The sequence below is a fragment of the Streptosporangium sp. NPDC002544 genome (assembly GCF_040295965.1).
GTDB lineage: Bacteria > Actinomycetota > Actinomycetes > Streptosporangiales > Streptosporangiaceae > Streptosporangium.
In genome coordinates this window covers 1-57,671 of record NZ_JBEOWJ010000042.1, presented here as the reverse complement: position 1 = coordinate 57,671, position 57,671 = coordinate 1, and the positions used below count along the sequence as shown (strand labels likewise).

The following is a 57,671-nucleotide window of genomic DNA, read 5'->3' as shown; positions in this document are numbered from 1 at the left end:
GCGGCAGGGTCCACTTCGTGGCGGCCTCAGGGTGCACTGAGACATCTCCATCCATATGAATGCACAACCATCCCGAACGCCTTTACACTGTAGATCAAATACCTTGGCAGGTTTCACCGAACGCCCGGACCTGTCCTTGAAAGACAATGGCATGCGCCGCTCCGGTCAGCACTTGCCGTACGACCTGCCTGCCGGGGAACGACGTGGCCCCCATGTCAACGCGCGCTCGATGGGCGAGCCGTCCTCTCGGGGGTGGCACGGAGCTCCGCCTCAAGGTCTTCGACGATCCGCTGGACAAGTGTCCGGAGCCGGCTGCGGCGCCCGGCCAGTTCTGTGGCGAACGCCCGCGCCGTCGGCCCGACCCAGACCGCCCTACCGGTGAACGAGGTGTGGGGCGGATCAAGTGCCGCCTCCAACTGCGCGGCGTGCGTCCGTACCCGCGCCAGGGCACGTTGCAGTTCCGCACGCCGGGGATTGGGAACCATGTCCTCGGGCCCGGAAACCATCCGTGCCGCCTTCCGAATCAGTCTTCCTCCGGTATGGCCTGTGCGCTCACCCGGACGATATGAGATCGTGCGCTCAGTCGGCCAGTGCTTCAAAGGAGATTCGATGCCTCGTTCCGCCCGCAGTTTCCCCGTACGGCTTGGCGCCATGTTCCTGCTGGCCACCCTGTCCCTGACCGCCTGCGGCGAGAAGCAACCCACGGCCGCCGAAGCGGGGGAAACCCTCAAAGCGCATATTTTAAAGCTTCTCAAAGAAGTGAATGCCAAAAATATCCAGATCACCGATCCAGGTGGAAAGGATATCCCCTGCGGGGAGGGCAGAGCCAAACGCACCTTCGCGGCAATCGGAAAGGATACCGCACAACAGACGAAACCTGAAATACTAAATACCCAGTTATTGGGGGCATTGAACGAGTTTGCGGACTATCGGATGGCCAACTCTGAAAGCAATGCATTACGAGCAACCAGCGAGTCGGCAAAAACTTCCCTCGAGCTTGGCTCTAAAGAAATTGGGCAATATGCGATACAAGGAGAGACCAACTGCCTCAATCAGTCGTGAGACTGTTAACGTAGAGACTAGGTCGCTGAAAGGCGATCTCCTTGCTCCCTGTGAAGTTCCTCGCTTGACGACGGCTTAGTTGCCCAAAAGCAAGCTCGCTTGAGGCGCCCATGCCGTTGTCGATGAACCACTGCTCAAGCACCTTCATGCCGACATCGCCCTGTTTGGCGATCTCACTGAAAGGACGCAGGTTTCCGTTCGCATCGGTGATGGCCCTGCTGGATGGCGCGACCTGAGGGGTGAAGCCCTGTCGCATGAGAAGTCGGGCCACCGCGTACTGGCGGCCCAAGGTTTCAGCACCGTCCATTTCGTGGAGTTTGGCCACCTCCTCCTCCGGGTCGGAACTGTAGGTGTCGCCCGCGGCCACCCCCGTGGAGAGCGCGGTCCAGGTGCGGGCGAAAAGAGAGATGGGATGGATCAGGCCGAGCCCTCCCATGACGGTGCCGAGTATCAGGCTCTCCGCGTCGTCGGCGTCCTTCACGGCCTCGTCCACGGGTTTCAGCACCCGGGTCGCGGCGGCCAGTTCGAAGCCTCGAACGTTTCCAAGGACGGTGAACAGGTTGTCCAGGGCGGTGACATCCTTGGTGCTCCTGACCAGGCGCGAGGCCTCGGGGAGCAGTCGCTCGGTGAGCGCGCCCATGCCGGTTTCGAAGGGAGCCCGGCTCTGGGGGGTCGCGGTGAAGGTGGTGAGGAAGCGGAAGGTGTCCTCGGGGCTGAGCCGGAAGGCGCCGCGCAGGCCGGGGACGGTGGTCGGTTCGAAGGGCCCGGGGGTGAGTCGCAGGGCGCTGTCCTTGGTCATATCAGCGTCACCGATGTCGGCGCCCAGAGTGATCTCTGGAGCGTAGGAGCCGGCGATCTCCGACAGATGTGGCCGGGTGGCGTCGCCCAGCCGCCACCCGTCGGCGGTGGTCATCACCGTGTACGCGAAGAAGGCGGCCTCGCCGCTGTGCTTTCCCTGCGGCTCGTCGTAGGCACCGGAGGCAGCGGCCAGCATCCGCCCGAACCCGGCAGCAGATTCAGGCGTCCTGCCGGCCCGCTCGTTGAGCGCTTCGAGGAAGGCGGCCAGCGCGGGCCTGGCCTTCCATGACTGCGGAGAATTCGAAAGGACCCCGAAGGGCGATTTCACGGAGGCCGGAACCGGACTGAGATCGGTGGCCGAGCTGATCGCGAGGCGGGCGGCGGCGGGGTTGTTGCCCAGGGCGCCCATGAGCCTGCCCAGGGTGGTCACGCCGACCCCGCTGCCGGCGAGGAGCGCGGGGGAGACGATCCCGGCCAGCCACTCGGCCGGGTAGCGGCCGTGACTCAGCAGATCGGAGACGTCGTCCAGGGCATCGGCCTTCTCCACGGCCTCGACGACCCTGGCGAATCCCGGCACCTTGGCACCGCCCGCGACCGCGGTGGCGAAGGCCGTTCCCGCGACGCTGACCGCTTCCTCGTCGTCGGCCAGACGGCGGAGCCGTTCACCGAGCGCGCGGGTGCCCCTGGTGCCGAGGGCGGCGAAGAAGGAGGCGGTGAAGTCGGCGTCGTGCCGGTGCGCCTTCAGTTTCTCGACGAGCGCGGCCATCCGGTCCGAGGCGTACGGACCGAAGACGGAGAACTCGTCGAGATCGATGCCGGCGAAGCGCTCGCCCAGGTCCGTCCCCTGACGCCGGGCCTCCGCCGGGGCGAGGAGAGCACCCTCCTGATATCCGCTCAGCCCGCCTCCGAGGAGCATGGCGGGGGTGGCGGTGATGGTCTCCACCCGCCGCCGGAGCCGGGGCAGCTGTTCCTCTGCCCAGCCGCCGATCTCCCTGACCTGGGTGAGCGAGGCTGCGGGGAGGTCAACCGCGGCCAGTTCCCTGCGGATGGCCTCGGCGTGCTCGGCGATGGCCTGTCCGGCCCGTTCCAGGTCGGTGATGAAGCCTCGCATCAGCTCCGGATCGATCCCGTTGAAGCCGGGTGCGAGTGGCCCGGTTCCCGGCGCCATCGCGGGCGTCTCCCCCACGTCCCACCACCTCCACCCGACCATCATGGCCGCGCGGGTCTCCTTGCCGCCATCCCCGAGGCCGGAGGCGGTCAGGTGTTTCAGGAGGTCGGCAGGGCCTCGCGGACGCGGCGGGCGTAGGTCTCGGCCTCGGCGGGGTCGTCGTATCTCGTACGGGGCCAGAAGAAGCCGCGCAGGCCGTCCTTGTGGTTACGGGGGACCACGTGGACGTGCAGGTGCGGGACGCTCTGGCTGACGCGGTTGTTCGTCGCGACGAACGTGCCGGCCGCCGCCAGGCCCCGCTCGACGGCGACGGCGACGGCCCGGACGCGTTCGAAGAACGGGCCGACCATCGGCGCCGGCAGGTCCGCCAGCGTCTCGACGTGGGTCAGCGGGGCCACCAGGACGTGGCCTTTGAAGAGCGGACGCGTGTCCAGGAAGGCCACGGCCACGCCGTCGGAGACGACGACGTGGGCCGGGCGCTCCCCCGCCGCGATGGCGCAGAACAGACACCGTTCATCTGGCATCACGTCAGGATAGGAGGCGGCGGGCGGCCCTTACCACCGCCTCGTCGACCATCTGGCCCCTGGCGTCGGTGACGACACCTGATCCGGATGCCTCGAAGCGGGCGATCAGGTCACGAGCCCGGTCGAGCTCTTCCTCCGAGGGGGTGAACACCTCGTTGACGACGGCCAGCTGGGCCGGGTGGATGCAGGCTCTGCCACGGAAGCCGAGGCGTTTCAGGGCGAGGGTGGAGACGCGCAGGGCGTCGAGGTCGCGGAAGTCGGTGCTGACCGGAGCGAGGGGCGGGGCGAGTCGGGCCGCCGCCGAGGCCAGGACGACCTGGGAGCGAGCCCACAGCAGCTCACGCTCGTCGGGGCCGGTCTCGACCGCGAGGTCCGCCCGCAGATCGGCCTCGCCGATCTGCAGGCGCGCGACACGGGGCGCCCTGGCGATCTCGGGGGCCGCCAGGATCGCGGCGGCACTCTCCAGCAGGGGGCACACCACGATGGAGCCGCCCGGCACTCCCTGGGCCGCCTCGGCGGCGGTCAGCACGGCATCGACGGCCTCCAGTTCGGCGGCCGACTCGGTCTTGGCCACGCAGACCCCGCGCACCCCGGGCAGGGCGACCGCCCGCAGGTCGTCGTGTCCGGCCGCGCCGGGATTGATCCGTACGTAGATCTCGGGGTTGTCGGGGCCGAGCTCGCGCAGCCAGGCGGCGACAGTCGCGCGGGCCGCCGCCTTGTGCACGGGCAGGACCGCGTCCTCAAGATCCACGATCAGACTGTCGGCTCCCCTGCCGAGCGCCTTGGCGAGTTTTTCGGGCTGGTCACCTGGTACATAAAGGGCAGATCGCATCACCATCCGACTTTAGCGGTACCCGAGATGAGGGATCTCGCGATGACCATCCGCTGGATGTCGTTGGTGCCCTCGCCGATGGCCATCAGGGGCGCGTCGCGGTAGAGGCGTTCGAGGACGAACTCCTGGGAGTAGCCGTAGCCACCGTGGATCCGCATCGCCTCCATGGTGGTGCGCAGCGCCACCTCGGACGCGAAGTACTTGGCCATCGCGGCCTCGGAGTTCACCGCGCCGTTCTCGGAGCGGACCGCCGCCCAGTAGGTCAGCAGCCGGGCCGCCTGGATGTCGGTGGCCATGTCCGCGAGCTTGAGCTGGATGGCCTGGAAGTCGGAGATGGGCCGGCCGAAGGCGTGGCGCTCGCGCGAGTAGCTCAGCGCGGCGTCGTAGGCGCACTGGGAGACGCCGACGGCGCGGGCCGCTATGTTGACCCGGCCGAGTTCCAGGGCGGACAGCGCCTGCTGCATGCCCCGTCCCTCGACCCCGCCGAGCAGCGCCGAGGCCGGGACGCGCACGTCCTGCAGCACGATCTCGCAGGTCTCGGTGCCCTTGTAGCCGAGCTTGGGCAGGTCGCGGCTGACCGTGTAACCGGGAGTTCCCGCCTCGACCAGGATGAGGGACATGCCTCGGTGCGCGGGGTCGGTGAGCGAGGTCTTGACCAGCACGGGCATCGGGTCGGCGTGCCGGGCGTTGGTGATCCACGTCTTGGTGCCGTTGATCACGTAGTGGTCGCCGTCGCGGACGGCCCGCGTCTGGATGCCCTGCAGGTCGGTGCCGGCCGCCGGCTCGGTCAGCGCGATGCCGGTGCGGCGGACACCGGTGGCCAGGTCCGGGAGGTAGCCGCTTCTCTGCTCCTCCGTGCCGTAAGCGGCGATCATCCAGGCGGCCAGGGAGTGCGAGCCGAGCACCCCGGCCACGCCCATCCAGCCACGCGCGATCTCCTCGAAGACCAGGGCGAACGACACCCGGTCCAGGGCCAGCCCGCCGTACTCCTCGGGGATCGTGATCCCGAACAGCCCCATCCGTTTGAAGCCCTCGACGATCTCCGTGGGGTAGCGGCCGGTCCGCTCCCACTCCGGGGCGACCGGCACGATCTCCTTGTCGACGTACTCCCGCAGGGTCCGGCGGAACAGCTGCTGTTCCTCGTTGAGCTCGAAGTCCATCACGAGGTCCTTTCCGGAAAAGCGGTCCCGCGGAGGGGGAGCGGGCCGGTCCTGGCCCGCGGGAGATACTTCACCAGGTGGCGCAAGGACATGATCTCGCACCGTCCCGGCCGGGACCACGGGCCCCCGCCGGAACCTTCCGGCGATCACGGGAAGGATCCCGCTCGGCACGGCCGCGCCGGGCCTGCCGCCGCTCCGGCAGACGGGCCGCCTCGAAGCCGGTGTGGTGCTCCAGCCCCAGGACGCGTTCGTACCAGGAGCGGCTCCGCTCCAGGTCACTCACCCAGATCTTGAGGTGGTGCACACCGGTCAGTGCGGCGTTCAACTCGTCTGCTCAGGAGTCCGGCGTCGTGGTGACGGTCGTGGTGAAACGGTGGTTGCAGAATCTCTCGCGCGCCTCCCGCCGGCTGAAGCGCCGCTCGGACTCCTTGCGGTCGAGCGCTTCGAAACTGTCGAAACCGAGTCTGGTCACGCCCTTGCCCCCGGTGGGGGCGGTGAGGACGACCCTTCCCCGGTGCGGGATGTGGCTGCCCGCGGCGCACCAGACACCGTCGGAGTGCTCGCGGCAGCGTAGGACGGCGACCCGCTTGCCGGCGGCGTCGAGCAGCACCGCCCTGGTGGGACCCCGCCCCGCGGGAAAGCGGCCCCCCACCCAGAAGGTGCCCCAGTAGGGGGCGAAGGACGGGGTCAGGGTCATGGAGTAGTCAAGGGTGTAGGAGACCTGTCCGCTCGGGGCCGCGGGGGGCGTGGCCCTGGCCGCCACCTTGATATCGATCAGTGGTTCGGCCTGGCATTTCCTGGTCACGCTGACACAACTGGCCTGGGCGTGGGGCAGCGGGGAAAGGGCCACCGCGATGAGAGCGAGGCCTGCGGCGATCCCGAGAGCGTGGCGCATGAGACCTCCCGTGTTGTCCTGCCCCGAGAACGCTACATGCGCTCGGGCACGCATGTGCCCGAGTCCGGATACTTCGCCTTTCGCTATGAAAACGCGGCCTGGCCGGTGAAGGCCGATGTGAAGGTCCGGGCGGAGCGAAGGCGGTTTCGCGGCACATCGGCGGCGGGAAGGTCCGGGCAGGCGGAGAGGAGGGGGTCCGCCGCCCGCCCGGAAACGGTCAGATTACCCCGGCAGACATGAGTTTGGCTCGCCTGGGCGCACGGGTATTGGCCGGATCTCCGGAGATCCGGCGGTTCGCGTCGTTCCCGGCGGTGCCGAGGGCCGCTCGGAGCACCCCACCGGCCGGTCAGCCCGAGGGCCCCCAAGGCGGTTTCGAGGGCTTCGGGCCGCCTCCCGTGAATCGTCGGGGGCGGCCCTGCCGGTGTCGCCGGACGGCTACCTCTTTTTTCCTCTCCGCAGGACCCGGAAGACGACCAGGGCGAACGCGGCCACCGCCGCGATCGTCAGAACGGGGCGCTTGCCCGCCTCGGCCGTGACCTTCTCCGCCGCGTCCTTGATCTCGGCGGGGGTCACCTCCTTGACCCGGCCGACGACCTCGGGAGCCGCCTCCTTCACACGCTCGACCATCTCGGTGGCGGTGGTGGCGGTCGCCGCTCTCGCCTTGCGCAGGTCCTCCCCCACATGGGCGGCGGTCTCCTGAAAACGGCCCTTCACATCGGTCTTGTGCACCAGTGCCTCCACAGTGTCGCCAAGTTCGCGGCGGGCGTCCTCGATGTCCCGCCGCACGGTTTCCACGTCGCTCTCGTCTTTTGTGATGATCTTGCCGGTCTTCGTCTCGCCGACACCGGTGTCGACGTAGGGTGCGACGTCGGCGGCCGCGTTCTCCGCGAGCCGGGGCGTGCCGTCGCGCTCGGACTCCGGAACGCCGAGATCCTCGCCGGGCGTGCCGTACGGCTGCTTCGGCGGGATGTTCAGCGACTCTCTCTCGTCCGGCGTTATCGGGGCACCGACCCTTTTCCTCCGGGATCCGGTGATCCCCGCCTCGGCCCGGGACCGGTCGGGTCCGCCCGGGTCTGTCTCAGTCATCGGTGGGCCCTCTCCTTCACCGCGTAGATGTCGTCCCTGACGCTCTCGATGGTCCGCGCGGGAGTCGGCGGGGACGCCTCGGCGACCTGGTGCTTGCCGGAGAACCCGAGCACACCGGCCAGGGCCAGCAGCACCACGCCCACGACCGCCGCGGCCACCCAGGCGGGCATCACGTACGCGAGGAGCAGGATCACCGCGGCGACCAGGGAGCCCGTCCCGAACAGGGCCACGACTCCCGCCCCGCCGAACAGCCCCGCGCCGATTCCGGCGTGCTTGCCCTTTTCCGTCAGTTCCGCCCTGGCCAGACGGAGTTCGTCCCTGACCAGACGCGAGACCTGCTCCGACATCTGCCGGATCAGCTCGGACGTCGGCAGTGACTCCTTGGTGTTGACCATGGACTGCCTCCTCCCCTACAGGAAAGGACGCCTACCCTGTCCCACCGCGGCAAACATCCGTCCGGCGGCGGTGTTCACGGGAGCCCCAGGGGTAACACCGCCCCACGACCACGCCCCGCAGGAACGGCGGCACCGCCCGCACCCCTGACGTGCCGGACACGTCGATCACGTCTCCCGGCCAGGACTAGGCCATGATCATAGGGAGGCCCGCGTGTCCGAGTGGTGGAAAAGTAAAGGTACGGGCGAAGATGAGCCTCTTGAGATACTGCGTGGCACGATGAGCACGATCAGGAAGGCGGCACGCTAGAGATGGCACAGATCGTCGGCGGCGGAAGCCCGGTCAACGACGCCGAGCGACGGGTCATCGCACACCTGCGAGACAGCGCCCCGCCAGACTGGCTACTGCTGCACAACATCGAGGTGCCCCGCGGCGACGACACCTTCGAGGTGGACGTGATCGTCCTGACCGGCCACTCGCTCTGCGTCATCGACGTCAAGGGCACCCGGGGCAGGATCGAGGTCGCGGGGAACCGCTGGTTCCCGCTGCGGCGGGAGGCGTTCGGCTCCCCTGTCGCCAAGCTGCGCGGCAACGGGCGCGCGCTCAAGGGGCTGCTCACCCAGGAACGGCGCGAGCTGGACCGGGTCTACGTCGACAGCCTGGTGGTGCTCACCGGGGCCGACGCGGAGCTGGTCGACCCGGCCGGCCGCGACTCACGCCACGTCACCGACCTGGCCGGGCTTGTCGGCACGCTGAGTGACGCCTCCCGCGTCAGACGCGGCCACACCACGGACACCGCGCCGTACGGCACCGCGATCATCGAGGCGCTCAACGGGAGCGTGCGACGCTCCACGGCGCCGCCGCGGTTCGGCAGCTGGGAGGTGGAGGAGCAGCTGGGCGGCGACAACCGGGTCACCGAGTATCGCGCGATCAACGCGACGGTTCCCGGCAGCGAGACGGTTCTGCTGCGCGTCTACCGGGCCGACCCTCTGGCGGAGGAGGAGCCGAGGGCGGCCGAACGGCGGCTGATCACCAACGCCTACCAGGCTCTCACCAGGATCCCGGCGCACCCGTGCGTGGTGCGCGCCCGTGACTTCTTCGCCATCGACGACGAGAGCCGGTTCGTGCTGGTCCTCGACGACGTGCACGGTCAGGCGCTGCACCTGCACCTCACCGCCTCCCCCCGCACGCTCTCCACCGCCGCCCGGCTGGACGTGGTGGAGGACATGCTGCTGGGCCTGGCCCACGTGCACGCCAACAACGTGATCCACCGGGCGCTCAGTCCCGCGTGCGTGCTGGTGACGGAGAACGGCCGGGCGATGCTCACCGGGTTCGACTACGCCAAGCCCGGCCCCCGCGCGCACACCGTCGCCAACGAACTGCCCAACGTGCTCGACACCCACTACGCGGCCCCCGAGTGCCAGGCCATGCCCGAGCGGATGACCGCCGCCTCCGACGTGTACGCGGCCGGGGTGATCGCCTTCCAACTGCTGACAGGGGAGCTCCCACCGGCCAATCCCGACGCCGAACCCGCTTCCAGTGAGGCGTCCGCCGAGATCATGGACCTGCTCCGGCGCATGCGCGACCACGCGACGCACAAGCGCCCGGACGCCGCCGAGGCCCTGTCCGACCTGCGACGGGCGCGGCGCCCCCGCCCCGCGGCCCTCACCGCGCCGGATTCCGGCGCGTCGGCCCCCCTCCCCCAGGTCCCTGGTACGGCGAACACCGGCGTGGCGGCTCCCGGACACCCGGAGGGGCCCGAGCCGGAACGCCACCGGCGAGACGCCCACGCGCCCGCGCGGAACGGGGAAGAGCGCGAGGAGAGCCCGCGTGACAGGAGCGGGCCGGGGCAGGAGCCGCTGCTCGACAGGCTCAGGATGAGGTTCCGGCGTATCACCGGGAAACAGTCGTGAAGGCGAACCGGGCCCGCGACGGAGTAGGGGTGTAACCCATAGAAGGGACACCCGGCACATGGCCGCTCCCCCTGATGCGCCGACGAGAGTCGACGACGCCGCGCTGATAGAACGGTCGCGGCACCGTCCCGACCTGTTCGCGATGCTCTACGACCGCTACTTCGTCGAGATCCACCGCTACGCCGCCGGACGGCTCGGCTCGCAGATCGCCGACGACGTCGCCGCCGAGACCTTCCTGGTGGCGTTCCGTAGACGGGAGACGTTCGACCCCACCAGGGGGACGGTGCGGCCCTGGCTGTACGGCATCGCCACCAACCTGGTCGCCCAGCACCGCAGGAGCGAGACACGCAGGCTGGAGGCGTTCCAGCGGGCATCCGTCGACGGTGAGGTCGACGAGGGATACGAGGAGCGGGTGGCCACCCGCCTCGCCGCCGCGGGCGTGCGGGGGCCGCTCGCGTCGGCGTTGAGCGGCCTTTCCGACGGCGACCGCGATGTGCTGCTGCTGGTCGCGCTCGCCGATCTCAGCTACGAGGAGGTCTCACAGATCCTCCACATCCCTTTCGGCACCGTCGGCTCCCGGCTCAACCGGGTGCGCAGGAAGCTGCGCGCGGCGCTGGGCGGCGTCAATCCCATGATCGGAGGCTCCGATGGATGACCTGACCGCGGTCCGGGACCTGCTCTCGGAGCCGGAACCGTCCCACGAAGTGATCGCGGCGGGCCGGGACCGGCTCCTGGCCGCCATGCCGTCGTCTCAGGAGCCGCCCGGGGGCCGAGGGCTCCTGCAGGCACGGCGGGGCCGCAGGGCGGCCTGGTGGACGGCCCTGGGGATGGGGGTGGCCGGGACGGCCGCGGCCGCGGCCCTGGTGATCACCTCGTCGACCGCCGCCTCGCCGACGCCGCTCCCTCACCTGCCGGCCCCCGGCACGCAGGACACCGGGGCCGAGGCGAGACAGGTCCTGCTGGCCGCGGCCACCGCGGCGACCAGGGCACCGGCGGAGGGTGCCTACTGGGTCACCCGCACCGTCCGGGGGAACCAGCGCGTCGCGCCGAATGCCGGCTATCTCATCCTGCAGAGTCACGCCGAGGAGATGTGGCTGTCACGCGCACGCGACGGGCAGAGCTGGAGGATCAGCCAGTACCTCGGTGCGAAACCGGCGACTCCCAAGGACGAGGCGGCCTGGCGGAAGGACGGCTCCCCCGACCGCTGGCTGTTCGCGGACGGCGCGCTGACGGGCGGCTACGTCTCCGCCGAGGACAGGATCGAGTCCGAACCGGGAGAGCGGGAGGCGTTCCGCCTGCGCGGCAAGTGGAAGGGGTCGGCCGGCCACCTGACCAAGGGACTGCTCACCTGGGCCGAGGTGCGCGCGATACCGGACACCCCGGAGAAGTTGAGGATCTACCTGAACGGGCGCGGCAAGGAGTTCACCGCCAAGTGGCCGGGGGCCGAGAAGGCCGAGAAGCAGGTGGAGCCGTGGCTGCTGGAGGACTGCATGAGGATCATCACCTCGCTCCCGGTCTCCCCCGGGACCCGCGCGGCGGCCTATCGGCTGCTGGCCTCCCTGCCGGGGATGACGTCGGAGGGGAAGGTCGTCGACGGGCTCGGCCGAGTCGGTCAGGCGATCTCCTACCCGGTCAGCACCACCACGCCACAGGGCGAGAGCAAGGTCTACGGAACCAACCGGCTGGTGATCGACGTGTCGAGCGGGCTGCCGCTGTCGCGGGAGCAGGACGGCCTCGACCGGCTCAAAGACGGGCGGACCTACAAGGTCACCTCGTTCACCGCGTACGAACGGATCGGCTGGACCGACGACCTGCCCGACCTGCCCGCCCGGCAGGACTGAACGCGGCTCAGGAGTCGACGAAGTCGTCGGGGACCATCACCCGCAACCCGTTGGGGACGGTGCGGATCGTGATGGGGGTCATCAGCCGGACCTCGCCGTCGACGTCGGCGGCCAGCGGCGGGTCGGTCTCCAGGTGCATCTCGCGCCCCACCACGAAGGGACCTCCCGCGAGGCTGCGCCAGCGGCCGCTGCCGGCCCGGATCATGGTCTCCACCAGCAGGCGCAGCCGCTTGCCCGAGCCGAGCTGGTAGGCGACCAGGCGGCCGTTGTCGATGCTGATGTCCTTGGCGACCTGCCAGCCGCCGTGGAAGCGGCCGTTGGCGATGTTGAGCTGGTGGGTGAGCAGTTCGTGGCGGCGGCCGTCCACGGTGAGGAAGGCCCGGAACGGCCGGTGGCCCGGCAGGACCGTCAGTGCCGTGAGCGGGTAGGCCGCGCGGCCGAGGAGGCGTTTCACCCCGTGCCTGACCTTGCCCGCCACCTCCACCGACACCCCGAAGCTGGCCAGGTTGGCGAACTCGCGGTCTCCGGCGATGCCCAGGTCGATGTCCGCGACCTTGCCGGTGCGCAGCACCTCGATGGCTCCGGCGAGGTCGAGGGGGACGCCGAGGCTGCGGACGAAGTTGTTGGTGGTGCCCAGGGGCAGCACGCCGAGGGCGACGTCGCGGTGGGCGACGTGCTTGACGGCGGAGCTGAGCGTGCCGTCGCCACCGCCCACGACGAGCAGGTCGGGCCCCGCGGCCAGGGCCTCCTCGATGATGGCGCGCAGACGCTTGGGATCTTCCACGGGGAAGAAGCGGATCGATCCGAACCTCTCGGCCCGCAGCGCGCGGACCACCTCCGGGTAGTGGCGCCGGCCTCGGCGCGAGCGCGTGTTGACGACCACGCAGACCCTGCCCTCGGTCCTGATGGCCTCGGTGTGCTCGGCCTTGCTTCGAAGCTCTCCCACGCTGCCCCTATCCGATCGGGTGCCTGCCCGTTCAAATGGTATGGCCCCGCCGTCGGTGACAGCGGGGCCATACTCCTGCGGGGTTTACTTCTTGGGCGGGGTGACCTGAACGATCGCGCCGAGGTTACCCGGCAGCGGGGTGACGAGCTTGAGCTTCACGCCCAGCGCCTTGCCCTCGTCACCGGGGTTTCCGGAGCCGAGGACGTGGCCGCCGCCCATGTCGGTCCCGTACCAGTCGTTGGCGGGGGTGCCGTCGGCGTTGACGACCCGGGTGCTGTACGGCTGGTCGCCCGCCGACGGTACGACCGTCGAGGCATCGAAGTCGCGGTAGTACAGGCTGGTGCCGCGCGCCTCGAAGCCGGGGTACCAGGTCTTGGCGTCGGTGAACTCCGAGACCCCCTTCAGCCCGTCCACCTTGGTGCAGTACGTGCTGAAGGGCTCGTCCGGCCCCTCGATGCAATCGGTGAAGGGGTAGGTCTTGGCGAAGGAGAAGGCGGCGTTCGAGCTCTGCACGCGTCCCGACATGTTCTTGAGCGTGGTGGGATCCTTCGTGGCCGCCACGCCGGTCCGCCGCAGCGGGTCGAAGTGGGAGTCGACCAGGATCAGGCTGCCCTTGGAACCGATGCTCGGCGCCAGTTCGAGGTTGTTGGCCACCGAGTTGTTGGTGTAGTTCGAGTCGCGGTACCAGACGAGCATGCCGGGGGCGTTGTACTTGACCTTCTCCACCTTCCACGCGCCGTCACGCGAGTAGTTGGTGGTGTAGGTGTACTGCAGGCCCTTGTCGAACCCGTCGAGGTTGCGCCACTCGGCCAGGTAGAAGCGGGAGACCTCCCGCGTGCCGTCGTTGAGGGCCCAGCCCTGGCCGTTGGTGTTGTTGAAGCTGCCGCCGGTGGCCGTCCAGCCGTTGAGGCCGCCCTCCAGGTCGTCACTCCAGACGGTCTGGGTGCCGTTGGTGAGCGCGAAGTCGTCGGCGTGCCAGCCGCGCGGGGTGTAGGCCGCGTCGGTGTTGTAGGTCAGGCGGAGCTTGATGTTCTTGCCGGCGAACGGCGTGAGGTCGACGTAGTCGTGCCGCCAGCCGCCGGTGGCGCCGGTGAGGCCGTACTTCTTGCCGCCGAACGCGGCGAGGTTCCCGTTGGGGTCGGTGTAGTCGTCGTCGGTGGAGACCAGGGCTCCGCCGTCGGTGTAGACCTTCTGCTGGCTCCAGGTGGTGCCGCCGTCGACGGAGGTCTCGATGAAGCCGAAGTCCCAGTCGTCCTCGATCTCGTAGTTGTTCCAGAGCCAGAACTTCAGGTCGGTCCCCGCGGGCACCTGAACGTCGCGGGCGATCTTGACGTTGGCCCACTCCTGGTCGAAGTTGGACCAGAGCGTCTTGGTGCCGCTGTGCGGCTCGACCATCGTGACCGGCGGGCTGTCCAGGTTCACCCGGACGCCGTCCTCGGTGAGCTTGGGCGTACGCGAGGCCTGGCCGATCGTCACCGCGCGGGCGCGGTCACCGGGGTTGAAGACCTTGGGGTTGGCCCAGCCGAGGACCCACTTGCTCCAGATGCTCATGTGGGTGGGCATCGACTGGAAGATCGGGCCGCTGTGCGATCCGCTGGACATCAGGTCCCAGAAGTCCACCGCGGAGGACGCCTGGCCGCTGGTGTCGTAGAGGTCCGGAAGGCCCAGGTCGTGGCCGTACTCGTGGGCGAAGACACCGACGCCGGAGTCCTCGGGCTGCACGATGTAGTTGGAGATCTTCACGTTCTTGCCGGGCACCTGGTAGCCGCCGGCCACCGCGCTGGAGTGTGCCCAGATCGCGTAGGTGCCCTCGGCGCCGCCGTCGGAGGACTTGTCCTTGCCCGCGTGGACCAGGACCAGGTGGTCGATCACGCCGTCGGGCTCGGCGAAGTTCCCGTCGCCGTCGGCGTCACCGACGTCCTCGAGGTCGTAGTCGGCCCACGGGAAGTTCGGGTCGGCGGCGGCCAGGGCGTTCACCGCGTCGATGGCGAGCTGGCCGGCCCCGCGCGGGTTGTCCGGGTGGCCGCTCATGTCCTGCACCGGCTGGCCGCAGGCGCGCGCGCCGTAGTATGCCTCGGAGTGCGGGACCTTGATCCACGGGCTTGCCTGCCCGGTGACCGTGTAGGCGCCCTTGGACATCTCCTCGTACATGTTCTTCAGGGTGTGCTTGGAGATGTCTATGCCCTTGCGGCCGTCCCGCGGGTCGGTCAGGTCGGTGCGGACGCGCTGGGTGATACCCCCGGTGCTGTAAAGCATCTTGTTGAAGTGGTCGGGGCTGAAGTCGGGCACCCAGAAGCTGTTGTTGTCCTTGTGGGACAGCGTGGCCGGGTTGGGGATCTTGTTGTGCAGCGGGCCGTTGAGCCGCGTGCCCGGCGGCTCGGTGACGCACTCGGCCGGGTCCTCGCTGGTCACGCTCGCCGGACGGGAGAATCCGGAGAAGTCGTCGTTCGCCTGGTCGTTGAACTCCACCAGCAGGGTGAGGAGCTTGGCCGTCTTGGGGGTCTTCGCCTTCTTGAAGAGGAGGTCCGCGGGGTTGAGCCCCGTCCTGATCGCCTCGGCCTCGCGGGCGGCCAGCACCCGCGCGGCGACGGGGTTGCCCTCGGAGTACTTCCGGTCGATCTTCCTGGACGGACCGGTCTTGCGCGCCTTGGCCGACGGCACGGCCGGGTCGCCGACCTCCGGCTCGTCCCTGGGCGGCGCGTAGTTGATGTAGTAGTCGGCCGCGGTCGGCTGGTAACGCGCGACCGAGGAGTCGCTATCGGCCGACGCACCGCTCACAGCCAGTCCCGTGACGGCCAGGCCGAGCACGGGAACCATCGCGAGAAGGCGTCTGGGAGCGCCTCCTCTGCTGACTCTGCCGGACAACGTGTCCCCTCCCTGCACCCGGGTTTACCGGATGCGGACATTTCCGGCGCGCCGGATGAGCGCGCCGAACCGGGACGTTAGACGAGAAGGTAAAGCCAGAGTCAAGACGCCAAATGATGTTGTAAAAATGAAATAAAGTGTCTTTTACTGGGAATGGTGGTGATTTTCACTACGCTCCGGCTCGGCGCCGCCGGAAACTGCCTCCAAAAGCCCTTTGAGGTGCGGAATTGGCGTATGGAGGGTTCGGCGTACCGCCGAACACTCGCTCGGCGCCAGGCCGTACAGTCCACTTGTGACCGCTATCTCCGAACTTGTTGCCGCGCTCGCACCGGAGAAGGTGCTGACCGACTCCGACGTGACCGACTCCTACGCCCGGGATCGAACCTTTCTTGAGCCCGGCAAACCGCTGGCCGTGGTGCTCGCGCACACCAGGGACGACGTGGTCGCCGTGATGAGATGGGCCACCCGGTACCGGGTCCCCGTGGTGCCCCGGGGTGCCGGGACCGGCCTGGCCGGCGGGGCGACCGCCGTCGAGGGGTGCGTCGTGCTGGCGCTGCACAGGATGGCGGCCATCAGGGAGCTGTCCCCCGACGACGAGATAGCCGTGGTCGAGCCGGGGGTCATCACCGCCGACCTGGACCGGGCCGCCCGCGAGCACGGGCTGATGTACGCCCCCGACCCCTCCTCCTACGAGATCTCCACCATCGGCGGCAACCTGGCGACCAACGCGGGCGGCCTGCGGTGCGTGAAGTACGGCGTGACCCGCGACTCGGCGCTCGGCCTGGAGGTCGTGCTCGCGGACGGGCGGGTGATCAACACCGGTCGGCGCACCGTGAAGGGCGTGACGGGGTACGACCTGACCGGCCTGTTCGTCGGCTCCGAGGGGACGCTCGGGGTCATCACCGCGGCGACGGTGCGGCTGCGCAGAGCGCCGTCGGTCTACCCGGCGACGATCGCGGCCGAGTTCACCTCCCTCAGGGAGGCCGCCGCCGCCGTCTCCGCGATCATCGCGGCCGGGTGCCAGCCGTCCCTGCTGGAGCTGCTCGACCGGAACACGCTCAAGGCCATCGACGACTGGCGGAACATCGGGCTGGAGGAGTCGACCCGGGCGATGCTGATCGCGCAGTCGGACGCGGTGGACGGCCCGGCCGTCTCCGAGCGCATGGCGGAACTCTGCACCGCCAGCGGCGCGGCCTTCGTGGCGGTGTCGTCGTCGGCGCAGGAGGCCGAGCAGCTGATCGAGGTCCGCCGGATGGCGTACGAGGCCAAGGAGCGGCTGGGCAAGTGCCTGGTGGAGGACGTGTGCGTACCGCGCTCCCTGCTGCCTGACATGATCGAGAAGATCGAGGCGATCGCGGCCAAGCACGGCGTGCTGATCACCACGGTCGCCCACGCGGGCGACGGCAACCTGCACCCCGTCTTCGTCTTCGACAGGACCCTGAGCGAACCGCCGCCCGAGGTGTGGGCGGCGGCCGACGAGCTCTTCAGGGAGACCCTGAAGATGGGAGGCACGCTCACCGGCGAGCACGGCGTCGGGCTGCTGAAACAACGCTGGCTGTCCATGGAGACCGGGCCGGTCACCGAGGAGATCCACCGCGGGATCAAACAGGTCTTCGACCCGCTCGGCATCCTCAACCCCGGCAAGGCCATCTGAGCGGGTTCCCACCACACCGGGCGGGAACCCCGCGGATCCCGCCCCACCAGGGCAAGAGATGGGACCTCCGCGGATTCCCGTCAGACCGAGCACGGGATTCCGCGGCTCCCCGGATCTCCATGGCCGTTCGCTCCCCTCTCACGCTGGTAGCGTTCTGCCCCACATAAACCATTTTTTTGGGTTTTGTCGGGGGGCATGCTGGTGGAACCACTAACAACGGAGGATCCCCCACGCCTGGGATCGTTCGAGCTGACCGGACGGCTCGGAGAGGGCGGGCAGGGGATCGTCTACCTCGGGCGGGGGCCCGAGGGCGAGCAGGTCGCCGTCAAGCTTCTCCACCACGGACTGGTCGGCGACCCCGAGGCCAGGGCACGCTTCCTGCGCGAGGTGTCGGTCGCGCAACGGGTGGCCCGGTTCTGCACCGCCTCCGTGCTCCACGCCGACCTCGCCGGCAGCCGTCCGTACATCGTGAGCGAGTACGTCCCCGGCCCCTCCCTGCGCCAGCTGGTCGACAGCCAGGGGCCGCGGCGCGGCGCCTCCCTGGAACGTCTCGCCGTCAGTACCGCCACCGCGCTGTCGGCGATCCACCGCGCGGGCATCCTGCACCGTGATTTCAAGCCCGCCAACGTGCTGATGGGTCCCGAGGGCCCGGTGGTGATCGACTTCGGCATCGCCAGGGCACTGGACTCCCCGGGGATGACCGCGACCGGGGTCGCGATGGGCACCCCTTCCTATCTCGCGCCCGAGCAACTCGGAGCGGGCGAGGTGACACCCGCGGCCGACGTGTTCGCCTGGGGCGTCACGATGGTCTTCGCCGCGACCGGCAGGCCCGCGTTCGGCCAGGACTCCATCCCCGTCGTGATCAACCGGATCCTGAACACGGAGCCGGAACTGGGCGCGCTGGAGGGAGAGCTGCGCGAGCTGGTCACGGCCTGCCTGTCGAAGGACCCGGCACTGCGCCCCACCGCCGAGCAACTCGTCAACCGTCTGATGGGCACCGCCCCCACCACCCCGGTCCGGCGTCCGGCCCCTCTCCCCGGCCCTGTGCCCGGTCCCGGTCACGTGCCCGCGGCGGCCACGCGACAGAGCGGGCAGCGTCAGGACGGACCGCCGACGGGCGGACCGGGAGGCACCGCGCCGGGACGCGTAGGGCCGGGACACGGCGGACCGGGAGGCACCGCGCCGGGACAGGACGGCCCCGGGCGGGCCGGGGAGCCTGGTGGGAGGAAGCCGCGCGGGCCTGTGGGGCTCCTGCTCACCGGGGTGGCGGTCGTGGCCGCGCTCGGCGTGACCGCCGGGACCGTGGTGGTCCTGCAGAACGACGAGAAGGCCACGATGGCGCGAGCCGGAGCGGCATCCACCGCGGCGGAGACCCCGGGCCCCGACCCGACGACCGTTCCCGGCGATCCGCCCACGGCCGGGAAAAAGGCTTCCCTGCCTCCGGAGAACGAGGAACTCCTCACGATCACGCCCCACCCGTCCCGGCCGATCGCGCGGCCGTCATCCCGACCGGCCGAGAACCCGAGCCGCGCTGCGGGAGCGCCGACGGGGAAGCCGAGCAGGCCCCCCTCCCGGACCTCCAGCCCGGCGGCCACCACCGCCAGGCCCACCCCGCCGGCGGAGCAACCGGGCTCGGCGGAGCCGAGCGGCATCATCAAGCCCTCATCGGCTCCCGAGCCGACGGCCAAGCCCACCGCCACCTCGCGACCGACCTCGACGGTGAAGCCCACCACGGCCAAGCCCACCACCACCGCCAAGCCGAGTCCCGCCCCTCAGAAACCCAACCCCTATACGGCCACCGGCGTCTGCGGCAGCGGCTACAAGGTCATCAACTCCAAAGCCCTGGGCAGCGTCGCGACGATCTACCTGCTCTACAGCTCCGCCGCGGGTAAGAACTGCGTCGTCACCATGTCCAGGTACGTGATCCCCGCCAAGATCTCGATGAACGCGACACTTCAGGTGCAGGGCGGCTCCAGCGGGAGCAACCCCGGCAAGTTCACCGTCTACGCGGGCCCGGTACGCCTGTCCGGGGCCAAGAAGTGCGTCATCTGGGGAGGCTCGCACGGGTCGCTGTCCTGGAAGAGCGGCTGGAGCCACTGCGGTTGAGCACGAGGGCTGTCGCATACTCCTCGGTGACCCGCGTGACGTCGCCGCCGCACCTCGTCCACCGCGTGAGCGTCCCGCCCACGACCAGGACGACCCAGACGTCCGGCCGGCCCGGAGTCGGCAGGAGATCTCCAGGCGGCTCCGCTCGGAGACGCCGGGGTATGTCTTCAAGGCCATGGATACGGCCGTCCCGACCTGCGCGCAGTGGCGTTTGCCGGGTACCTGGCGCTCCAGGTACTTGATCTGGATTTACCGTGAACTCGCGAGTGGGATGTGCTGATCGGCGGCATAGGTTTTCCAGACCATGGAGTGCCGAGAGGAGAAACCGATGCCTGACCCGATGCCGTGGCCGTCCAGGCTGCCGATCGTCCAGGCTCCGATGGCCGGCGGGGCGTCCACGCCCGAACTGGCCGCCTCCGTGTCCGGCGCCGGAGGTCTGGGATTTCTCGCGGCCGGTTACAAGACGGCCGCGCAGATGCGGCAGGAGATCGAGCGGACGCGCGAACTCACGTCTCGTCCGTTCGGAGTGAACGTGTTCATGCCTACGGCCGACGAGGCCGATCAGGCCGAACTCGGCGCCTATGCGCAAGCCATCGAGGGGGAGGCGCGGCGGCTTGGTACCGAGCTCGGGGTCCCGCGCGGCGGCGACGACGACTTCACGGCCAAGATCGAGGATCTGCTCGCGGATCCGCCCGCGGTGGTGGGATTCACGTTCGGCTGTCCCGAGGACGAACTCGTCAGGGCGTTCCGCCGCAAGGGGACCGCGGTGGTGGTCACCGTGACGTCGGTGGCCGAGGCCCGGCTGGCCTCGGCCGCCGACGTGCTGTGCGTCCAGGGAGAGGAGGCGGGCGGGCATCGGGGGTCGTTCGCCAACACGGACACGGAAGGAATGGGCCTGGACCGCCTGCTGCCCCGGATACGTGAGGTGTCACGGCTTCCCCTCATCGCGGCCGGCGGTATCGCCTCGGCCGCCGACGTCTCCCGGGTCCTGTCCGCGGGAGCGGTCGCGGCCGCGGCGGGCACCGCCTTCCTCCTCTGTCCCGAGAGCGGCACCGGCGCGGTCCACCGCGCGGCGCTGACCGATCCGCGCTTCACCCGGACCGCCATGACCAGGGCCTTCACCGGACGTCCGGCGCGCGGCCTGGTCAACCGGTTCATGACGGAGTACTCCGGCCGGGCGCCCGCGGCCTATCCGCAGGTCCATCACCTGACGGCGCCGCTGCGGCGCGCCGCCGCGGCACAGGGGGACGCCGAGGCGCTGCACCTATGGGCCGGAACCTCCTGGCACCGGGCGCGCCCCGTACCGGCGGCGCGGGTCACCGTGGACCTGACCGCGATCTGAATTCGGTCAGAGCCGGGCTCGATCAGCGGTGTCGACGGGCGGGACGGCTCCGGCGCTGTCGGAGCCGGCAGCGGCGGCCTCGCCGGGGTGAGGGCGACATCGAATCCATCCCGGCCTCTGGCAGGCGCATGGGTTCTGGGTTACCGTAACTGACGTGATCGTCAAGTCCGAGACGCTCAGTACCCGGGGCCGGCGCACGCGAGCGGCGCTCGTCCAGGCCGGACGGGAGATGTTCGAGGAGCGAGGCTACGACGCCGTGCGTGTCGACGACGTCTGCGCGCGCGCCGGTGTCTCACACGGCACCTTCTACACCTACTTCGGCTCACGCGAGGAGCTGTTCCGTGAGGTGGCGGCCACCGTGGTGGGCGAGATGTTCACCGCCAGCGTGGTCGGGCCCATCGCTCCCGACGACCCGTACGCCCGCATCGAGGCCGCCAACCTGCTCTACCTGCGCGCCTGGGCCACCAACTCCCGGTTGGTAAGGATGCTGGAGCAGGTCGCGATCGCCGACGAGGGGTTCCGCGGCCTCCTGCTCGAGTTGCGCGAGGTCTTCGTGCGGCGCGGCGCGGAGGGGCTGCGGCGCCTGCAGGAGCAGGGCCTGGCCGATCCGTCGCTGGACCCCCGGCTGACCGCTGTGATGCTGGGCGGGATGGTCGAGCACTTCGCCCACGTCTGGCTCGACCTCGGCGAGCACGCCGACGAGCGGACCGCCGTAACCATGCTCTCCACGCTCTGGGCCCGGGCCATCGGCCTGACGCCCGCGAGCCGGGGCAACAACATGACGCCAACGTCAACAAAGGAGGCGGGTTCGTGAGCCGGCTGGACACCTCCGGTGACGACTACCTGGCCCGGCGCGAGGCGATGCTCGCCAAGCTGACCGAGCTCGACGCCGAGCAGGCCAGAGCGGTGGCCGGCGGCGGCGAGAAGTACGTCGACCGGCATCGCGCGCGGGGCAGGCTGCTGGCCAGGGAACGGATCGAGCTGCTCGTCGATCCCGACTCGGCGTTCCTGGAGCTCTCACCGCTGGCGGGCTGGGGCAGCGACTTCCCCGTGGGGGCGAGCGTGGTCACCGGGATCGGGGTGGTCGAGGGCGTCGAGTGCGTACTCGTCGCCAACGACCCGACGGTGCGGGGCGGCTCGTCCAACCCGTGGACGCTGCGCAAGACGCTCAGGGCGGCCGACATCGCCTTCGAGAACCGGCTGCCGCTGATCAATCTGGTGGAGTCCGGCGGGGCCGACCTGCCGACCCAGAAGGAGATCTTCATCCCCGGCGGCCGGATCTTCCGCGACCTGACCCGCCTGTCGGCGGCCGGGATCCCCACGATCGCCCTGGTCTTCGGCAACTCCACCGCCGGCGGGGCGTACGTACCGGGGATGAGCGACCACGTGGTCATGGTCAAGGAGGGGGCGAAGGTCTTCCTCGGAGGGCCGCCGCTGGTCAGGATGGCCACCGGGGAGGAGTCCGACGACGAGTCGCTGGGCGGTGCCGAGATGCACGCCCGGGTCAGCGGGCTGGCCGACTACCTGGCCGCCGACGAGCACGACGCGCTGCGGATCGGGCGGCAGATCGTCAGGGGCCTGAACCGGCGAAGGCTCGGCGCCTCCGCCGGGGCCGTGCGTGACCCGCTGTACGACGAGGACGAGCTGCTGGGCATCGTGCCCGAGGATCTGAAGATCCCGTTCGACCCGCGCGAGGTGATCGCGCGGATCGTGGACGGCAGCGAGTTCGACGAGTTCAAACCCCTGTACGGCGGGAGCCTGGTGACCGGGTGGGCCCGCCTGCACGGCTACCCGATCGGGATACTGGCCAATGCCCGGGGGGTGCTGTTCAGCGAGGAGGCGCAGAAGGCCGCGCAGTTCATCCAGCTCGCCGGCCAGGCCCGCACACCGCTGGTCTTCCTGCAGAACACCACCGGCTACATGGTCGGCAAGGACTACGAGCAGGGCGGCATCATCAAGCACGGTGCCATGATGATCAACGCGGTGTCCAACTCGACGGTCCCGCACCTCACGATCGTCATGGGCGCCTCGTACGGAGCGGGCAACTACGGCATGTGCGGCCGGGCCTACGACCCTCGTTTCCTGTTCTCCTGGCCCAGCGCGAAGTCGGCGGTCATGGGGCCCGCCCAGCTCGCCGGAGTGCTGTCCATCGTCGGCAGGGCCGCGGCCCAGGCCCGGGGGCAGGTCTACGACGAGGAGGGCGACGCGGCGATGCGCCGGATGGTCGAGGCGCAGATCGAGGCCGAGTCGCTGCCGTTCTTCCTCTCCGGCCGCCTCTACGACGACGGGGTGATCGACCCCCGCGACACCCGGACGGTCCTGGGCCTGTGCCTGTCCGCCGTACACAACGCCCCCGCCCCGGAGCCCGCGGGCTTCGGCGTCTTCCGGATGTGACCATGCCCGCGAACATGCCCGCGAACATGCCCGTGACCGCCTCGCCGATCCGCCGCCTGCTCGTCGCGAACCGGGGTGAGATCGCCCGCCGCGTCTTCCGTACCTGCCGCGACCTCGGCATCGAGACCGTCGCGGTCTTCTCCGACGCCGACGCCGACGCCCCGCACACGGCCGAGGCGGACCACGCGGTGCGGCTCGGCGGTGTCAGACCCGCCGACACCTACCTGTCGGTGGAGAAGATCATCGACGCGGCCCGCAGATCGGGGGCGGACGCGGTCCATCCCGGCTACGGCTTCCTGTCGGAGAACGCCGCCTTCGCCCGGGCCGTGCGGGACGCCGGCCTGACCTGGGTCGGTCCACCGGCCGAGGCCGTCGCCGCGATGGGCTCCAAGATCGAGGCCAAGGAGCTGATGGCGGCCGCGGGGGTCCCGGTGCTGCCGGGATTCACCACGGGTCCCGGCCACTCGCCGGACGACCTGGAACGGGACCTGGACGCCGTGTTCACCCCGATGGGCGGCCCCCTTCCCCTGCTGGTGAAGGCGTCGGCCGGGGGCGGCGGGCGCGGGATGCGCGTCGTACGGCTGACCGGCGACCTGCAGGAGGCGGTCGAGTCGGCGCGCGCCGAGGCCGCGTCGGCGTTCGGGGACGGCACGGTGTTCGTCGAGCCCCTGCTGGAGGGCGCCCGGCACATCGAGGTGCAGATCCTGGCCGACGGGCACGGGACGGTGTGGGCGCTGGGCGAGCGGGAGTGCTCGATCCAGCGGCGGCACCAGAAGGTGATCGAGGAGACCCCCTCCCCGGCGATCTCCCCGGTGACGCGGGCGCGGCTGCGCGACGCGGCGGTCACCGCCGCGCGGGCCATCGACTACGTCGGCGCCGGAACCGTCGAGTTCCTCGTCAGGGGCGACACGGTCGCCTTCCTGGAGATGAACACCCGCCTGCAGGTGGAGCACCCGGTGACCGAGTGCGTCTACGGCGTCGACCTCGTCGAGCTGCAACTGCGGATCGCCGAGGGCGCCCGGCTGCCCGCGTCACCGCCCGAGCCGTCCGGGCACGCCGTCGAGGCGCGCCTGTACGCCGAGGATCCGGCCCGCGACTGGCTCCCGCAGAGCGGCACCCTGCACCGCCTCGAGATCCCCGGCGTGGACTCCCGCTTCGCGCCCGCGTCCGGCGGGCGGCACGGACTGCGGCTGGACTCCGGCGTCGAGGACGGCTCGGTGATCGGGGTGCACTACGACCCGATGCTCGCCAAGGTCGTCTCCTACGGCGTGAGTCGCTCCGACGCCGTGCGGAGGCTGGCCTTCGCGCTGGCGGGCGCGCGGATCCACGGCCCCGTCACCAACCGGGACCTGCTGGTCGAGGTCCTGCGCCATCCGGCGTTCCTCGCCGGGGAGACCCATACGGGTTTCCTGACCGAACACGGCCTCACCGGGTCGGCGCCCGGACGGCAGGCCGCCGGAGCCGGGCCGGGGGCCGTGCGCCTGTCCGCCCTCGCCGCCGCGCTCGCGGGAGCGTCGGCCAACCGCGCGGCGGCGACGGTGCAGGCGGGACTGCCGAGCGGATGGCGCAACGTGGTGTCGCAGCCGCAGCGCACCGCGTTCGCGGAGACGGAGATCTCCTACCGGATCACCAGGGCCGGCCTGCGTGCCGAGGGGTTCCCCGATACCGTTCTGGTCGGCGCGACGCCCTCGCTCGTCGTACTGGAGACCTCCGGCGTGCGGCACAGGTTCGCCGTGGCCCGCTACGACGGCGTGACGCACGTGGACTCCCCGCTCGGTTCCGTACGGCTCACCCCGCTGGAGCGCCTGCCTGCGCCGGTGGAGCAGGTGCTCCCCGGCTCCCTGCTGGCACCCATGCCCGGTACCGTGCTGCGGATCGACGTCAAACCCGGCGAGAGGGTCGGTGGGGGGCAGGTGGTCGTGGTGCTCGAAGCCATGAAGATGGAGCACCGGATCACCGCACCCGCACCCGGCACGGTGGCGGCGGTGAACGTGGCGCCGGGCCGCCAGGTCGAGGCCGGGTTCGTGCTGGTCGTGATCGAGGAGCAGACTTGATCCCCTCCCCGGGCTCTCCGGAGCCGGAGTACGGGGTCTTGCGGCTGGAAGGATTCAGATGAGAACCGATGGGGGTTGGCCGGTGGAGCGCCTGGTGCACGGGGAGGTGTCCGGAGGGGTGGCGACGATCACCCTCGACTCCCCCCGCAACCGCAACGCCCTGTCGGTGCGGTTGCTGGGCGATCTGGAGGACCGGCTCAACTGGGCGCTGGCCGAGGAGAGCGTCCGGGTGATCGTGCTCACCGGGACCGGGCCGGTGTTCTGCGCGGGCGCCGATCTGAAGGAGCAGCGGGTGCCCCCCCGCGGCGCGCACGAGGCGCCGGTGACCGCGTCGTTTCCGGAGATCATGAGCCTGATCTGGGAGAGCCCGAAGCCGGTCGTGTGCAGGCTGAACGGCACCGCGAGGGCCGGGGGGCTCGGTCTGGTGGCGGCCTGCGACTTCGCGATCGCCCCCGACTCGGCGTCGTTCGCCTTCAGCGAGGTGCGGCTCGGCGTGGTGCCCGCGATGATCTCGGTGACCGTGCTGCGGCGGCTCGACCCACGCGCCGCCGCCGAGTACCTGCTCACCGGGGAGACGTTCGACGCCGCCCGCGCCAGGGAGATCGGGCTGCTCACCCGCGCCGTGCCCGAGGAGGAGCTGGACGCGACGGTCGCCCACTACACCGGCATGCTGCTGCGCGGCGGCCCCGAGTCGCTCGCTCTCACCAAGCAGCTCGTGCGGACCGTGCCCGAGCTGAGTGTCGAGGAGGGCATGCGCCAGATGGCCGAGCTGTCCGCCCGGCGCTTCACCTCCGCCGAGGGACAGGAGGGGATCGCCGCCTTCATGGAGAAGCGGCCCGCGTCCTGGATCCCCGCCTCCGAGGCGGGCTGACACCGCCTGCCGATACCCGCCCGAGGAGATCCGATGTTGCGTATCGCCAACTGCTCCGGCTTCTACGGCGACCGGCTGTCGGCCGCCAGGGAGATGGTGGAGGGCGGTCCGATCGACGTGCTCACCGGCGACTGGCTCGCCGAGCTGACCATGCTGATCCTGGCCGGGAACCGGCTCAAGGGCCGCCCCGGCTACGCGCCGACCTTCGTCAAGCAGCTGGAGGAGGTCCTCGGGACCTGCCTGGAACGCGGCATCAAGATCGTCTCCAACGCGGGCGGCCTGGATCCCGCCGGGTGCGCCGGGGCGGTGACCGAGCTGGCGGCACGCCTCGGGTTGCCGGTGCGGGTCGCCCACGTCACCGGTGACGACCTCACCGGCCACGACCTGGGCGGAGCGCCGAACGCCGACACCGGCGAGCCGCTGCCCGCGCCCGCCCTGACCGCCAACGCCTACCTGGGGGGCCGCCCGATCGCCGCCGCCCTGTCCGCCGGGGCGGACGTGGTGGTGACCGGCCGCGTCACGGACGCCGCCCTGGTCACAGGGCCGGGAATCTGGCGGTACGGGTGGGGGCCCGGCGATCTCGACGCGCTGGCCGGCTCCGTGGTCGCCGGGCACGTCATCGAGTGCGGCTGCCAGGCGACCGGCGGTAACTACGCGTTCTTCGGCGAGGTGCCCGACCTGGCGCGCTGCGGGTTCCCGCTGGTGGAGCTGGAGGCGGACGGCTCCAGCGTGGTCACCAAGCACCCCGGAACCGGGGGGCTGGTCTCGGTCGGCACGGTCACCGCGCAGCTGCTGTACGAGATCGCCTCACCCCGCTATCCCGGCCCCGACGTGGTCGCGCGCTTCGACACGATCCGGCTGGAGCAGCAGGGCCCCGACCGGGTCCGTGTCTCGGGGGTGCGCGGCGAGGCCCCGCCCGCCACGCTCAAGGTCGCCGTCAACTACCTGGCGGGCTACCGCAACACCATGACGCTCGTCCTGACCGGCCTGGACATCGAGGCCAAGGCCGGGCTCGCCCAGGAGGCCATCTGGGCCCGGGTGCCGAGGGAGTCGTTCGACGAGGTCCACGTCGAGCTCACCCCGCTGGCGGGAACCGCCCTGCTGCGCGTCACCGTGATGGACGCCGACCGGCGCAGGGCCGGACGCGTCTTCTCCTCGGCCGTGGTCGAGACCGGCCTGGCGAGCTACCCCGGTTTTTACGGGCTGACCCCTCCCGGTGACGCCTCGCCGTACGGGGTCTACTGGCCCACACTCGTCCCGGCGGAGGCGGTGCGGGCCCGCGTCTGGCTCGACGGCCGCGAGCTCCCCACGGTGCCGGACGCGTCGGGGGACGGCGAGCGGGGGCGGTCCGGGCAGGCTCCCCCTCCCCCGGTCACGCGCCCGGGAGCACCGGAGGGGGGCGCGCCGGGCGGCCCGCGGGGCGCGGACGGCGACGGCGGGACGGTGCGGGTCGCGCTGGGCTCGATCGTGGGTGCCCGGTCCGGGGACAAGGGTGGCAACGCCAACCTGGGGGTCTGGGTCCGCACCGCCGAGCAGTTCGGGTGGCTGGAGGACTACCTGACGGTCGAGCGCCTGGCCGGGCTCCTGCCCTGCACCGCGGAGCTGAACGTCGAGCGCTTCGAGCTGCCCAACCTGCTCGCCCTCAACTTCGTCGTCCACGGCATCCTCGGCCGGGGCGTGGCCGCCAGTCCTCGCCTCGACGCCCAGGCCAAGGCCCTCGGTGAGGAACTCCGCGCCGTACTCGCCGACATCCCACGGCGCCTGCTGTGATCCCCCGATCGGAACGGCCGTCGCGGTATGGACGGTATTGACCGTCGCGGGCGGAGATCATAGATTCACCCTGACTAGAATATAATTCGGTCAAGGAGGATGCATGACGGCCGCGCACATCGACGTCAACGTGATCGACTTCGGCGTGCTCGGTGCGTGGATGGACGCGCAGGGGCTGCCCCACGGGCCGTTCGAGCGGGTCGCGCCCGTGGCGGGCGGAACGCAGAACGTCATGGTCCGCTTCGAGCGGGGTGGGGCTCAGTACGTGCTGCGCAGGCCGCCGCTGCATCCGCGCGCCAGGAGCAACGAGGTACTCCGCCGGGAGGCGAGGGTGCTGGCGGTGCTGCGCGACACGCCGGTGGCGGCGCCGCGCCTCGTCGCGGCCTGCACCGACGAGAGCGTCATGGGCGCGGTCTTCTATCTGATGGAACCGGTCCAGGGTTTCAACCCCACGGTCGGGCTGCCCGAGCCGCACGCGAGCGATCCCGCGATCCGGTACCGGATGGGCCTGGAGGCGGCCTCGGCGCTGGCCGACCTCGGGCGGGTGGACCACGGCGCGCTCGACGGGTTCGGCCGCCCCGACGGGTTCCTGGAGCGGCAGGTACCGCGCTGGATGGGCGAACTGGACGGCTACGGGGCACTGGACGGGTATCCGGGGCCCGACATCCCCGGACTGGCGGAGACGGCCGGCTGGCTGGAGCGCAACCGGCCGAAGGAGTTCACCCCGGGGATCATGCACGGCGACTACCACCTGGCCAACCTCATGTTCGCCGGTGACGGGCCCAGGGTGGCCGCGATCGTCGACTGGGAGATGTGCACGGTGGGCGACCCGCTGCTGGACCTGGGGTGGCTGCTGGCGACCTGGCCGACCGCCGACGGCGTGGGCGTGATCTCCGGCGGCGTCACCGGGCTGGCCCCGGCCGCCGAGCTCGTCGAGTGCTACGCGGCCCTGTCCGACCGCGATCTGTCCGCCGTCGACTGGTACGCGGTGCTGGCCTGCTTCAAGCTCGGCATCGTGCTGGAGGGCACGCACGCTCGCGCGTGCGCGGGCAAGGCGCCCAGGGAACTCGGGGATCTGCTCCACGCGACCACGCTGAACCTGTTCGCCCGCGCCCGCACGTTCATGTGACATAAGGCGAAATAAGTGGAATGTGCGTTATCTGGTGCCTGAAACCTTCATGCAACCCTCCAAACTCTAGGATTGCTCGCAATTGCTCCGTGAGTGTGGTTCGGGGAAGGATTCAGTCATGCGCCTCCGGTTCCTTGGTTCAACCTCCGAAGCGGGCGCCTGCCCCTCCCTCTACGAGACCGATCGCGGGACCGTCGTGGTGCAGGGCCTTCGGGTGACCGACACGGAGGCGCTGGCCGACCTGCGCCACGTCCTGGAGGGTGAAACCGCCGTCGAGGTGCCCCGCGAGTTGCTCGTGGACATCGCACGCCGGGTACTTTCTGTAAATATTGGTCACGATTAGGAGTGCTCTCTGGCTTGATCCACATGCTCGGGTCTAGCCTCGTGCGCACCACGCGGGGGATGACGTGAACCCGCGGGAGGAACAGGCGGGCGAGAGCGGCCGGGGAGATCGTGTGAGCGGGTTCCAACAGGCCAGAACCGAACTCGGCGCGCGGTTGCGGCACCTGCGGGAGACCGCTCATCTGTCGGGCAAGGAACTGGCCGAACGGCTGAGGTGGCAGGCCTCCAAGGTCTCCCGGATCGAGAACGCCCGCCAGGCCGTCACCGAGGACGACATCGTCCAGTGGGCGCAGGCCACAGACGCCTCCCCCGAGGTGGTCGAGGAGCTGGTGGAGCGGGCACTGGGCCTCCTGGATCGCCAGGACTCCTGGCGGCAGCGGCACCGCAGCGGGCTGGCCGCCCTCCAGGAGGACGTCCGCGACATGGAGGCGCGGACCACGCTGCTGCGGGTGTTCGAGCCCGGCGTGGTCATCGGCCTGCTGCAGACCACCGAGTACGCCCGGAGCATCTTCACTCGGATCAAGCGCCTCTACCGGTCCCCCGACGAGATCGACGCGGCCATCCGGGTCCGCATGCGGCGCCAGGACATCCTCTACGACCAGAGCAGGCGGTTCAGGTTCGTCCTGCCGGAGGCGGTGCTGCGCTACCGGCTGGCCCCGCTGGACGTGATGCGCGGGCAGCTCGACCGGTTACTGGCGGTGACCGCGCTGCCGAACGTGGAGTTCGGTGTGATCCCCTTCGAGGCGCCCCTGCCCTCGGCACCGCTCAACGGTTTCTGGATGTACGACGACGACCATGTCGCGGTGCCGACCAGGACGAGGGACCTGCTTCTCCGCGACCCGGACGACGTCGCCTTCTACGCGCGGACCTTCGATGAACTCTGCGAGGTCGCGGCCTTCGGGGAGGACGCCAGATCGGTGATCGTCCGAGTACTCAACGATTTCTCCGGGCAGCCGAGGGAGTAAACACCGCAATTGCTTGATTAGCATCCCAAGATCGTGCAATTCTCTGTCGAGACGGAGGTGACGCACGATGCTGGACACGCTGTCTTGTCTGGAGAGGTTCGTTGCTGCGATACGACTGCACGCCGACCTTTCCGTACAGCGGATCTCGTTCGGTGATCCCGCGTACGTGTACGTCCGCAACCGTTTCAGCAGCACCCTGGCCGAGACCGTGACCTGCTCCCAGGACGGCCGTTTCATCACCTCGTGGGGTTACCGGCTCGGCACCAGCGAGAACATCGACGGTGCCGCGGCGCGGCTGGCCTTCCTCCTCGCGGCCCTGCCCACCCCCCAGGCCTGACCCGGCGGCCACGGGGTCTCCCCCGCCCGGCCCGCCGCTACGAAGCCTCGGCCGGCTCGTCGGGAAAGTCCGAGAGGTGCAGGCCGACCTCCCTGGCGGCGGCGACCCTGGCGTGATGGAGCATCCGGCTCCGCGACATGTTGCCGGTGTGCAGGGTGTACCGGACCACGAGGCCGTCGAGCATGCCGTCGATCCGCTCGGCCGAGCCCAGGGGGTCGTCGCAGGTGAACTCACCCGAGGCCACGCCAGCGGAGATCACCTGGCTGAGGATCTCGATCCAGGCGCCCTCAAGCTCCAGCAGGATGGTGCGGACGTGCTCCTCGCGCACTCCCACGGCCCAGGCGTCGACCCAGAGGATCCAGCTCTGGTCGGAGCGGGAGGCCGGGATGTAGAAGCGCAGGACACGGTCGAGGAGTTGGACGGCGGTGCCGGGGCCCGCGACGATCTCCTTCAGCCGCTGGATCTCCGAGTCGCTGGTGCTGCGGAGCATCTCGGTGATGAGATCGTCCTTGGTGGCGAAGTGGTAGTGGATCAGGCCACCGCTCACGTTCGTCGCCTTGGCGATGTCGGCGACACGGGTACTGGCCAGCCCGCGCTCGAGCACGACCCGCCTGGCGGCTTCAAGGAGCTCCGCTCGGCGCTGGTCGGCCTGGTCGGCGCGGCTGCTGCGCGCCCCTCCTCCGCTGTGCACGGCGCAAGACTACAGCAGCGCGGGCACACCGCCTCCATACTACTGATTGGTCAATCAGTCAATGACTTCGCCCCTGTCGTACGGGTGAGGAGAGCGGGAGCGGCACGGCTCCGGCCGCCCGGCAGACAGGCCGGCCCGCCGGCTCAGCCGCAGCGGTACAGGGACTGGTCGGTGGAGCCGCCGTACTCCGACGCCTTGACCGCCGTGCAGTTGGCCCGCACCCACTCGGTCACCTGGGACCCGCCCCCGTCGGGTCCGCCCCGGCCGCCTCCGGTCATCACGTACCTGAGCCGCCCCGAGGAGACGAGCCCGCTGAGCCGGTCCACGGTCATGGCGGGGTCGCTCCCGGTGAAGCCGCCCATCGCGATGACGGGCAGCCCTGTCGACAGGATGGCCGAGGAGGCGCCCTGCGCGCTGCTCACCGCCACCAGCCAGGTCGCGCCGTCCCGGTTCCTCCTCAGGTATTCGATCATCTGCCGGTCCATGGCACCGCCGGGGCCGCCACCACGCATGCCGCCTCCGGCCGGGAGGCCGTAGCGCGTCCGCGGAACGGCGTCACCGGTCACCCCCTGCTGCGAGTTCTGTCCCGGTACGCCACCGGGAGGTCCGCCGTCATCCTCGGCGCCCCCTCCTCTCGCGCCTCCGGGGAAGCCGCCCCGCATGCCGCCGAAGCCGCCGCTCCCCGCGGGACCCGCGGTGGGGTTGGTGCCGTTGACGGCCGAGCCGAGCGGGGTCAGCGCGTAGGCGGCGGGACCGGCGAGGCCGGCGGCCAGCCCGGCCGTCAGCGCGACGGCGGCGATCCGCAGCCGGAGCCGCGGCCCCAGGCGGGCCAGGAGCAGCCCGGCGACCGCCGTCACCGTGATCGCGGCGACCGCCCAGGCCAGCCAGGGCACGAAGTCCGTACTGCGGCGCAGCACGGTGAACGCCCACGCCCCGGTGACCGCGATCCCCGCGGGCAGCACCCACGACCACGCCCTGGAGTGCCGGTAGGCCCTCCAGCCGAGCACCCCGCCGAGACCGGTCAGAGCGGCGACGGCCGGGGCCATCGCGGTGGAGTAGTACGGGTGGAAGGTGCCGCTGGAGAAGCTGAACACGACGTAGTGGACCACGAGCCAGCCGCCCCACAGCAGCAGGGCGATCCTGGCGTCGCGGAGCGGGCCGCGGGCGGTCAGGGCCAGGCCGGCGACCAGGGCGATCACGGCGAAGGGCAGCAGCCAGGAGATCTGCCCGGCCATGATGTCGTTGAACAGGCGCCCGGCGCCCGCCTCACCGCCGAACCCCATGCCACCCCCGGCCCGGCCCCCGCCGTTGCCGAAGATCCGTCCGAGGCCGTTGTAGCCGATGACGAGGTCCCGGACGGAGTTGTCGGTGCTGCCGCCGATGTAGGGGCGGCTCGACGCGGGCCACAGGTCCACGATCACCATCCACCAGGCGCTGGAGACCACCAGCGCGGCGCCCGCGGCGAGCAGGTGCCCGAGACGGCGAAGCGGCGCCCCCGGAGCCATGGCCAGGTAGAGCGGGGCGAAGGCCGGGAGCACCAGGTAGGCCTGGAGCATCTTGGTGTTGAACGCCAGGCCGACGAGCACCGCCGAGACGACGAGCGCGCGCATCCGGCCGGTGCGTACCGCCTCCTGGCAGAACCAGGCCGCGAGCACCAGCAGCAGGACGAGGAGGGTGTCGGGGTTGTTGTCCCGGTTGATGGCCACGGTGATCGGGGTCAGCGTCATCACCAGGGCCGCGACCAGTGCGGCGGCGTGGCCGTACCCGCCGGGCATGGCTCTTCGCACCGCCGAGTGGAGCACGGCGACGGCGGCGACCCCGGCGGCGGCCTGGGGCAGGAGCATGCTCCAGGTGCCGAACCCGAAGATCCTCGCGGACAGCCCCATCACCCATAGCGCGAGCGGTGGTTTGTCCACGGTGATGAACGACCCCGCGTCCAGCGCTCCGAAGAAGAACGCCTTCCAGCTCTGGGTGCCCGACAGGATCGCGGCGGAGTAGTACTCGTTGGCGTGACCGTTGCGCCCCAGCGCCCAGACGTACAGGACGGTGGCCAGCGCGAGCACCCCCCACAGGCCGGGCCGCGCCCAGCGGGGGTCGCCCGGGGCGCCGAGGAACACCCGCCGCACCCCGCCCTGCCCGGCGGTGTGCCCGGCGGTGTGCCCGGCGGTGTGCCGCCCGCCCGAAGTCGGCAGCACCGCGTCCGGCGAGGTGTGGGTGGTCATCGGCTGTTCTCCTTGGCGCGGCGGGGGTTGAAGACCCAGGTGCGGAGCATCAGGAAACGTACGAGGGTGGCGACGGCGTTGGCCGTCACGAGCGCGGCGACCTCCGCGGCGGTGGACGCCGCGGGTGCCACGAGGTTGAGCAGGGCCAGGCCGCCGGTGCTCAGCGACAGGCCGACGAGGAAGGCCAGGCCGCCTTCGAGCTGGTGACGGAGGGCTCCGGTGCGGCCGGTGACGCCGAAGGTGAAGCGCCGGTTGGCCGCGGTGTTGAGGACCGCGGTGACGAGCAGGGCCACCCCGTTGGCCACGACGGCGGGCATCACCAGGCGCAGGGTAACGAACAGGGCCAGGTGCGCCAGGGTGCAGACCACGCCGATGACGGCGAAGCTCGGCAGCTGGCGGGCCATGCCCCCGGGCAGCCGCGCCGCCCGCACCCGTGGCGGGACCGGGATTCTGGCCGCCCCCGACAACGTCTTCCGCGCCACCCTCGCCATCCCCCTGAGGTCGTCCCTGACGGTTCTGACGATGTCGACGCGGCTGTCGGGGTCGTCCACCCAGTCGACGGGCACCTCGTGGATGCGCAGGCCGTGCCGCTCGGCCAGGAGCAGCAGCTCGGTGTCGAAGAACCACTCCTCGTCCTCGACCGCGGGGAGCAGCGCCTGCGCGATCTCGGTGCGCACCGCCTTGAAACCGCACTGCGCGTCGGAGAACCGTGCCCCCATCGCCGAGCGGAGCAGCAGGTTGTACGTCCGCGAGATGAACTCCCGTTTCGGCCCGCGGACGACGTTGGCCCCCCGAGACAGCCGGGTGCCGATGGCCAGGTCGCTGTGGCCGGAAAGCAGCGGGGCCACCAGCGGCAGGAAGGCGTCCAGGTCCGTGGAGAGGTCCACGTCCATGTAGCCGACCACGTCGGCGTCACTGGCCGACCACGCCCTGCGCAGTGCCCGGCCCCGGCCCTTGGCGTCGAGGTGCAGGGCGCGCACGCCGGACAGCTCGCGGCTGAGGTCGGTGGCGATCTGCCAGGTGGCGTCGGTGCTGGCGTTGTCGGCGATCGTGATGCGAAAGCCGTAGGGAAAGGTTCCCGTGAGGTAGGCGTGCAGGCGGCGGACACTCTCGTCGAGCACCCGCTGCTCGTTGTGGACGGGGACCACGATCTCGACCGTTCGGGTGCGCGCCGGCGCTGTCGCCTGCTTCACGCTGCTCTCCCGGGGTGAGGGCTCGGTTCTCTCATGGCCCCAGAGTCGTCAGGTGACCTTGGGCGATCCTGAGGCGACCGTTAACACCGGGTGAGAAAACGAAGGAGCCCCGGCGCGCGCAGCCGGGGCCTGGGACCGTCCGCGAGTGCGCCCCCGTCCTTCGCACCGGCCGATCAGGCCACCGGCAGCGGGCCCGGCGGGCCCGGCTGCGCATACGCCGGTGGAACACGAAAGCCCCCGGCCGGGGGCTCTCAGGCGGTCACTTCCCGGCGGGGGCGGAGAAGGTCATGACCCCGAGGTGGCCGTCGCCCTCCCCGGTCGGCTTCATCAGCAGGCTGTCGTCGTAGCCCGGTCCTGATGAGAGACCTCACGGCGCCGCGGGGAGGTGGGCGCGGGCCGGAGAGCCGGGCAGGCGGACGCGCGCGAGGATGCCGCCCCCCTCGGCGTTCTCCAGTTCCACCTCTCCCCCGGCGTCGCGCACCGCCTTGGCCACGATGGCCAGCCCCAGCCCCGACCCGGGCATGCTGCGGGCCGAGGACGACCGCCAGAACCTGTCGAACACGTACGGCAACTCCCCCCGGGGGATGCCGGGGCCGTGGTCCCTGACCGTCAGCTCGCCGCCCCGGAGCCTCACCCGCACCGGGCCCTCCCGCCCGTGCGAGAACTTCACCGCGTTGTCCAGCAGGTTCACCACGGCCCGCTCCAGGGCGGCCTGATCACCTCGCAGGTACCAGGGGAGCAGCTCCACCTCGATCGGGGTGTCGGGGGCGCGCAGCCGCGCCCGGCGCACGGCCTCCTCGACGACCTCGTGGAAGGCGACCTCGACGTACGGCTCGTGCTCGTCCTCGGCGCGCGAGAGCTGGAGCAGGTCGCCGACGAGCGTGGACATCTCCTCGAACTGGGCCTTGAGGTTGGTCAGCAGCCTGTGCTTGGGGGCGGGGTCGAGCGGACGCCCGGTGTTCTCGCTGCGCAGCAGCAGGTCGATGTTGGCGCGCAGGCTGGTGAGCGGGGTGCGCAACTCGTGCCCCGCGTCGGCGATCAGCCGCCGCTGGCGCTCGCGGGACCCGGCCAGCGCGGTGGTCATCGCGTTGAAGGAGACGCCGAGCCTGGCGATCTCGTCGGTGCCCTCGACGGGGATCCTGGTGTCGAGGTCCTCGGTCCTGGCGACGTACTCGACGGCCTCGGTCAGCCGGCCGACCGGGCGCAACGCGGTGCGGGAGACCAGCAGCCCCGCCGAGGCCGCGCCGAACACGCCGAGCGCGGTGACCCCGGCGAGGATCCAGGCCAGGGCCGCGAGGGTGGTCTGAACCTCCTCCAGCGACCGGGACTCCATGATCGCGATGCCGGGCCCGACGTTCCTCGTCATCACCCGGACCTCCTCGCCGCCGTCGGTCACCCCGTCCCTGATCCTTCTCGTGCCGGGCGGGGCCTGGGTCAGGGCCAGGTCGGCGGGGGTGACCTTGACGGGCGCGGCGCCTATGACACATCTGCCGCCACCGGCGTAGATCAACTGGACCGACGGGATGCGGAACGGCGGCCTGCGCTCGATGCTCCCCCTCGGCCCCGCCGGGCCCCCCGCGCAGTACGACTCGATCCACTCGATGCCCTGCGGCCCCTTCGGCACCTCCAGGGAGCGCTCCACCTGCCGCAGCAGCTCGGCTCTGACGACGAACCAGCACAGCACCGCGCAGACCGCGATCGCCAGCGCCACGGCCGCCGCCACCAGCAGGGTCAGCCGCGAGCGCAGCGAGCGGCGACCGTTCACGCGGAGTTCCGCAGCACGTAGCCGACCCCCCGGACCGTGTGGATCAGCCGGGGACGCCCACCGGTCTCGGTCTTGCGGCGCAGGTACATGACGTAGACGTCGAGGGAGTTGGAGGAGGGCTCGAAGTCGAAGCCCCACACCTCACTGAGGATCTGCTCGCGGGTGAGCACCTGGCGGGGATGGATCATGAGCAGCTCCAGCAGCAGGTACTCGGTACGGGTCAGCTCCAGCCGCTCGCCCGCCCTGGTGACCTCCCGGCTGGCGGTGTCCATCCGCAGGTCGCCGAAGACCAGGCCCGCGTCGTCCTCGGCCGCGGGCGCGCTCAGCGCGCCGCGCCGCAGCAGCGCCCTGACGCGTGCCAGCAGCTCGTCCAGCTCGAACGGCTTGACCAGGTAGTCGTCGGCCCCCGCGTCCAGGCCGGAGACCCGGTCGCCCACGGCGTCGCGGGCGGTGAGCATGAGCACCGGCAGGTGGTTGCCCGCCGCCCTGAGCCTGCGGCAGGCGGTCAGCCCGTCCAGCCGGGGCATCATCACATCCAGCAGGACCAGCTCGTACGGCTCCCGCTCCAGCGTCTCCAGCGCCTCCTGGCCGTCCGAGGCCACGCCGACCCGGTAGCCCTCGAACTCCAGGCTGCTCTGCAGCGCCTCCCTGAGCGCGGGCTCGTCGTCCACGACCAGCACCCGCGCCGCCTCACCGTCACCCATGGCCCTCACGTTAGACGCTCATCATGAGAACCCGATGAACACCTCGGGCCACCTTCGCCCAGGCCGGACGGGCTCAGGTGAGCAGCGCCATGGCGGCGTTGTGGCCGGGGATGCCGCTGACGCCACCGCCGCGCCTGGCACCCGCGCCGCAGAGCAGGACGCGCTCGAGGTCGGTCTCCACGCCCCAGCGTCCCGGCTCCCCGTACGGCCAGGACAGGTCGCGGTGGAAGATGTGGCCGCCCGGCAGTCCCGCCTCGGTCTCCAGGTCGACCGGGGTCTTGGCCTCCAGGCAGAGGCCGCCGTCCGGGGCGCGCAGCAGGCAGTCCTCAAGGGGTTCCGCGAGCACCCGGTTCATCGAGGCGAGCGTGGCGCGCAGCGCGGCCTCGCGCGCCCCGGCCGGGTCGTCGCGGAACAGCCTGGCCGGCATGTGCAGGCCGAACAGCGTCATCGTGTGGGCTCCGGCCTCCCGCAACCCCTGGCCGAGGATGGAGGGGTCGGTCAGCGAGTGACAGTAGACCTCGGCCGGAGGCAGCGTGGGGATCCGCCCGGCCGACGCCTCCGCGAACGCGCGGGCGAGCTGGTCGCGGCCCTCGTTGATGTGGAACGTGCCGCTGAACGCGGCCTCGGGGTCCACCGCGGGGTCCTTCAGCCGGGGCAGCCGCGACAGCACCATGTTGACCTTGAGCTGGGCGCCCTCGGGGGCGGGCTCGGCGCCGCCGAGGAGCCGGGCGAGCACCGCGGGCGGCACGTTGGCCAGCACCCGCTCGCCCACCACTGTGTGCTCCCCGCCCGCGTCGCGGAAGACGACCTCGCCCGAGGCGTCGACCGCGAGGACCTCGGCGCCGGTCAGGATCTCCGCCCCCGCGGCACGGGCGGCGTCGGCGAGCGCGCCGGAGACCGCGCCCATGCCGCCGACGGGGACGTTCCAGTCGCCGGTCCCGTCGCCGATCACGTGGTAGAGCAGGCACCGGTTGGCCAGCAGGCCCGGGTCCGAGGGGTCGGCGAAGGTGCCGATGAGGGCGTCGGTGAGGACCACCCCGCGTACGGTGTCGTCGGCGAACCGCTCGTCCACCACCTCACCGATCGGCCGCTCGAACAGGTCGCGCCACGCCTCGTCGCCGACGAGGCGCCGCATCGCCGCACGGTCGACGAGAGGCTCCAGCAGTGTCGGCGCGACCCTGCCGGCCACGTCGGCGGTCATCCCGTAGAAGCGCCGCCACGCGTCCAGCTCACCGGTGCCCCCGGTGACCCGGGCGAAGGAGGCGGCGGTCCGCGCGGCGTCGCCGTTGTCGACCAGCAGCCCGCTCTCCCCCACCGGCGTGTACGAGGCGTAACGGCGCCGGCGCAGCGTGACGTTGAGCCCCAGGTCGGCCACGACCTTGGCGGGCAGCAGGCTGACCAGGTACGAGTAGCGCGACAGCCGCGCGTCGACGCCGGGGAACGCCCGCGCCGACACGGCGAGACCACCGACGTGGTCGAGGCGCTCCAGGACGAGGACGCGCCGGCCCGCGCGGGCGAGGTAGGCGGCGGCGACCAGGCCGTTGTGGCCGCCTCCGACGATCACTGCTTCATAGCGAGAGTGGAGCACGAGACTTCCCTGTGGGTTGAGCGGACGGTGGAGCCGGGGGCTCCGGCCGCCCGGCGGCGGAGAGGGTGATTCTCAGCAGGGTGGCGGCGGGGCCGCTGGGGGTGCGGCCACGGCGCCAGACCGCCCGCAGGCGGCGCGCGAGGTCGATGTCCTTGGTGGGCACCTCGATCAGGCGGCCGGTGGCCAGCTCGGCCTCCACGGCGTAGCCACTGAGCACGGCGGGGGCCGCACCCTCGCGGGCGGCCCCCTTGACCGCCGCGTTGGAACCGAGCTCCAGCTTCGGGGAGGCGACGGCGTAGCCGGTCAGCGCGACGTCCAGTGTCTCGCGGGTGCCCGACCCCCGCTCCCGCACGACCAGCGGGGTGGCGGCCAGCTCGGCGGCGCGCAGCGGGGTACGGCGGCGCGCCCACGGATGGCCCGGCGCGACCACCACCACGAGCCGGTCCGTGGCCACCACCCGCGACACCAGCCCCGACGGCACCGAGGGCCCCTCCACGAAGCCGAGCTCGATCTCACCGCCGATCAGCTTCGCCACCTCCGCCGAGTTCTGCACGTCCAGGCCGACCTGTACCTGGGGCTCACGGTTCTGGAGCTCTCCCAGCCAGCGCGGCAGCAGATACTCGGCCACGGTCATGCTGGCGGCGATGTGCAGGTGGGCGGCCCGGCCGTGCCGTACCGCCTCCACCCCCCTCATGAGCTCCTCGGCCGCCGCCAGCACCTGCGCGGCCCAGGCCGAGACCATCGCGCCCTGCGGGGTGAGGACGGAGCCGCGCGGGGTGCGTTCCAGCAGTTCCAGCCCGAGACGTCGTTCCAGCAGCGAGATGCGCTTGCTCACCGACGGCTGCGCGACGCCCGCCGCCCTGGCTGCCTGGCCGAGGCTGCCCAGGCGTTCCACATCGACGAGCAGGCGCAGGGATTCGATGTCGGGCAGCTCACTCATAGCCCCAGGCTATGACCTACCAGCAAGACGACGGGTACCGGCCCCGCCGGGCCACGCCGACACTCGGACAATGCCCTCCTCCCCGCCCGCCCGTTCACCGGGACCTACCCGGCACTCCCCCTCGGCGCCCGCTGCGACGGGGCGGGCACCGGCGACGGCATCGGGGCTCGGGACGCTCGTGCCCGGCCTCGGGGCGGTGGCCGTCGCGGTGCTGCTGGCCACGGCCATCGCCCGGATCGTTCCCGAGGTGAGCGCCGCCGTGATCGCGGTGGCGCTCGGGGTCGCGCTCACCAATCTCGGCGGCCTGCACCGTTCGCTGGCCCCCGGGCTGAGGTTCGTCTCCCGCCGGGTGCTCCGCCTGGCGATCGTGCTGCTCGGGCTGCAGATCGCGCTGCCGGAACTGCTGGCGCTCGGCTGGCCGGTGCTGGCGGTGGTCGCGGCGGGGACCGGTGTCACGTTCGCGGCGACGCGGTGGATCGGAGGCCGGGTCGGGGTGAGCCCGCGCAGGTCCCTGCTGATCGCGACCGGCGTGTCCGTCTGCGGGGCGGCGGCCGTGGCCGCCATGCACGAGGTCGCGGGAAGCGACGACGACGACGTGGCGGCCGCGGTCGGCGTGGTCGTCCTGTACGGCAGCGCCTCGATCGTCGCGCTGCCACTGCTCGCGGGATCGCTGGGCCTGACACCGCACCAGCTGGGCATCTGGGCCGGCGCCTCGGTTCACGAGGTCGCACAGGTCGCGGCCATCGGCGCGGCGGCCGGAGCGGGGGTCCTGGTGAGCGCGGTGGCCGTCAAGCTGGCCCGGGTGGTGCTGCTGGCCCCGATCGTCGGCCTCACCTCCGCCGCCCTGCGCCGTACCTCGACGGAACCCCCCGGGGCCCGGCGGGCGGCGGGCCGGCCGCCGGTGCTGCCGCTGTTCGTCGCCGGGTTCGTCGTGGCCGTGGCGGCGCGGAGCCTGGGCGCGGTACCGCCCGAGGTCATCCGGGCCGTCCCCGGGCTGACGGCGACGCTGCTCGCCGCGGCGCTCTTCGCCCTGGGCACCGGTGTCGATCTCCGAAAGCTCGTGCGGGGCGGGCGGTCACTGCTCCTGGGCGGGATCTCCACGGCCATCATCGGCGGGATCTCACTGATCGGAGTCCTACTCATTAGCTGATCTTTAAGTGGACGTCTCCCGGCAACCGCCGTAACGTGCTCTTTTTGGGGAAGACGGTGTCGTTTACACCGTTCCAAAAGCAAGCAATGATTACGACCTCGGACAAGGAGACAGAACCAGCTCATGCGTACCACCCGACAGTCCCTCACCGGCATGCCGAGCCCCTCGAGTGAGGTGGCCGAGGCGCTGGAGCAGGGCGCCCCGATCGTGGCCCTGGAATCCACGATCATCTCGCACGGCCTGCCCCAGCCCCGCAACCTCGAGGTCGCGCTGGAGCTGGAGCAGCTCGTCCGCGAGGCCGGGGCGGTGCCGGCGACGATCGCGGTACTGGACGGTGTGGCGCGCATCGGTCTCGACAAGAGCCAGCTGGAGCGCATCGCCGGCGAGCCCGGGCTTCGCAAGCTGGGCTTCCGCGATCTGCCCGCCGCCGCCGCACTCGGGGCGAGCGGGGCGACCACGGTCTCCGCCACCTCGTTCCTGGCCGCCAGGGCGGGCATCCGGATCTTCGCCACCGGCGGTCTCGGCGGTGTGCACCGCGGATGGACCGACAGCCAGGACGAGTCGGCCGACCTCGACATGCTGAGCCGGACCCGCATCACCGTGGTCTGCGCGGGCGTGAAGTCGATCCTGGACGTCGGGGCCACCCTGCAGCGGCTGGAGACCCGTAGCGTCACGGTCGCGGGGTTCCGTACCGATGAGTTCCCCGGCTTCTACCTGCACACCTCTGGCGAGCCGATCGACTGGCGGATCGAGACCCCGGCCGAGGCCGCGGACATCATGCGGGCCCAGGACGCGCTGGGCGGTCCGGAGAGCGCGCTGATCGTCGCCAACCCGGTGCCGCTGTCGGAGCAGCTCGACCCCGAACTGCACGACCGGGTACTCGCCGAGGCTCTCGCGGCGGCCGAGGAGCAGAAGGTCACCGGCCAGGCCATCACCCCGTTCCTCCTGGGTTACCTGGTACGCGGCACCGCCGGCGCCTCACTCGAGGCGAACCTGGCCGCGGTGCGGGGCAACGTCCGCCTCGCCGGGCAGATCGCGGCCTCCTGGAGCCGGGGAAACTGAGGAAACCATGACCGGAACGGGTCTACTGGTCATCGGCGACGTGGTGACCGACGTCGTCGCGCTGCACGGCGGGTCGGCCAGAAGCGGCCTGGCCGTCGGCACGGACACCGCCGCCGACATCGTGCTGCGTCCCGGCGGCTCGGGGGCCAACACGGCCTCCTGGGCCGCCCGGCTGGGCGCCGACACCCGCATCCTGACCCGGGTCGGCTTCGACACCGCCGACTGGCACGCCGCCGAGCTGCGGCGCTTCGGGGTACGGCCGCACCTGCGGGTCGACCCCGACCGGCCGACGGCCGTGGTGATCGCCATGGTCGACGTGACCGGGGAGCGTTCCATGCTCACCAACCGGGGCGCGGGCGGGCACATCGGCACGGGCGACTGGGACGAGAGCCTGCTGGAGGGGGTGGGCCACCTCCACCTGTCCGGATACACGCTGTTCGCCGAGCCGGGGCTCCAGCTTTCCCGGCTGGCCATGGCCGAGGCGTCCCGGCGCGGCGTCTCGATCAGCGTGGACCCCGCCTCGACCGGATTCCTGCGCTCGTTCGGCGCCGAGCGGTTCATCCAGGAGACCCTGACCGCCCAGCTGATCATCCCCAATCTGGACGAGGCGCTGCTGCTCACCCGCGAGACCTCGGCCGAGGGCGCGGCGGAGATCCTGAGCCTGCGCTACGGCGCGGCTGCGGTGAAACTCGGCTCCCGCGGCGCGCTGATGGCCAGGAACGGAAAGTTGACCGCCCGGGTTCCCGCACTCACCACCGAGGTGATTGACTCCATTGGAGCGGGGGACGCGTTCGCCGCGGGGTTGCTCACGGCCCTGCTGAGCGGGGCCGACGACGAGGCCGCGCTGGACGCCGGACGCCGTGCCGGAGCGGAGGCCGTGACGGTCCTGGGGGGCCGTCCACGTATCCTTCCGTCGGAGTTGGGTACGAACGAGCTTTACCCTCTTAACACCAATTGATAGCTTGCGGCGTAAGCTGCACCATTAGCCACACGCGTCACTTTGGGGAGGTTGCGGTCCGCCGATGGATGCCGAGTCATCGATCTGCCTGAGTGATCTGGTCCCAGCCCTGCGCTGGAGCCGTCCCCAGCAAGTCGCCGAAGCCCTGGCCGACCCCCGGCTGCCCGCCGGCTGGTGGTCCTCGGTCACCCTGCCCAAGGCCCTCGGCTCCGCCGGGCTCGACTGGGTCTGCGACAGGCTGGCCCGGCTCTCGCTGTCGCGCTGGGACCATCTTCCGCTGAGCGACGTGCTGCCCGCCCTGCACGTGCACACGGTCGACCCCACCCTGCCGGGCTGGCCGGAGCCCGCGCGCCTGGCCATCACCGGGCTGGGCGGCTGGAGCCGCCTGCGCCGCCTGACCGCGGGAGACCTGAGCGGGCCCGCGATGCCCGCCTCTCCCGAGGTCCTGGTCACCGCCATGTTCCGCGAGGTGCTCAGCCGTACCCCGGGGCTCGCCGAACAGGCCGCGCCGGCCGCCCAGGCTCAGTCCCCGGCACAGGAACAGGCCCCCGCGCAGGTGCCCGCGCCACCGATCCCGGCCCAGCCGCCCGCGCCGCAGGAGCAGCGCCAGTCGCCGGCCCCGGAGCCGGCCGCCCCCGCCGCCGAACCTCCCGCCGCCAAACCTCCGGTGCGCCTCAGTGACTATCCGCTGGTGCGCCTGGTGGACAACATGTTCCGCGACTGGAGCCCGCTGGAGCGCGCGGTCGCCGTGGAACGGCTCTTCGCGGTCGACCCGATCAGCCTGCGCGCGCTCGCGCACAAGCTGAACGCCGACCGCGACGCGCTCTCCACGGCCCAGCGCACCGCCGAGGAACGCATCCTGCTCTGGCTGCGCTCCTCGGAGTCCGCACCGCTGACCGGGCACATGTTCGGGCTGACCGAGTGGCTGGGCGCCGCCGCCACCAAGGACCAGCTCATCGGCGCGGACCCCGCGCACCCGATCGAGGTCCCCACCCTCCAGACCCCGCTCTGGCGGGTGCTGGTCACGCTCATGCCCGATCGGCGGCTCCAGGACGACTGGCTCGTCGTGGGCGATCTGGGCGGCCTGCGCGACCGGACCCGCCAGCTCCTGGCGAACAAGCCGATCGACGCCGACGCGGTCGCGCTCATGGAGCACCAGCTCGGCATCCGGGCTCACTCGGCCCAGGCCTGGCTGGACGCCCTGGCCGCGAGCGGGCAGGAGACGCCTGCCCAGGAGGCCGCCGCCGAGGCGACCAGGCAGCTGCCTCGCCGCACTCCGGGGGCCAACGGCCACCACCACCGCGGCGGCCAGCCGATACCGCAGGTGAACACCGGCAGCATCGATCCCCGCGCCGCCCTGGCCACGCTGTCGGCCCTGTCCGGCGGTAACACCCGGCCGCACCTGATCACCAGCCAGCGGGCTCCGCTCCACCCGCCCGCGAGCCCGTCGGCCGACCCGAGCCGCTGGCAGCGCATCGAGGTGACCAGCGACCACCTGCGGGGCGGCCCCGTGGCCGTGCCCGAGGGGTACGCCACCCGGCTGGGCATGCGTCCCGGCACGCTGCTTTCGGTCACCGGCCCCGGTGACAACGCGGTGGTCCTGGTCTGGCGGGACCACCCTGTCTTCGACTCCCTGCAACCCGTCCTGATGCGCCTGAACGCCCGGCCGGGCGACCAGGTCTACGTCACCGTGGACGGCTACCGCCTGGACGCCCAGCTGCCCGCCTGAACTTCCGGCCCCCTCGGAGTGATTTCCGCCCCTGGGAACCGGCCGTCCGCGGCGACCGAAACCGGCATGGGCGGCCCCCACCCCCGGGGGCCGCTCACCGGTCGCGTCGATTCGAGCACCGAGCGCCGTCGACGACCTGTGATTTCCACCAAGGATTCCGAAACATCCCCTTTCTCGGCATGGGAATGACCGACCTTTCCCGGCTGCTCTTTTTCGGCGCTATGCTTTTGGGACTCAAGTGACTTAGCGACACCGCTGGGGCCCGTTTCCCTGAAACGGGCTCTCGTTGTTGTTGAATCCTGCGACTTTTCGTAAGGAAACGCCATCTGGTGGGAGTCGGGATAGCTCTATCCTCCGTCGCCTTGTGAAGTGTCCCCAGGGACGCGGGCGGGGACGGCGGGCGGCTAAGTCGTGATAAGGCCAGGGATTAGAGAGCGACTTCGAACTAGCCGATGAGAAAATTCGCCCGTGTCTGGCTGGGACTGACGTTCTCCACCGTGGGATCACGAGCCGTGAGCGTCGCCTATCCCCTCCTGGCACTGGCCTTGACCGGATCTCCGGTGCAGGCGGGCTGGACCAGCTTCGCCCTGACGTTTCCGGTCCTGATCTTCTACATTCCGGCGGGCGTCCTGGCCGACCGGGTGAACCCGCGCTCGCTCATGCTCCTCACCGAGACCCTGCGGGGGCTGGCCGTCTTCAGCGTGTTCCTCGCACTCGCCCTCGACTGGCCGTCGCTCCCGCACCTACTGGTGGCGGCCTTCCTGGAGGGCACGCTGTGGGTCGTCTACTCGCTGGCGGAGACGGCCTTGATCTCGTCCCTCGTCCCGAGGGACCAGGTCTCCGTCGCGATGGCCAGGAGCGAGACGATCTCGCACGTCGCGGTGCTGGCGGGCAGGCCACTGGGCGGGTGGCTTTTCGGGATCATGCAGGTGGCGTCCTTCGCGGTGAACTCCGCGCTGTTCTTCCTGGCGCTGCTGTCCCCGCTGAGCGTGGCGGGCGGCGGGAGAGGGCGCCGGCCTCGGTCGCACGCGATCCGCGAGATCGCCGGCGGGCTCGTCGACGGGCTCAGAAGCCTGGCGGGACGGCACCTGCTGCGGGAGATCGCCGACGGCTTCAACGAACTGGCGAGGCACCCGTTCCTGCGCAAGGCCATGGCCCTGACCATGGTCACCAATCTGATGGTCAACGCGCTCATCATGATCTTCATTGCCGGGTCGGCGAACCTGCCCTCCTACGAGGTCGGCCTGGTACTGGCCGCCGGGGGGATGGGCGGGGTGGCGGGATCGAGCCTGGCTCCCTACCTCAGGCTCAAGCCGAGGAACTCCACGCTCTTCGCCCAGCTGTGGATCTGGGTGCTGGCGCTCCTCATCGCGGCGTACGGTGCCGGGCCGATCTTCTTCGGGCTCGCGATACTGCTGACCGGGTGCACCGGGGCGCTCAGCAACGTGGCCATCAGGACCTTCGAGGTCGACACCGTCGACAAGGGCAAGCTCGGGCGTGTGATGAGCGTGCACCGGCTCGTCACGTACAGCGCCGTGTGCGTCGCGGCCCCCCTCGGCGGGACCCTGGTCGCCGTGGCGGGCGTCCGGATGGCGGCCGTCATCCTGGCTGGCCTGATGTTCTGCGTCGCCCTGGTGGTGACGCTCGTGGCACTGCTGAACCTCCATAGGCGGCTCGGCCTCGCCGGGACGGCCAGGGAGGTCCGGGCGGCCGAGGCCCACGCGGCCACGCGGGCGCTCACGACGTGGCGACCAGCCGAGCCGCTTCGGCCGCGAGATGGGCAGGGAGGGTGGGCGCCCTCGCCGTCCCCGACCTCCGGGCCAGATCGGCCGCCGCCGAGGCGTCGCCGGCCAGAGCCTCGATCCGGGCGGCATACAGCAGCACCGGACCGTGATCTCCCACCTCGGTCAGCACAGCCCTGATCTCCCGCCTCGCCTCGGGGAAGCGCCCCAGCAGGGCCAGCGCGAGGGCGTGGGCGGCCCGGGTGGAGGGCCACTGCAGCGGCCTGACCCGGTCGAGGTCGCGCAACGCCGCTTCCGCCTGGCCGAGCCCGGCGAGGATCTCGCCCCGCGCCCGCAACGCCTCGGTGAGGTTTCCCTCCCTTCCCAGAACGTCGTTGAGAACGTCACGCGCCGCATCGGGATGGCCGTCGTACCAGAGCGCCCAGGCGAGCTCGGTCTGGATGCTCATGTCGTTGGGGACGCGGCGTATCGCCGAGTACAGCTCCCGCACCGCGACCGAGGGGCGCCCCTGGGCCAGCCGCAGCCGGCCGATCCCGGCGAGAAGGCCGCCAACGGCCGAGGTCGCCCCCAGCGTCTCGAAGAGGACCGCGGCGGTGCGGTAGTGCGACACGGCCTTCTCGAAGTCCTCCCGCCGGTGCGCCACGTTGCCGAGAAAGGACTCGATCTCCGCGCGGATCCTGGTGTTGTCGCCACACCGCTCCAGAGCCTCCTCGGCCTGTTTGGCGGCCAGCGCGAACTCCCCGTCGCGGAACGAGAGCTCGGCGGCCCGCAGGTAGTCGTCGGGAAGGGCCCGGCTCTCGGCCTGCACGACGAGGCGGTCGTTCTGCAGGATCGGCTGGATGAGACGCTCGTGCGACAGCTCGCACCAGCGCGTGCCCGCCTTGATGTCCTCACGCAGGATGTGGCGGTCCACCAGCGCCCTGACCACCGCGTTCGGCATGCCGGCGGTGACGGTCTCCCCCTGGTAGACGACCTCGCGGGTGCCGAGTTCGGTGATGAAGCAGCGGCGCAGCCAGCTCCTGAGCTCGGCGACGTCGTCTCCGAAGTGGTCGTGGGCCACCTCGGTGATCATTCGCTCGGAGAAGTCGGTGAGGGAACGATCGGCGTTGGCGAACCTGCGGACGTGGTCCGAGGAGATGACCCGCACGTCCTCGGGCAGGGAATGCCACATGGCCGAGCACACGACCTGCAACTGGACGGGCTCGACCACCTTGGCGTCGGCGACGACCTCCTCGCCCAGCGCCCTGCCGACCCTGATCATGCGGAGGTCGTCCACCAGGCCACGCGCGGCGCCCGGGGCGAACGAGCGTCCCGTTCCCTCCAGCGGGCCCTCGGTCGCCCGGACCGCGGCGCCCGTGTCAAGGGCGGTCAGGGAGAAACGGCTCCTGGCCATGCCCGCCAGCTTCGGCTCGTGGGGAAGGATCGCGGCGAGGTAGTCCTCGCGGATCGAGATGAGAAGGCGCAGGTTCGGGTCGTCGTCCAGCGCCTCGACGAGCTGGCCGATGAACCATTCCCGGTACGGCTGGCGGTGGGCGAAGTCCCCGAATAGCTCCTCGGCCTGGTCGATCGCGGCCAGGGTGAGGACCGGGTCGCCGTAGGGATCCTGGCGCGGCGGGCGCCGGCTGAGGAACTCACGGATCGTCAGCCCCGCCAGCCGGGTGGGCGTCTCGGTGGGAGACCACGACGACAGCAGCGCGAACACGTGCGGGTTGTGCCGGGAGAGCGCGGCCGAGGGGAAGGGCGAGCCGTGCGACACCCTGCCTATCGGCAGGACGTCGGTCCTGCCGGTGTCCAGCAGTGGGAGCACGCCCGCCTGGATCAGCGAGGTCTTGCCCACGCCCGACGGCCCGTACAGCACGGTCAGGCGCCCGGCCTGCCACAGGTCGGAGACCTCGTGCGCCTCCCTGTCGCGGCCGAAGAACTTGGCTCGGTCCTCGCGGCGGAAGGCCCGCAGGCCGACGTACGGCCGGACAAGGTCGGAGGTCACATCAGAGGTCACGGCACCGGTCCCATCCGCCGGCGCAGCTCACGGCAGAACTCCTCCGCCGTCCCCCAGAAGATGGAGATCCGCCAGTCTTCGTAGTATCTGGCCAGCTGACGCTGGACTTCCAGCACGTCCGCCTTCGTGCTGGCGAGCGAGGGGGCGAGCTGGACGCTCACGTGCCTGCGGCGGTTGATTCCGGGAACGGCTTTCAACAACCCATGGAAAAGCACGCGAAATGTCCAGTCCTGCAGGCTGTATCCGATGAACAGCAGGGGTCTCCTGGTCAGCGCCGCGAGAATGGAGGTGGGCAGCATCCGCTGGCCGCCCGCGACACCGTCCACGGCGAGGTTGGTGAGAAACTCCAGATAGTCGTCCTCCGCCAGCACTATCGACGCCGGATCCTGCAGGCTGCCGTGCAGGTGATAGATGAGCGGGGCCTCGGGCCTGGGATTCCAGCCCGCCTCGCTGCTGAACAGATCCTCGGCGTAGGCCAGCCCTTTGTTCCATGGACAGACTGCCACATTCGGTCTTTTTCCCACGGCTTCGAGTGAGCGCAGGATGAAGTCGTCGTAGTTTGTCGTCAGATATACCGGAAGCGGGAAGCTCGCGAGCAGACCGTGCGGTTCGAGGGGGTCGAGGAAGTCGGGCGCGCCCCCGGCGTCGAGCTCGTCGCAGATCCGCCTCTTCACATATACCGAATCCCCATATCGCATCACCGCGAACTGCGTCACCCGCGGGAGATCATGGTCGTCGTCGAACGGATAGTCCCATCGGCGCGCCATGTCGCGGCTCAGCGCCGTCCCGGTCGGCAGAGTGCCCACGCACGCCCCGGACCCCAGGAACGGCGTGCAGTCCCCGCTGTTCAACTGGTCGAGCAGGCGTTCCCACTCGGCCTCCCCCATGTCATGCACGCAGGGCACCACCTCACGGGCAAGAGGTCCAATCGGATCATGGACTCGATGCCGTACGACTCTATTGGCATGGTCAATCCCTCCGGCGAGGGAAGGCACCTCTTGTCTCGCCGACGCTTGTCCCGACGGCACGCCCGGAGCAGGCGAATGATTCACGATCACCTTTCTGCCGTGACCCTTGTGAAACGGCAGGGTGACCGTTCAGATCGAGCTGGTGAATCCGGCCGTCGGCTCCGCCGTCTCCAGAAACAACGGCTCCAGCGCCCTCCGCAGGGAGTGGTCCTCGATCTCACCGAGCATCTCCAGGGAGAGGCCTCCGAGGTCGACGAAAACGTTTGATCTTGAGCCGTCATCGCGCATACGTGCTCCCCTTACATCGCTCCAGATCCGGCCTCGACCGCCATCCGGGTTTGGGACGTCCTAAAAAATGCGAAACGACGTCCCTTTCGAAGGTATCCAGGCCGCTTTCTTCTTACTATGCGATTCTGTAATACCCCACTCGCCGAATCAACCTTTAGGATGACCGTACGATCCCTTTGGCTAAAAAAACGGAGGCCCGAGGTGGTGGAGCTTTCACACGCGGCGAACACGGTGCCGGAACGGCAGCCCGAGGTCTGGGAGAAGGTGCCGCCCCGCAACAGGAACTTCACCGGGCGGGACGACCTGCTTGTCAGGCTCCGCCAGGGCATCAGCACCGTCACCGCCGTCGTGCCCCAGCCCCAGGCACTGCAGGGGTGGGGCGGTGTCGGCAAAACACACCTGGCCATCGAGTACGCCCACCGCTACCGGTCGCACTACGACCTCGTCTGGTGGATCCCCGCCGACCAGCGCGTGCTGGTGCCGTCCGCGCTGGCCGCGATGGCCCCCCACCTGGGGCTGCCGCCCGCCTCCGCCACCGGTGTCGAGGAGGCCGCCGAGTCCGTGCGCAGGACGCTGCAGAGCGGCAACCCCTACCGCCGCTGGCTGCTGATCTTCGACAACGCCGAGGATCCGGGACAGGTCGAGGAGTTCATCCCGCGCGGGCCGGGTCACGTCCTGATCACCTCGCGCAACCCCAAGTGGGAGGACCACTTCGAGACCCTCCAGGTCGACGTCTTCACCCGCGAGGAGAGCGTGGCGTTCCTGAAGAAACGCCTGCGCCGGGAGGTTCCCGACGACGACGCCTCGCGGCTGGCCGAGCAGCTCGGCGACCTCCCGCTGGCGCTGGAGCAGGCCGGCGCGCTGCAGTACGAGACCGGCATGTCCGTCGACGAGTACCTGGAGCAGCTCGGCGAGCAGGCGAGCAGGCTGCTGGGCGCCAACAGGGCACCGGGGTATCCGCTGTCGATGACGGCGGCCTGGAAGGTGTCGGTGTCGCTCCTGGAGGACCGCCTCCCCGAGGCCATCACACTCCTGCGATGCTGTGCCTTCTTCGGCCCCGAGCCCATTCCGCGCGACGTCTTCCGCAGGGGCAACAAGGCCGTCGTCCCCCGGCTCAGCAAGATCCTTTCCGATCCGATCCTGCTCGCCACGGCGCTGAGCGAGCTGAGACGCTTCGCCCTGGCCAGGATCGAGCCCACCACCCGCACGATCCAGGTTCACCGGCTGATCCAGGCGCTGCTCCGTGACGACCTGCCGGAAGAGGATCAGACGGAGATCCGGCACGAGGTGCACGTGCTGCTGGCCGGCAGCGCCCCGAACGACCCCGACGAGACCGACAGGTGGCGCAGCTTCGAGGAGCTGGTCGCGCACGTCACCCCCTCCGGTCTGGAGGAGTGCACGGACCCCGCGGCCAGGCAGTTCGCCCTCAACGTGGTCCGCTACCTGTACATGTCGGGCAACTACCAGTCGGCCCACTCCTTCCTCACCAGCTTCATCCGGAGATGGACCGAGGTCAGCGGGCCGAAGCACCTGGACGTGCTCGTCGCGCACCGGCACCTGGGCAATGTCCTGCGGGCGCTCGGCCAGTACGCCGCGGCGTACGAGGTCGACCACCAGACCCTCGACGACATGCGCGCCATCCTCGGCCCCGACCACCGCGAGACGCTCCTGACGACCAACGGGTACGGGGCCTCCCTGCGGGCCCGTGGCGACTTCGCCGCCGCCCGCAAGCTGGACGGTGAGTCCCGGGACGCCCACATCGCCAACCGGGGCCCCAGCGACCCCGCCACGTTGCGCGTGCTCAACAGCCTGGCCCTCGACTACGCGCTGACCAGTGACTACAAGGCGGCACGACGGCTGCACCAGGAGACATACCTGGAGATGAGCGACGCGATGGGGGGCATCGGCAAGAGCACCCTGCTGCTGTCCTGGAACGGCCTGGCCAGGGCGGTACGGCTCTGCGGCGACTACACCGAGGCCTGTGACCTGGGCGAGGAGGCCTACGCCTACGGCGTCCAGGAGTTGACGCTCGACCATCACTTCACCCTGCTGACGGCCAAGGACCTGTCGATCGCCAAGCGCCGGGCCGGAGAGGTCTCCGAGGCGCTGGACCTCGCGCGTGACACGCACACCCGGCTCCAGCGGCTCTTCGGAGACGAGCACGCCGACACGATGGCGGCCGCGATCAACCTGTCCAACTCCCTGCGGGTGACCGGCGACCTCGACGAGGCGTTCGCGATAGCGAACAGGACGGTCGCGCTGTATCCCCAGGTGTTCGGCGAGGAGCACCCCTACGGCTTCGCCTGCGGCGGTAACCTGGCGATCCTGCACCGCCTGCGCGGCGAGGTCGAGACGGCCCGCCGGCTGAACGAGCAGGCGGTGCGCGGCCTGATCTCCAAGGTCGGCAGGGATCACCACTACCCGCTGACGTGCGCCATCAGCCTCCAGACGGACCTGGCGATCCTGGGAGAGTTCACCCAGGCGTGCGAGCTCGGCAGGGAGACGCTGGGCAGGCTGCAGAAGCTCTTCGGCGAGAACCACTTCCTGAGCCTGGCCTGCGCCGGCAACCTCGTCCTCGACCTGAGAACCGCCGGCGCGGAGAAGGAGGCCGAGCTGCTCTACCACGAAACGATGCGGCAGTATGAGCGCCCCCTGGAGGCCGGCCACCCCGACGCCATCCTCGCGAGCGAGGGCCGGCGCATCGACTGCGACTTCGACCCCCCGCCGATCTGATCACGCCGGGGTCAGGTGTTGCGCCTCCGCCAGGCGTCGAGGTGCCGCTCCGCCTCGCGGAGGGCCTGCGCCTCCGCGAGGTCGTCCACCGGTTCGGCGGCGCACTCTTCGAGGGTTCTCCTCATGCAGGCCACGAACTCCTCTCCGCGCTCGTTCAGGCTCCCGCTGGCCAGCAGCGTGCCGGTGACCTGGTAGGCGCCCCGCCTCCACCGGGCGAGTTCCACGCGTGCCCGGAACGCCTCGGCGTCCCGCTCGAACCTGTGCTGCCTCCGCCAGAACTCCGCCACCCCGAGATAGGCGTACGAACCCTGCAGCAGCCCGTAGGCGGGGCGCGGGTCATCCCGCCAGGGCGCGTAGTAGCGTCTGCCGTCGTCCGGCAGGGTCAGCGGGATCACGTCGGTCAGCGCCGTGAGCTTCGCGTGCTGGATCTCGTGCGCGAGCGTGGCGGCGAGCCCCAGGCCGTGCCACGGATCGGACATCGCGACGGTCCCGAACGCCTCTCGGGTGGAAGCGCTGTTCTGCCCCCTGTCCGGCGCCTTGACGGGGGTGAGCACCGACACCGTGGAGCTCACCTCCTCCGCCACCTGCCGGTGGTGGGCGGTCAGGACGCGCCACGCGTCGTCCAGGTGCGCCCGCCACGCGCGGAGCCGCTCGCGGCCGAGCCGCGGCTCGGTGACCTCCTCCACGGGCCACCGGTACGGGTCGAGGTCGTCGACGACCAGGTCGAACCCCGGGATCACCGACCAGCCGTGCAGCGCCTGCCAGCCGGGCCGGTCGCCCGGGGGGTCGACGCGGACCGTCAGGCCGCCGGCGTCGAGTTCGGCGCCGTCCCCGTCCGGCCGCACCTCGACGTCGACCGTGGCCGGCGCACCGGCGGGGAGAATGAGGCGCCCCAGGGACGGCAGCATGATCGTGCCGTCGCGGACGGGCAGCCGGACCCGGCACCGGACCCGGGCCCGCACCGCGACCACCACGGCCAGTGCGCCCAGCTGCGCGGGATCGTCGCGGCTGTCACCCCCGCTCCGCAGGGACCGGCAGGTCCGCCACGCCCATGCCCCCACCGCCGGATACCTCAGCAGGCGCTCGACCTCCTCGTCCGCCTGCCCCTCCAGATCGGCCAGCAGGCCGTAGGCGCGCATCGCCAGGGCGGCACCGGGATGCCCGGCCGACCGCGCCTCGCCGACGACACCTCGCACCAGCACCCTGTTCCTGGCGCGCTGCGCGGCCCGCAGCTCGGCCACCGCGCCGGCACCGCCCTCACCGGCCGCCAGCGTGAGAAACGTCTTGTCGGACACCTGCTGCGAACCGTGCCTCATCGGCTTCCCTTCAACCTGGCGACATCCCGCGCGAGCCGGGTGCGGATATGGGTGATCAGCCGGTACAGGTCGGGGCAGTAGACCGAAGGTCCCAGAAAGCCGGCCGCCTCGCTGTACCTGTGCGCGTACAGCCCGCCGCCGCAGACCGAGTGGATGTCACAGGCCAGGCAGACCGGTGCCAGCCCGAGCTCGCCGATCTGCCTGGCGGCCATGGACGGGTGGGTGAGCGCGGCGTCGAACGAGTCGCGGAGCAGGTGCAGGCGGGTCGCGGCCGCCCCGTGGTAACTGGACTTCAGGATGTCCGACTGCTCGATGCTGCCGTCGGTCTCCACCACGGCCATCCGGGCGGGTGAGAGTCCCACGGTCTCGCTGCGCGAGGCGCCTCCCGTCAGCAGGCGCATGATCTCGCGGAACAGCCGGACCTCCGTCTGGTCGGCGGCCGATCCGTACCAGCGGTCGAAGATCGGGATGAGCCAGTCGGCGTACGGCGTCACCCCCGCCTCCGGAACGCGGAAGGGCGGCGGGGTGGACCAGTTGCCGTGCGGGAGCAGGAAGTCGACGGCCGGGGGATCGAACTCCAGAAGCGCCTCGTAGGTCGCCAGCGGATCGTTGCGGACGTCGACGGTGCACAGCAGGCCGCTGAACAGGTGATGGAAGGGACCGCCGGTCAGCCTGCGAAGCGAGGCCGCCACCTTCGCGTGGCTCCCCCTGCCGTCCGCATGGCGCCGGTGCCGGTCGTGACCCTCCGCATAGCCGTCCAGGCTCACCCCGACCCGGATCTCCAGGCTGTCGAAGAGCCGCAGGTAGCTCTCGTCCAGGCGCAGCCCGTTGGTCTGCACACCGACGTGGACGCGGGTCCCGACGTCGGCGGCGGCCCCCCTGATGGTGCGCACCGCGTAGGAGATGAGATCCGGCCCGGCCAGAAGGGGCTCACCGCCGTGCAGAACGACCTCCACCTCGGCCAGCTCGTGGGTGAGCGCGTGCTCGGCTATGCGCTTCGCCGTGCGGTCGACGATCGCCTCCGACATGCGCCTCGGCTGCGCCCTCCAGGACTGGTCCGCCATCTCGTAGACGTAGCAGTGGCGACAGGCGAGGTCGCACCTGCTGTGGATCTTCAAGATGAACTGCCGGAAAGCCGCCGGTCGCCACCCTGATTCCAGCAATCCCCTGACATCGAGCGTCGCCGGGAACACGCTTCTGGGTGACGGGATTATAGGGTCAAGTTTCTCAGGCAAACGCGGCACACCTCTCTTGCGCCATTTCCTATCTGGCATGAGTTTGCCCAAATAGTCAAGTTCCAGGCTTACAAATAGTGGTCTCCGCGACATGACCGAAGGGTTTCATCCGTCTCTGGAACGGCGGCCGGCCATCATCTATCGTGGAAGCATCTTTCGGGCATCACATAACGTGGTCTCATCAGGGGGCTGATCAGCGGTGCGCGAGTGGCCGTCGACTCTCGACATCGGCAGGCTGATGGCCGACGGCTGGAGACCGACGCCGTTCCGGCAGTTCATCCTGAAGATCCACAGCAGGTGCGATCTCGCCTGCAAATATTGCTATATGTACGAAATGGCCGATTCGTCGTGGCTGACACGCCCGAAACAAATGTCACGGGAGACCGTCGCCGCCACCGCCGCGAGAATCGCCGAGCACGCCCACCGTCACGGCCTGCGCGACATCGAGATCATCCTGCACGGGGGCGAGCCACTGCTCGCCGGCCCCGAGGCGATCCGCGAGACCGTCACCCGGATCCGTTCGGCGGCCACCGGCACCCGGGTCAGGGCCAGCCTGCAGACCAACGGGCTACGCCTGGACGAGAGCTACCTGCGGCTCCTCGACGAACTGGACATCCGGATCGGGGTGAGCCTCGACGGTGACGAGACGATGCACGACCGCAGCCGCAGGCGCGCGGGCGGCCGCGGCAGCCATGCCGAGGTGTCCCGAGCCCTCCGGCTGCTGACCTCGCCCACCTTCAGGCATCTCTTCAGCGGCCTGCTGTGCACCGTCGACCTCAGAAACGACCCGATCGGGGTCTACGAGGCGCTCCTCTCCTTCGACCCACCGGCCGTCGACTTCCTGCTCCCGCACGGCAACTGGTCGGCGCCCCCGGCCGGCCGGCTCCCCCACGAGGAGACGACACCGTACGCGGACTGGCTCATCCCGATCTTCGACCGCTGGTACGGCGCGGCGCGCAGGCCCACCCGGGTCCGGCTGTTCGGCGAGATCATCCACGTGCTGCTCGGCGGTTCGTCGTCGAGCGAGCAGATAGGCCTGTCCCCCGCGGGGATGGTGGTGGTGGAGACCGACGGCGGCATCGAGCAGTCGGACGTGCTGAAGTCGGCCTACCAGGGAGCCCCCGAGACCGGGCTGCACGTGACACGTGACTCCTTCGACGACGCCCTGCTCCTTCCCTCGATCGCCGCCCGCCAGATCGGCGAACTGGCCTTGTGCCCCACCTGCCGGGCCTGCCCGGTGTCACGGATCTGCGGAGGAGGGTTGTACGCCCACCGCTACCGCTCCGGCCATGGTTTCGCCAACCCCTCCGTCTACTCCCCCGACCTGCTCCGACTCATCGAGCACGTCAAGAGCACTGTCGAGGCCGATCTGTCGGCTCGATCGAAACGACGGGGAAGGGACACGATGAACCTGCGTGAGCACCGGATCACGGCCGGGGTGTTCTCCAAGCTCGCCGCCGGCGGTGGCGGCGCCGCCGCGGTCGCCAAGCTCTCCGCGGCGCAGCACAGCAAGCACGTGCTTCTCGTACGGGGGGTGCTGGAGGCCGCGCGCGCGAACGGCCACCCGGACGCCGCCGTCACCCGCCGTGCCTACGACCTGCTCGCCACGGTACAGCGCCGTCATCCCGGCGCCGTCGGCACCGTTCTGCGCCATCCCTCGGTGGGCGCCTGGGCGCGGCGGACGATCAAGATGCTCGACGCTCACGCCGAGGACGCGGCACCGGGGCAGCTCGCCGCGCTCGCCGCCGCGGCGGCGATCCGTTCGGGCACGGCCTGCGACATCGACGTGCCCGCGGTGGAGGGGGTCGTCACGCTGCCCTCCCTGGGCCAGGCGGTCCTGTCGCCGACCGTCTCGTGGGCCACGGTGGAGTGTGCCGAGGGCGGTGCCGAGGTCACCGCGGACGGGGTCATCGTCACCGTCCCGCGCGACCCGGGCCAGGACGCTCCCGGGTGGAGAGGCCTGCGATCGCTCTCCACCGAGGTGGACGGCGTGCCGCTCCACCTGGTCATCGACGACCTCGACCCGTACCGGATGCCGGAGACCACGAACATCGGCGGGCGTCTGACCGAGGCCGAGACCGAGCGCTGGCAGTCGACGCTGGAGGGAGCGTGGCATCTGCTGGTGCGCCACCACCGCGCCGTGGCCGACGAGGTCGTCACGGCGATCACGGTCCTCACCCCGCTGGTCGCCCCGGCCCGGGGCCAGTCGAGCTCGACATCCGGCGAGACCTACGGCTGCGTGGCCCTGTCGACGCCGCCGGACGCCGCCACGTTCGCGGTCACCCTGACCCACGAGACGCAGCACGCGAAGCTCTCGGCCCTGCTCGACCTGGTCCCCCTGACCCTTCCCGACGACGGCAGGCGCTACTACGCTCCCTGGCGCGATGATCCCCGTCCCGTTCCCGGCCTGCTCCAGGGGGCCTACGCCTTCCTGGGCGTGGCCGGCTTCTGGATGCGCCAGCGCCACCTGGAGACCGGGGCGGCGGCCCTGCGCGCGAGCTCGGAGTTCTTCCGCTGGCGCGAGGCGGCTCACCTGGTGACCGGCACCCTGCTCGGCAGTGGGCGGCTGACCCCGGCCGGCGAGAACTTCGCGACCGGAATGGCCCTGCGCCTGGACCGCTGGGCACAGGAGAGCGTGCCGGCCCGCGCCCGGGCCCTGGGCCGCGCACGCGCCGACGACCACTACGCGCGCTGGCTCGAACGCAACGGTTAGGCCCTGCCCGCCGGATCCTGCCGTGGCGGGTGCCGGCCGGGCGGCGAGGCGCCGCCCGACCGGTCGTGGCGGGCGGAAGATCCAGGCGACAGGGCCTAGGTCCTGTCCTGCGGATTTTTTGCCTACCGCGGCCGGTCAGGTGGTGTCTCGCCGCGTTGTCGCCGGTCACCGCAGCACGCTGCGGCTCCCTCCTCCGCCTTGCGAGACACCACCTGACCGATCCTCGCC

The 57,671-nt window shown here is 70.8% G+C and carries 45 protein-coding genes and 1 pseudogene; 23 read left to right on the top strand and 23 right to left on the bottom strand.

Annotated features, from left to right (window positions below):
• Positions 1 to 215: 215 nt before the first annotated feature.
• Positions 216 to 506 carry a hypothetical protein gene (locus tag ABT061_RS41865; RefSeq protein WP_350928765.1) on the bottom strand — a complete coding sequence of 97 codons (291 nt, stop codon included), beginning with the start codon at positions 504 to 506 and terminating at the stop codon, positions 216 to 218.
• Between the two features lie 103 nt (positions 507 to 609).
• Here ABT061_RS41865 and ABT061_RS41860 point away from each other — a divergent pair, with 103 nt between their 5' ends.
• Entirely contained in the window at positions 610 to 1,062 is a 453-nt protein-coding gene (locus tag ABT061_RS41860) for a hypothetical protein (RefSeq protein WP_350928763.1), read from the top strand.
• Here the strand turns inward: ABT061_RS41860 and ABT061_RS41855 are convergent.
• The 8 genes from ABT061_RS41855 to ABT061_RS41820 all read right to left on the bottom strand — a co-directional run bounded on the left by ABT061_RS41855 (position 1,049) and on the right by ABT061_RS41820 (position 7,920).
• Positions 1,049 to 3,046 (bottom strand): hypothetical protein, encoded by a 1,998-nt coding sequence (locus ABT061_RS41855; RefSeq protein WP_350928761.1) that lies wholly within the window; start codon positions 3,044 to 3,046, stop codon positions 1,049 to 1,051. The two genes, ABT061_RS41860 and ABT061_RS41855, sit on opposite strands and share 14 nt — an antisense overlap.
• Positions 3,047 to 3,126: 80 nt before the next feature.
• Positions 3,127 to 3,552, bottom strand: a complete 426-nt coding sequence (locus tag ABT061_RS41850) for an HIT family protein (protein WP_350928759.1) — start codon at positions 3,550 to 3,552, stop codon at positions 3,127 to 3,129.
• Between the two features lie 4 nt (positions 3,553 to 3,556).
• Complete coding sequence (locus ABT061_RS41845; protein ID WP_350928757.1) at positions 3,557 to 4,384, bottom strand: HpcH/HpaI aldolase/citrate lyase family protein; 828 nt, start codon at positions 4,382 to 4,384, stop codon at positions 3,557 to 3,559.
• Positions 4,384 to 5,544 carry an acyl-CoA dehydrogenase family protein gene (locus ABT061_RS41840; protein ID WP_350928755.1) on the bottom strand — a complete coding sequence of 387 codons (1,161 nt, stop codon included), beginning with the start codon at positions 5,542 to 5,544 and terminating at the stop codon, positions 4,384 to 4,386. The genes ABT061_RS41845 and ABT061_RS41840 overlap by 1 nt, the downstream gene beginning before the upstream one ends.
• A gap of 70 nt (positions 5,545 to 5,614) precedes the next feature.
• Positions 5,615 to 5,869: a VOC family protein gene (locus ABT061_RS41835; RefSeq protein WP_350928753.1), complete on the bottom strand. Its 255-nt coding sequence runs from the start codon at positions 5,867 to 5,869 to the stop codon at positions 5,615 to 5,617.
• A gap of 9 nt (positions 5,870 to 5,878) precedes the next feature.
• Positions 5,879 to 6,439, bottom strand: coding sequence for a hypothetical protein (locus ABT061_RS41830; protein ID WP_350928751.1), 561 nt, complete (start codon positions 6,437 to 6,439; stop codon positions 5,879 to 5,881).
• Between the two features lie 435 nt (positions 6,440 to 6,874).
• A complete protein-coding gene (locus tag ABT061_RS41825; RefSeq protein WP_350928749.1) occupies positions 6,875 to 7,525 on the bottom strand; it encodes a DUF3618 domain-containing protein in 651 nt (216 codons plus the stop codon).
• Positions 7,522 to 7,920 carry a phage holin family protein gene (locus ABT061_RS41820; protein WP_350928747.1) on the bottom strand — a complete coding sequence of 133 codons (399 nt, stop codon included), beginning with the start codon at positions 7,918 to 7,920 and terminating at the stop codon, positions 7,522 to 7,524. Before ABT061_RS41820 ends, ABT061_RS41825 begins: the two co-directional genes overlap by 4 nt.
• A gap of 309 nt (positions 7,921 to 8,229) precedes the next feature.
• Here ABT061_RS41820 and mads6 point away from each other — a divergent pair, with 309 nt between their 5' ends.
• From mads6 to ABT061_RS41805, 3 genes are read left to right on the top strand one after another with little or no spacing between them, the layout of a single operon-like run.
• Positions 8,230 to 9,831, top strand: coding sequence for a methylation-associated defense system protein kinase MAD6 (gene mads6 / locus ABT061_RS41815; RefSeq protein ID WP_350928745.1), 1,602 nt, complete (start codon positions 8,230 to 8,232; stop codon positions 9,829 to 9,831).
• A 58-nt stretch (positions 9,832 to 9,889) separates the two neighbouring features.
• Positions 9,890 to 10,486, top strand: coding sequence for an RNA polymerase sigma factor (locus ABT061_RS41810; protein WP_350928743.1), 597 nt, complete (start codon positions 9,890 to 9,892; stop codon positions 10,484 to 10,486).
• Positions 10,479 to 11,672 carry a CU044_5270 family protein gene (locus ABT061_RS41805; protein WP_350928741.1) on the top strand — a complete coding sequence of 398 codons (1,194 nt, stop codon included), beginning with the start codon at positions 10,479 to 10,481 and terminating at the stop codon, positions 11,670 to 11,672. The genes ABT061_RS41810 and ABT061_RS41805 overlap by 8 nt, the downstream gene beginning before the upstream one ends.
• A 7-nt stretch (positions 11,673 to 11,679) precedes the next feature.
• On the opposite strand, the gene ABT061_RS41800 is transcribed toward ABT061_RS41805, so the two are convergent.
• Together ABT061_RS41800 and ABT061_RS41795 are read right to left on the bottom strand one after the other, a co-directional pair.
• Positions 11,680 to 12,618 carry a diacylglycerol/lipid kinase family protein gene (locus ABT061_RS41800; RefSeq protein ID WP_350928739.1) on the bottom strand — a complete coding sequence of 313 codons (939 nt, stop codon included), beginning with the start codon at positions 12,616 to 12,618 and terminating at the stop codon, positions 11,680 to 11,682.
• 84 nt (positions 12,619 to 12,702) lie between these two features.
• On the bottom strand, positions 12,703 to 15,435 hold the full coding sequence (locus ABT061_RS41795) for an immune inhibitor A domain-containing protein (RefSeq protein ID WP_350928737.1): 2,733 nt from the start codon (positions 15,433 to 15,435) through the stop codon (positions 12,703 to 12,705).
• A gap of 340 nt (positions 15,436 to 15,775) precedes the next feature.
• On the opposite strand from ABT061_RS41795, the gene ABT061_RS41790 reads away from it, so the two are divergent.
• From ABT061_RS41790 to ABT061_RS41735, 12 genes are all read left to right on the top strand, one after another.
• Positions 15,776 to 17,137: an FAD-binding oxidoreductase gene (locus tag ABT061_RS41790; RefSeq protein WP_350928735.1), complete on the top strand. Its 1,362-nt coding sequence runs from the start codon at positions 15,776 to 15,778 to the stop codon at positions 17,135 to 17,137.
• A 201-nt stretch (positions 17,138 to 17,338) separates the two neighbouring features.
• Positions 17,339 to 19,243, top strand: a complete 1,905-nt coding sequence (locus ABT061_RS41785) for a serine/threonine protein kinase (RefSeq protein ID WP_350928733.1) — start codon at positions 17,339 to 17,341, stop codon at positions 19,241 to 19,243.
• 328 nt (positions 19,244 to 19,571) lie between these two features.
• A complete protein-coding gene (locus ABT061_RS41780) occupies positions 19,572 to 20,585 on the top strand; it encodes a nitronate monooxygenase (protein WP_350928731.1) in 1,014 nt (337 codons plus the stop codon).
• 154 nt (positions 20,586 to 20,739) lie between these two features.
• Positions 20,740 to 21,399: a TetR/AcrR family transcriptional regulator gene (locus ABT061_RS41775; RefSeq protein WP_350928729.1), complete on the top strand. Its 660-nt coding sequence runs from the start codon at positions 20,740 to 20,742 to the stop codon at positions 21,397 to 21,399.
• Between the two features lie 47 nt (positions 21,400 to 21,446).
• Positions 21,447 to 22,979 carry an acyl-CoA carboxylase subunit beta gene (locus ABT061_RS41770; protein WP_350928822.1) on the top strand — a complete coding sequence of 511 codons (1,533 nt, stop codon included), beginning with the start codon at positions 21,447 to 21,449 and terminating at the stop codon, positions 22,977 to 22,979.
• Between the two features lie 2 nt (positions 22,980 to 22,981).
• The gene (locus tag ABT061_RS41765; RefSeq protein WP_350928727.1) at positions 22,982 to 25,033 is read left to right on the top strand and encodes an acetyl/propionyl/methylcrotonyl-CoA carboxylase subunit alpha; all 2,052 of its coding nucleotides are present in this window, start codon (positions 22,982 to 22,984) and stop codon (positions 25,031 to 25,033) included.
• A 58-nt stretch (positions 25,034 to 25,091) separates the two neighbouring features.
• Positions 25,092 to 25,904, top strand: a complete 813-nt coding sequence (locus ABT061_RS41760; protein ID WP_350928725.1) for an enoyl-CoA hydratase-related protein — start codon at positions 25,092 to 25,094, stop codon at positions 25,902 to 25,904.
• A 33-nt stretch (positions 25,905 to 25,937) separates the two neighbouring features.
• Positions 25,938 to 27,674, top strand: a complete 1,737-nt coding sequence (locus ABT061_RS41755) for an acyclic terpene utilization AtuA family protein (protein WP_350928723.1) — start codon at positions 25,938 to 25,940, stop codon at positions 27,672 to 27,674.
• 103 nt (positions 27,675 to 27,777) lie between these two features.
• Entirely contained in the window at positions 27,778 to 28,803 is a 1,026-nt protein-coding gene (locus ABT061_RS41750; RefSeq protein WP_350928721.1) for a phosphotransferase family protein, read from the top strand.
• Positions 28,804 to 28,921: 118 nt separating this feature from the next.
• The gene (locus tag ABT061_RS41745; protein ID WP_350928719.1) at positions 28,922 to 29,146 is read left to right on the top strand and encodes a hypothetical protein; all 225 of its coding nucleotides are present in this window, start codon (positions 28,922 to 28,924) and stop codon (positions 29,144 to 29,146) included.
• 112 nt (positions 29,147 to 29,258) lie between these two features.
• Positions 29,259 to 30,110 carry a helix-turn-helix domain-containing protein gene (locus ABT061_RS41740; protein ID WP_350928717.1) on the top strand — a complete coding sequence of 284 codons (852 nt, stop codon included), beginning with the start codon at positions 29,259 to 29,261 and terminating at the stop codon, positions 30,108 to 30,110.
• Positions 30,111 to 30,177: 67 nt separating this feature from the next.
• Positions 30,178 to 30,447 (top strand): hypothetical protein, encoded by a 270-nt coding sequence (locus tag ABT061_RS41735; protein ID WP_350928715.1) that lies wholly within the window; start codon positions 30,178 to 30,180, stop codon positions 30,445 to 30,447.
• Between the two features lie 37 nt (positions 30,448 to 30,484).
• On the opposite strand, the gene ABT061_RS41730 is transcribed toward ABT061_RS41735, so the two are convergent.
• The 7 genes from ABT061_RS41730 to ABT061_RS41700 all read right to left on the bottom strand — a co-directional run bounded on the left by ABT061_RS41730 (position 30,485) and on the right by ABT061_RS41700 (position 39,550).
• A complete protein-coding gene (locus ABT061_RS41730; protein WP_350928713.1) occupies positions 30,485 to 31,138 on the bottom strand; it encodes a TetR/AcrR family transcriptional regulator in 654 nt (217 codons plus the stop codon).
• 143 nt (positions 31,139 to 31,281) lie between these two features.
• Positions 31,282 to 33,360, bottom strand: coding sequence for a mannosyltransferase YkcB-related protein (locus ABT061_RS41725; protein ID WP_350928711.1), 2,079 nt, complete (start codon positions 33,358 to 33,360; stop codon positions 31,282 to 31,284).
• Positions 33,357 to 34,553, bottom strand: coding sequence for a bifunctional glycosyltransferase family 2/GtrA family protein (locus ABT061_RS41720; RefSeq protein WP_350928709.1), 1,197 nt, complete (start codon positions 34,551 to 34,553; stop codon positions 33,357 to 33,359). The genes ABT061_RS41725 and ABT061_RS41720 overlap by 4 nt, the downstream gene beginning before the upstream one ends.
• A 367-nt stretch (positions 34,554 to 34,920) precedes the next feature.
• Positions 34,921 to 36,318, bottom strand: coding sequence for a HAMP domain-containing sensor histidine kinase (locus ABT061_RS41715; RefSeq protein ID WP_350928707.1), 1,398 nt, complete (start codon positions 36,316 to 36,318; stop codon positions 34,921 to 34,923).
• Complete coding sequence (locus tag ABT061_RS41710; RefSeq protein WP_350928705.1) at positions 36,315 to 37,022, bottom strand: response regulator transcription factor; 708 nt, start codon at positions 37,020 to 37,022, stop codon at positions 36,315 to 36,317. The genes ABT061_RS41715 and ABT061_RS41710 overlap by 4 nt, the downstream gene beginning before the upstream one ends.
• 73 nt (positions 37,023 to 37,095) lie before the next feature.
• A complete protein-coding gene (locus tag ABT061_RS41705) occupies positions 37,096 to 38,610 on the bottom strand; it encodes a phytoene desaturase family protein (protein ID WP_350928703.1) in 1,515 nt (504 codons plus the stop codon).
• Entirely contained in the window at positions 38,591 to 39,550 is a 960-nt protein-coding gene (locus tag ABT061_RS41700; protein ID WP_350928701.1) for a LysR family transcriptional regulator, read from the bottom strand. The genes ABT061_RS41705 and ABT061_RS41700 overlap by 20 nt, the downstream gene beginning before the upstream one ends.
• A gap of 178 nt (positions 39,551 to 39,728) precedes the next feature.
• Between ABT061_RS41700 and ABT061_RS41695 the strand changes: the two genes are divergently transcribed.
• The 5 genes and pseudogenes from ABT061_RS41695 to ABT061_RS41675 all read left to right on the top strand — a co-directional run.
• Positions 39,729 to 40,700: a YeiH family protein gene (locus ABT061_RS41695; protein ID WP_350928699.1), complete on the top strand. Its 972-nt coding sequence runs from the start codon at positions 39,729 to 39,731 to the stop codon at positions 40,698 to 40,700.
• Between the two features lie 123 nt (positions 40,701 to 40,823).
• Positions 40,824 to 41,762: a pseudouridine-5'-phosphate glycosidase gene (locus ABT061_RS41690; RefSeq protein WP_350928697.1), complete on the top strand. Its 939-nt coding sequence runs from the start codon at positions 40,824 to 40,826 to the stop codon at positions 41,760 to 41,762.
• Positions 41,763 to 41,769: 7 nt separating this feature from the next.
• Positions 41,770 to 42,720, top strand: coding sequence for a carbohydrate kinase family protein (locus ABT061_RS41685; protein WP_350928695.1), 951 nt, complete (start codon positions 41,770 to 41,772; stop codon positions 42,718 to 42,720).
• 64 nt (positions 42,721 to 42,784) lie between these two features.
• Entirely contained in the window at positions 42,785 to 44,449 is a 1,665-nt protein-coding gene (locus ABT061_RS41680; protein WP_350928693.1) for a hypothetical protein, read from the top strand.
• Positions 44,450 to 44,901: 452 nt separating this feature from the next.
• Positions 44,902 to 46,119: pseudogene (locus ABT061_RS41675) on the top strand (MFS transporter); the annotation flags it as partial.
• Positions 46,120 to 46,186: 67 nt separating this feature from the next.
• On the opposite strand, the gene ABT061_RS41670 reads toward ABT061_RS41675, so the two are convergent.
• The 3 genes from ABT061_RS41670 to ABT061_RS41660 all read right to left on the bottom strand — a co-directional run bounded on the left by ABT061_RS41670 (position 46,187) and on the right by ABT061_RS41660 (position 49,446).
• Positions 46,187 to 48,190, bottom strand: a complete 2,004-nt coding sequence (locus tag ABT061_RS41670) for a tetratricopeptide repeat protein (RefSeq protein WP_350928691.1) — start codon at positions 48,188 to 48,190, stop codon at positions 46,187 to 46,189.
• Positions 48,187 to 49,077, bottom strand: a complete 891-nt coding sequence (locus tag ABT061_RS41665) for an SIR2 family NAD-dependent protein deacylase (RefSeq protein WP_245651495.1) — start codon at positions 49,075 to 49,077, stop codon at positions 48,187 to 48,189. Before ABT061_RS41665 ends, ABT061_RS41670 begins: the two co-directional genes overlap by 4 nt.
• 210 nt (positions 49,078 to 49,287) lie before the next feature.
• Entirely contained in the window at positions 49,288 to 49,446 is a 159-nt protein-coding gene (locus tag ABT061_RS41660; protein WP_350928689.1) for an FxSxx-COOH-like cyclophane-containing RiPP peptide, read from the bottom strand.
• A 201-nt stretch (positions 49,447 to 49,647) separates the two neighbouring features.
• Between ABT061_RS41660 and fxsT the strand changes: the two genes are divergently transcribed.
• Positions 49,648 to 52,179, top strand: a complete 2,532-nt coding sequence (gene fxsT, locus ABT061_RS41655) for an FxSxx-COOH system tetratricopeptide repeat protein (protein ID WP_350928687.1) — start codon at positions 49,648 to 49,650, stop codon at positions 52,177 to 52,179.
• Positions 52,180 to 52,190: 11 nt separating this feature from the next.
• On the opposite strand, the gene ABT061_RS41650 is transcribed toward fxsT, so the two are convergent.
• The gene (locus ABT061_RS41650; RefSeq protein WP_350928685.1) at positions 52,191 to 53,495 is read right to left on the bottom strand and encodes an HEXXH motif domain-containing protein; all 1,305 of its coding nucleotides are present in this window, start codon (positions 53,493 to 53,495) and stop codon (positions 52,191 to 52,193) included.
• Entirely contained in the window at positions 53,492 to 54,769 is a 1,278-nt protein-coding gene (locus ABT061_RS41645; protein ID WP_451935883.1) for an FxsB family cyclophane-forming radical SAM/SPASM peptide maturase, read from the bottom strand. Before ABT061_RS41645 ends, ABT061_RS41650 begins: the two co-directional genes overlap by 4 nt.
• Before the next feature lie 199 nt (positions 54,770 to 54,968).
• Between ABT061_RS41645 and ABT061_RS41640 the strand changes: the two genes are divergently transcribed.
• Positions 54,969 to 57,443, top strand: a complete 2,475-nt coding sequence (locus ABT061_RS41640) for an FxsB family cyclophane-forming radical SAM/SPASM peptide maturase (protein WP_350928819.1) — start codon at positions 54,969 to 54,971, stop codon at positions 57,441 to 57,443.
• Positions 57,444 to 57,671: the final 228 nt, after the last annotated feature.

Bases quoted from the DNA above. Each gene is read 5' to 3' on its own strand.
- ABT061_RS41865 (WP_350928765.1), bottom strand. From the start codon at position 506: ATGGTTTCCGGGCCCGAGGACATGGTTCCCAATCCCCGGCGTGCGGAA.
- ABT061_RS41860 (WP_350928763.1), top strand. From the start codon at position 610: ATGCCTCGTTCCGCCCGCAGTTTCCCCGTACGGCTTGGCGCCATGTTC.
- ABT061_RS41850 (WP_350928759.1), bottom strand. From the start codon at position 3,552: ATGCCAGATGAACGGTGTCTGTTCTGCGCCATCGCGGCGGGGGAGCGC.
- ABT061_RS41845 (WP_350928757.1), bottom strand. From the start codon at position 4,384: ATGCGATCTGCCCTTTATGTACCAGGTGACCAGCCCGAAAAACTCGCC.
- ABT061_RS41840 (WP_350928755.1), bottom strand. From the start codon at position 5,544: ATGGACTTCGAGCTCAACGAGGAACAGCAGCTGTTCCGCCGGACCCTG.
- ABT061_RS41830 (WP_350928751.1), bottom strand. From the start codon at position 6,439: ATGCGCCACGCTCTCGGGATCGCCGCAGGCCTCGCTCTCATCGCGGTG.
- ABT061_RS41825 (WP_350928749.1), bottom strand. From the start codon at position 7,525: ATGACTGAGACAGACCCGGGCGGACCCGACCGGTCCCGGGCCGAGGCG.
- ABT061_RS41820 (WP_350928747.1), bottom strand. From the start codon at position 7,920: ATGGTCAACACCAAGGAGTCACTGCCGACGTCCGAGCTGATCCGGCAG.
- mads6 (WP_350928745.1), top strand. From the start codon at position 8,230: ATGGCACAGATCGTCGGCGGCGGAAGCCCGGTCAACGACGCCGAGCGA.
- ABT061_RS41810 (WP_350928743.1), top strand. From the start codon at position 9,890: ATGGCCGCTCCCCCTGATGCGCCGACGAGAGTCGACGACGCCGCGCTG.
- ABT061_RS41805 (WP_350928741.1), top strand. From the start codon at position 10,479: ATGGATGACCTGACCGCGGTCCGGGACCTGCTCTCGGAGCCGGAACCG.
- ABT061_RS41795 (WP_350928737.1), bottom strand. From the start codon at position 15,435: ATGGTTCCCGTGCTCGGCCTGGCCGTCACGGGACTGGCTGTGAGCGGT.
- ABT061_RS41780 (WP_350928731.1), top strand. From the start codon at position 19,572: ATGCCTGACCCGATGCCGTGGCCGTCCAGGCTGCCGATCGTCCAGGCT.
- ABT061_RS41770 (WP_350928822.1), top strand. From the start codon at position 21,447: ATGCTCGCCAAGCTGACCGAGCTCGACGCCGAGCAGGCCAGAGCGGTG.
- ABT061_RS41765 (WP_350928727.1), top strand. From the start codon at position 22,982: ATGCCCGCGAACATGCCCGCGAACATGCCCGTGACCGCCTCGCCGATC.
- ABT061_RS41760 (WP_350928725.1), top strand. From the start codon at position 25,092: ATGAGAACCGATGGGGGTTGGCCGGTGGAGCGCCTGGTGCACGGGGAG.
- ABT061_RS41755 (WP_350928723.1), top strand. From the start codon at position 25,938: ATGTTGCGTATCGCCAACTGCTCCGGCTTCTACGGCGACCGGCTGTCG.
- ABT061_RS41750 (WP_350928721.1), top strand. From the start codon at position 27,778: ATGACGGCCGCGCACATCGACGTCAACGTGATCGACTTCGGCGTGCTC.
- ABT061_RS41745 (WP_350928719.1), top strand. From the start codon at position 28,922: ATGCGCCTCCGGTTCCTTGGTTCAACCTCCGAAGCGGGCGCCTGCCCC.
- ABT061_RS41735 (WP_350928715.1), top strand. From the start codon at position 30,178: ATGCTGGACACGCTGTCTTGTCTGGAGAGGTTCGTTGCTGCGATACGA.
- ABT061_RS41725 (WP_350928711.1), bottom strand. From the start codon at position 33,360: ATGACCACCCACACCTCGCCGGACGCGGTGCTGCCGACTTCGGGCGGG.
- ABT061_RS41710 (WP_350928705.1), bottom strand. From the start codon at position 37,022: ATGGGTGACGGTGAGGCGGCGCGGGTGCTGGTCGTGGACGACGAGCCC.
- ABT061_RS41700 (WP_350928701.1), bottom strand. From the start codon at position 39,550: ATGAGTGAGCTGCCCGACATCGAATCCCTGCGCCTGCTCGTCGATGTG.
- ABT061_RS41690 (WP_350928697.1), top strand. From the start codon at position 40,824: ATGCGTACCACCCGACAGTCCCTCACCGGCATGCCGAGCCCCTCGAGT.
- ABT061_RS41685 (WP_350928695.1), top strand. From the start codon at position 41,770: ATGACCGGAACGGGTCTACTGGTCATCGGCGACGTGGTGACCGACGTC.
- ABT061_RS41680 (WP_350928693.1), top strand. From the start codon at position 42,785: ATGGATGCCGAGTCATCGATCTGCCTGAGTGATCTGGTCCCAGCCCTG.
- ABT061_RS41665 (WP_245651495.1), bottom strand. From the start codon at position 49,077: ATGGGGGAGGCCGAGTGGGAACGCCTGCTCGACCAGTTGAACAGCGGG.
- ABT061_RS41660 (WP_350928689.1), bottom strand. From the start codon at position 49,446: ATGCGCGATGACGGCTCAAGATCAAACGTTTTCGTCGACCTCGGAGGC.
- ABT061_RS41650 (WP_350928685.1), bottom strand. From the start codon at position 53,495: ATGAGGCACGGTTCGCAGCAGGTGTCCGACAAGACGTTTCTCACGCTG.
- ABT061_RS41645 (WP_451935883.1), bottom strand. From the start codon at position 54,769: ATGCCAGATAGGAAATGGCGCAAGAGAGGTGTGCCGCGTTTGCCTGAG.
- ABT061_RS41640 (WP_350928819.1), top strand. From the start codon at position 54,969: ATGGCCGACGGCTGGAGACCGACGCCGTTCCGGCAGTTCATCCTGAAG.